Origin of the sequence: Kitasatospora sp. NPDC092039, from assembly GCF_044756065.1 — a bacterium.
GTDB lineage: Bacteria > Actinomycetota > Actinomycetes > Streptomycetales > Streptomycetaceae > Kitasatospora.
The window spans coordinates 389,569-446,214 of record NZ_JBIVSD010000001.1 but is presented as its reverse complement, the minus strand read 5'-3'; the positions used below and the strand labels follow the sequence as shown (position 1 = coordinate 446,214).

General features: G+C 75.1%; 48 protein-coding genes and 1 pseudogene (1 of these 49 only partly in view). 29 read left to right on the top strand and 20 right to left on the bottom strand.

Features of this window, described 5'->3' with window-relative positions; all coding sequences use genetic code 11:
• A protein-coding gene (locus ACIQI7_RS01910; protein ID WP_401103902.1) for an MFS transporter crosses the window boundary here: on the top strand, nt 1-1,125 show its 3' portion. Its footprint begins 342 nt before the window's first position; the window shows 1,125 of its 1,467 coding nt (coding positions 343-1,467); its start codon lies beyond the left edge, outside the window; it ends in the stop codon at nt 1,123-1,125.
• 97 nt (nt 1,126-1,222) lie between these two features.
• On the top strand, nt 1,223-1,645 hold the full coding sequence (locus tag ACIQI7_RS01905) for a DUF5959 family protein (protein ID WP_401104531.1): 423 nt from the start codon (nt 1,223-1,225) through the stop codon (nt 1,643-1,645).
• On the opposite strand, the gene ACIQI7_RS01900 is transcribed toward ACIQI7_RS01905, so the two are convergent.
• The gene (locus tag ACIQI7_RS01900; RefSeq protein WP_401103901.1) at nt 1,620-2,618 is read right to left on the bottom strand and encodes a ScbA/BarX family gamma-butyrolactone biosynthesis protein; all 999 of its coding nucleotides are present in this window, start codon (nt 2,616-2,618) and stop codon (nt 1,620-1,622) included. The two genes, ACIQI7_RS01905 and ACIQI7_RS01900, sit on opposite strands and share 26 nt — an antisense overlap.
• Before the next feature lie 453 nt (nt 2,619-3,071).
• Here ACIQI7_RS01900 and ACIQI7_RS01895 point away from each other — a divergent pair, with 453 nt between their 5' ends.
• On the top strand, nt 3,072-3,920 hold the full coding sequence (locus ACIQI7_RS01895) for a ScbR family autoregulator-binding transcription factor (RefSeq protein ID WP_401103899.1): 849 nt from the start codon (nt 3,072-3,074) through the stop codon (nt 3,918-3,920).
• Nucleotides 3,921-3,984: 64 nt separating this feature from the next.
• On the opposite strand, the gene ACIQI7_RS01890 is transcribed toward ACIQI7_RS01895, so the two are convergent.
• Nucleotides 3,985-4,464, bottom strand: coding sequence for an SgcJ/EcaC family oxidoreductase (locus ACIQI7_RS01890; RefSeq protein WP_401103896.1), 480 nt, complete (start codon nt 4,462-4,464; stop codon nt 3,985-3,987).
• A gap of 18 nt (nt 4,465-4,482) precedes the next feature.
• Entirely contained in the window at nt 4,483-5,217 is a 735-nt protein-coding gene (locus ACIQI7_RS01885; protein WP_401103894.1) for a TioE family transcriptional regulator, read from the bottom strand.
• Nucleotides 5,218-5,353: 136 nt separating this feature from the next.
• Here ACIQI7_RS01885 and ACIQI7_RS01880 point away from each other — a divergent pair, with 136 nt between their 5' ends.
• The 10 genes from ACIQI7_RS01880 (at nt 5,354) to ACIQI7_RS01835 (ending at nt 22,812) form a co-directional block, all read left to right on the top strand.
• A complete protein-coding gene (locus ACIQI7_RS01880) occupies nt 5,354-6,508 on the top strand; it encodes an erythromycin esterase family protein (protein WP_401103892.1) in 1,155 nt (384 codons plus the stop codon).
• 32 nt (nt 6,509-6,540) lie between these two features.
• A complete protein-coding gene (locus ACIQI7_RS01875) occupies nt 6,541-6,984 on the top strand; it encodes a hypothetical protein (RefSeq protein WP_401103890.1) in 444 nt (147 codons plus the stop codon).
• 193 nt (nt 6,985-7,177) lie between these two features.
• A complete protein-coding gene (locus ACIQI7_RS01870) occupies nt 7,178-8,302 on the top strand; it encodes a PP2C family protein-serine/threonine phosphatase (protein WP_401103888.1) in 1,125 nt (374 codons plus the stop codon).
• 457 nt (nt 8,303-8,759) lie between these two features.
• Entirely contained in the window at nt 8,760-10,091 is a 1,332-nt protein-coding gene (locus ACIQI7_RS01865) for an MFS transporter (RefSeq protein ID WP_401103886.1), read from the top strand.
• A 92-nt stretch (nt 10,092-10,183) separates the two neighbouring features.
• Complete coding sequence (locus ACIQI7_RS01860; protein ID WP_401103884.1) at nt 10,184-11,470, top strand: non-ribosomal peptide synthetase; 1,287 nt, start codon at nt 10,184-10,186, stop codon at nt 11,468-11,470.
• Between the two features lie 369 nt (nt 11,471-11,839).
• The gene (locus tag ACIQI7_RS01855; protein ID WP_401103883.1) at nt 11,840-14,944 is read left to right on the top strand and encodes an amino acid adenylation domain-containing protein; all 3,105 of its coding nucleotides are present in this window, start codon (nt 11,840-11,842) and stop codon (nt 14,942-14,944) included.
• Entirely contained in the window at nt 14,941-16,116 is a 1,176-nt protein-coding gene (locus ACIQI7_RS01850; protein ID WP_401103881.1) for an acyl-CoA dehydrogenase family protein, read from the top strand. The genes ACIQI7_RS01855 and ACIQI7_RS01850 overlap by 4 nt, the downstream gene beginning before the upstream one ends.
• Nucleotides 16,117-16,143: 27 nt before the next feature.
• Nucleotides 16,144-17,949 (top strand): AMP-binding protein, encoded by a 1,806-nt coding sequence (locus ACIQI7_RS01845; RefSeq protein WP_401103879.1) that lies wholly within the window; start codon nt 16,144-16,146, stop codon nt 17,947-17,949.
• A 67-nt stretch (nt 17,950-18,016) separates the two neighbouring features.
• Nucleotides 18,017-19,906, top strand: coding sequence for a non-ribosomal peptide synthetase (locus ACIQI7_RS01840; RefSeq protein WP_401103877.1), 1,890 nt, complete (start codon nt 18,017-18,019; stop codon nt 19,904-19,906).
• A complete protein-coding gene (locus tag ACIQI7_RS01835) occupies nt 19,903-22,812 on the top strand; it encodes a condensation domain-containing protein (protein WP_401103875.1) in 2,910 nt (969 codons plus the stop codon). The genes ACIQI7_RS01840 and ACIQI7_RS01835 overlap by 4 nt, the downstream gene beginning before the upstream one ends.
• Before the next feature lie 770 nt (nt 22,813-23,582).
• Here ACIQI7_RS01835 and ACIQI7_RS01830 read toward each other — a convergent pair.
• A pseudogene (locus tag ACIQI7_RS01830) lies at nt 23,583-24,212 on the bottom strand (VWA-like domain-containing protein); the annotation flags it as partial.
• 257 nt (nt 24,213-24,469) lie between these two features.
• On the opposite strand from ACIQI7_RS01830, the gene ACIQI7_RS01825 reads away from it, so the two are divergent.
• Nucleotides 24,470-25,141, top strand: a complete 672-nt coding sequence (locus ACIQI7_RS01825) for a polysaccharide deacetylase family protein (RefSeq protein WP_401103873.1) — start codon at nt 24,470-24,472, stop codon at nt 25,139-25,141.
• Between the two features lie 43 nt (nt 25,142-25,184).
• Here the strand turns inward: ACIQI7_RS01825 and ACIQI7_RS01820 are convergent, their stop codons facing one another.
• On the bottom strand, nt 25,185-25,679 hold the full coding sequence (locus ACIQI7_RS01820) for a DUF1772 domain-containing protein (protein WP_401103871.1): 495 nt from the start codon (nt 25,677-25,679) through the stop codon (nt 25,185-25,187).
• Between the two features lie 262 nt (nt 25,680-25,941).
• On the opposite strand from ACIQI7_RS01820, the gene ACIQI7_RS01815 reads away from it, so the two are divergent.
• Both ACIQI7_RS01815 and ACIQI7_RS01810 read left to right on the top strand, forming a co-directional pair.
• Nucleotides 25,942-26,520: a TetR/AcrR family transcriptional regulator gene (locus tag ACIQI7_RS01815; RefSeq protein ID WP_401103869.1), complete on the top strand. Its 579-nt coding sequence runs from the start codon at nt 25,942-25,944 to the stop codon at nt 26,518-26,520.
• 60 nt (nt 26,521-26,580) lie between these two features.
• Nucleotides 26,581-27,738 carry a GDSL-type esterase/lipase family protein gene (locus ACIQI7_RS01810; protein ID WP_401103867.1) on the top strand — a complete coding sequence of 386 codons (1,158 nt, stop codon included), beginning with the start codon at nt 26,581-26,583 and terminating at the stop codon, nt 27,736-27,738.
• Nucleotides 27,739-27,882: 144 nt separating this feature from the next.
• Here the strand turns inward: ACIQI7_RS01810 and tpx are convergent, their stop codons facing one another.
• From tpx to ACIQI7_RS01790, 4 genes are all read right to left on the bottom strand, one after another.
• Nucleotides 27,883-28,383, bottom strand: a complete 501-nt coding sequence (gene tpx, locus ACIQI7_RS01805; protein WP_387757167.1) for a thiol peroxidase — start codon at nt 28,381-28,383, stop codon at nt 27,883-27,885.
• Nucleotides 28,384-28,572: 189 nt separating this feature from the next.
• Nucleotides 28,573-29,367 (bottom strand): alpha/beta fold hydrolase, encoded by a 795-nt coding sequence (locus ACIQI7_RS01800; protein ID WP_401103865.1) that lies wholly within the window; start codon nt 29,365-29,367, stop codon nt 28,573-28,575.
• A 218-nt stretch (nt 29,368-29,585) separates the two neighbouring features.
• Nucleotides 29,586-30,206 carry a GNAT family N-acetyltransferase gene (locus ACIQI7_RS01795; RefSeq protein WP_401103863.1) on the bottom strand — a complete coding sequence of 207 codons (621 nt, stop codon included), beginning with the start codon at nt 30,204-30,206 and terminating at the stop codon, nt 29,586-29,588.
• A gap of 95 nt (nt 30,207-30,301) precedes the next feature.
• On the bottom strand, nt 30,302-31,240 hold the full coding sequence (locus ACIQI7_RS01790) for an oxidoreductase (protein WP_401103862.1): 939 nt from the start codon (nt 31,238-31,240) through the stop codon (nt 30,302-30,304).
• An 82-nt stretch (nt 31,241-31,322) separates the two neighbouring features.
• Here ACIQI7_RS01790 and ACIQI7_RS01785 point away from each other — a divergent pair, with 82 nt between their 5' ends.
• The 4 genes from ACIQI7_RS01785 (at nt 31,323) to ACIQI7_RS01770 (ending at nt 33,555) form a co-directional block, all read left to right on the top strand.
• Nucleotides 31,323-31,991, top strand: coding sequence for a TetR family transcriptional regulator (locus ACIQI7_RS01785; RefSeq protein WP_401103860.1), 669 nt, complete (start codon nt 31,323-31,325; stop codon nt 31,989-31,991).
• Between the two features lie 108 nt (nt 31,992-32,099).
• Complete coding sequence (locus ACIQI7_RS01780; RefSeq protein ID WP_401103858.1) at nt 32,100-32,717, top strand: hypothetical protein; 618 nt, start codon at nt 32,100-32,102, stop codon at nt 32,715-32,717.
• 158 nt (nt 32,718-32,875) lie between these two features.
• Complete coding sequence (locus ACIQI7_RS01775; protein WP_401103856.1) at nt 32,876-33,172, top strand: ArsR/SmtB family transcription factor; 297 nt, start codon at nt 32,876-32,878, stop codon at nt 33,170-33,172.
• A complete protein-coding gene (locus ACIQI7_RS01770; protein WP_401103854.1) occupies nt 33,169-33,555 on the top strand; it encodes a VOC family protein in 387 nt (128 codons plus the stop codon). The genes ACIQI7_RS01775 and ACIQI7_RS01770 overlap by 4 nt, the downstream gene beginning before the upstream one ends.
• Nucleotides 33,556-33,619: 64 nt before the next feature.
• On the opposite strand, the gene ACIQI7_RS01765 is transcribed toward ACIQI7_RS01770, so the two are convergent.
• The gene (locus tag ACIQI7_RS01765; protein ID WP_401103852.1) at nt 33,620-34,678 is read right to left on the bottom strand and encodes a HEAT repeat domain-containing protein; all 1,059 of its coding nucleotides are present in this window, start codon (nt 34,676-34,678) and stop codon (nt 33,620-33,622) included.
• Nucleotides 34,679-34,893: 215 nt separating this feature from the next.
• Here ACIQI7_RS01765 and ACIQI7_RS01760 point away from each other — a divergent pair, with 215 nt between their 5' ends.
• Nucleotides 34,894-35,718, top strand: a complete 825-nt coding sequence (locus ACIQI7_RS01760; RefSeq protein WP_401103850.1) for a hypothetical protein — start codon at nt 34,894-34,896, stop codon at nt 35,716-35,718.
• A 430-nt stretch (nt 35,719-36,148) separates the two neighbouring features.
• On the opposite strand, the gene ACIQI7_RS01755 is transcribed toward ACIQI7_RS01760, so the two are convergent.
• A complete protein-coding gene (locus ACIQI7_RS01755; RefSeq protein ID WP_401103848.1) occupies nt 36,149-36,925 on the bottom strand; it encodes a MerR family DNA-binding transcriptional regulator in 777 nt (258 codons plus the stop codon).
• A 95-nt stretch (nt 36,926-37,020) separates the two neighbouring features.
• On the opposite strand from ACIQI7_RS01755, the gene ACIQI7_RS01750 reads away from it, so the two are divergent.
• The 3 genes from ACIQI7_RS01750 to ACIQI7_RS01740 all read left to right on the top strand — a co-directional run bounded on the left by ACIQI7_RS01750 (nt 37,021) and on the right by ACIQI7_RS01740 (nt 39,922).
• Nucleotides 37,021-38,112 carry a serine hydrolase domain-containing protein gene (locus ACIQI7_RS01750; RefSeq protein WP_401103846.1) on the top strand — a complete coding sequence of 364 codons (1,092 nt, stop codon included), beginning with the start codon at nt 37,021-37,023 and terminating at the stop codon, nt 38,110-38,112.
• 258 nt (nt 38,113-38,370) lie between these two features.
• Nucleotides 38,371-39,372, top strand: coding sequence for a helix-turn-helix domain-containing protein (locus tag ACIQI7_RS01745; protein ID WP_401103844.1), 1,002 nt, complete (start codon nt 38,371-38,373; stop codon nt 39,370-39,372).
• A gap of 274 nt (nt 39,373-39,646) precedes the next feature.
• Nucleotides 39,647-39,922, top strand: a complete 276-nt coding sequence (locus ACIQI7_RS01740; protein WP_401103842.1) for a hypothetical protein — start codon at nt 39,647-39,649, stop codon at nt 39,920-39,922.
• A gap of 332 nt (nt 39,923-40,254) precedes the next feature.
• On the opposite strand, the gene ACIQI7_RS01735 is transcribed toward ACIQI7_RS01740, so the two are convergent.
• The 4 genes from ACIQI7_RS01735 to ACIQI7_RS01720 form a co-directional block, all read right to left on the bottom strand.
• Nucleotides 40,255-41,574 carry an MFS transporter gene (locus tag ACIQI7_RS01735; RefSeq protein WP_401103840.1) on the bottom strand — a complete coding sequence of 440 codons (1,320 nt, stop codon included), beginning with the start codon at nt 41,572-41,574 and terminating at the stop codon, nt 40,255-40,257.
• A complete protein-coding gene (locus tag ACIQI7_RS01730) occupies nt 41,571-42,086 on the bottom strand; it encodes a hypothetical protein (RefSeq protein ID WP_387757207.1) in 516 nt (171 codons plus the stop codon). The genes ACIQI7_RS01735 and ACIQI7_RS01730 overlap by 4 nt, the downstream gene beginning before the upstream one ends.
• Nucleotides 42,083-43,390 carry a hypothetical protein gene (locus ACIQI7_RS01725; protein WP_401103839.1) on the bottom strand — a complete coding sequence of 436 codons (1,308 nt, stop codon included), beginning with the start codon at nt 43,388-43,390 and terminating at the stop codon, nt 42,083-42,085. The genes ACIQI7_RS01730 and ACIQI7_RS01725 overlap by 4 nt, the downstream gene beginning before the upstream one ends.
• A 129-nt stretch (nt 43,391-43,519) precedes the next feature.
• The gene (locus ACIQI7_RS01720) at nt 43,520-43,666 is read right to left on the bottom strand and encodes a hypothetical protein (protein ID WP_387757210.1); all 147 of its coding nucleotides are present in this window, start codon (nt 43,664-43,666) and stop codon (nt 43,520-43,522) included.
• Between the two features lie 310 nt (nt 43,667-43,976).
• On the opposite strand from ACIQI7_RS01720, the gene ACIQI7_RS01715 reads away from it, so the two are divergent.
• The gene (locus ACIQI7_RS01715; RefSeq protein ID WP_401103838.1) at nt 43,977-44,444 is read left to right on the top strand and encodes a hypothetical protein; all 468 of its coding nucleotides are present in this window, start codon (nt 43,977-43,979) and stop codon (nt 44,442-44,444) included.
• Nucleotides 44,445-44,551: 107 nt separating this feature from the next.
• Here the strand turns inward: ACIQI7_RS01715 and ACIQI7_RS01710 are convergent, their stop codons facing one another.
• Nucleotides 44,552-45,685, bottom strand: coding sequence for an alkene reductase (locus tag ACIQI7_RS01710; protein ID WP_401103837.1), 1,134 nt, complete (start codon nt 45,683-45,685; stop codon nt 44,552-44,554).
• A 160-nt stretch (nt 45,686-45,845) separates the two neighbouring features.
• On the opposite strand from ACIQI7_RS01710, the gene ACIQI7_RS01705 reads away from it, so the two are divergent.
• Complete coding sequence (locus ACIQI7_RS01705; protein WP_401103835.1) at nt 45,846-49,190, top strand: AfsR/SARP family transcriptional regulator; 3,345 nt, start codon at nt 45,846-45,848, stop codon at nt 49,188-49,190.
• A gap of 275 nt (nt 49,191-49,465) precedes the next feature.
• Nucleotides 49,466-51,526, top strand: coding sequence for a phosphocholine-specific phospholipase C (locus ACIQI7_RS01700; protein ID WP_401103833.1), 2,061 nt, complete (start codon nt 49,466-49,468; stop codon nt 51,524-51,526).
• A gap of 102 nt (nt 51,527-51,628) precedes the next feature.
• Here ACIQI7_RS01700 and ACIQI7_RS01695 read toward each other — a convergent pair whose 3' ends face one another.
• Nucleotides 51,629-52,960: a cryptochrome/photolyase family protein gene (locus ACIQI7_RS01695; RefSeq protein WP_401103831.1), complete on the bottom strand. Its 1,332-nt coding sequence runs from the start codon at nt 52,958-52,960 to the stop codon at nt 51,629-51,631.
• Nucleotides 52,961-53,205: 245 nt separating this feature from the next.
• On the opposite strand from ACIQI7_RS01695, the gene ACIQI7_RS01690 reads away from it, so the two are divergent.
• On the top strand, nt 53,206-54,189 hold the full coding sequence (locus tag ACIQI7_RS01690) for an aldo/keto reductase (protein ID WP_401103830.1): 984 nt from the start codon (nt 53,206-53,208) through the stop codon (nt 54,187-54,189).
• A 40-nt stretch (nt 54,190-54,229) separates the two neighbouring features.
• On the opposite strand, the gene ACIQI7_RS01685 is transcribed toward ACIQI7_RS01690, so the two are convergent.
• From ACIQI7_RS01685 to ACIQI7_RS01675, 3 genes are all read right to left on the bottom strand, one after another.
• Entirely contained in the window at nt 54,230-54,541 is a 312-nt protein-coding gene (locus tag ACIQI7_RS01685) for a hypothetical protein (RefSeq protein ID WP_401103829.1), read from the bottom strand.
• A gap of 144 nt (nt 54,542-54,685) precedes the next feature.
• On the bottom strand, nt 54,686-55,087 hold the full coding sequence (locus tag ACIQI7_RS01680; protein ID WP_401103827.1) for an SsgA family sporulation/cell division regulator: 402 nt from the start codon (nt 55,085-55,087) through the stop codon (nt 54,686-54,688).
• A 252-nt stretch (nt 55,088-55,339) separates the two neighbouring features.
• Nucleotides 55,340-55,585, bottom strand: a complete 246-nt coding sequence (locus ACIQI7_RS01675) for a hypothetical protein (protein WP_401103825.1) — start codon at nt 55,583-55,585, stop codon at nt 55,340-55,342.
• Nucleotides 55,586-56,145: 560 nt separating this feature from the next.
• On the opposite strand from ACIQI7_RS01675, the gene ACIQI7_RS01670 reads away from it, so the two are divergent.
• A complete protein-coding gene (locus ACIQI7_RS01670; RefSeq protein WP_401103824.1) occupies nt 56,146-56,502 on the top strand; it encodes a beta/gamma crystallin domain-containing protein in 357 nt (118 codons plus the stop codon).
• Nucleotides 56,503-56,646: the final 144 nt, after the last annotated feature.

Here is a 56,646-nt window from a genome sequence, read left to right as displayed (position 1 = left end):
CTCGGGCTGCTGATCGCCGCCCGGGTCCTGCTCGGGCTGGGCACCTCCGCGGCCTACCCGGCCGCGATGCACCTCACCCGCAGCGAGGCGGAGCGGACCGGAGAGTCCAGCCCCACCGGGGTGCTGACGGTGCTGGCGGTCGCCAACCAGACCGTCGCGGTGGTCGGCCCCACCCTCGGCGGTCTGCTGATCGGCGCTGGTGGCTGGCGGACGGTCTTCGCCGTCAACGTCCCGCTGTCCCTGGCCTGTCTGGCGCTCGGCGCGGCCCGGCTGCCCGCCGCCGAGCGCCGCCCCGACCGCAGCGACGGCCCCGGTCGCACCGATCGCACCGATCGCACCGAGCGCACCGAGCGCACCGAGCGTCTCGACCACGCCGGGATCGCACTGTTCGCGGTCCTCCTGCTCGCCCTGATGCTGTTCCTGATGAAGCCGGACCCGGCGCGCTGGTACCTGCCGGTGCTCGCCGTCCTGGCGGCCGTCGGCTTCGCCGTCCGCGAGCGGCGGGCCCGCACCCCCTTCATCGACCTGCGATCGCTCGCCGGCAACCGCCCGCTGATCGCCACGTACCTGCGCCAGGTCCTCGGCTACACCGCCGTCTACGCCTTCCTCTACGGCTACACCCAGTGGCTGGAGGAGGGGCGCGGCCTGTCCGCCGCCACCGCCGGACTGGTGCTGCTGCCGCTCTCGCTGACCGCGCTCACGGTCGCCGGAGTCACCGGCCGCCGCCCGGCCGTGCGCGGCAAGCTGCTGGTCGGCTCCGCCTGCCAGATCGCGGCGTGCGCCGTCCTGCTGCTGGTCCACGCGAGCAGCCCGGGCACCCTGCTGATCGGCGTCGGCGTGCTGGCGGGCATCTCACAGGGGTTGATCGGCCTCGGCACCCAGACCGCCCTCTACCACCAGGCGGACCCGGCCACCATCGCCTCGGCAGCCGGGCTGCTGCGCACCTTCATGTACCTCGGCGCCATGGCGGCCTCAGCCGCGAACGCCGCCTTCTTCCCGCACGGCGCCACCACCGGCGGCCTGCACCGCCTCGCCCTGTTCATGCTCGGCAGCGCGGCCCTGCTCCTCCTCCTCACCCTGCCCGACCGTTCGCTCAGCCGACCGGCAGAGCCTGAGGGAAGCTGACAGGGTGACGTCAGGCAACCCGGTTGTGCCTGGAGACCTGGTTCAGCACCACGAGCCCTGAAGGCGGGGGCGGGCAGGCAACGGGTGCACGGCGGAACTGATCAACCTCGGGGATGGCGACAACAGCCTCCGAGTGCGCGTGTCGGGGCGCAGGTCGCCGGGAGTGCCGCATCGTCATGACCTGCCCGACGCGGAGGTCCTCGTCACCAGCGGCTTCGTCAGCGGTCGGCTGGCCACGGTCCTGTCGCCGTCCGACCTGGAGAGCTGGGCTCGTGCTCTGGACCGGCTTGCCGAAGGCCAGGACGTCTGCTGGAAGGACGACGACCACAGCCCCGAGATCAGGATCCAGCCGTACGACGAGACGACCTCGCGGTGGTGCGGGCTCCGGTACGGGATCTCGTCGCCGAAGGCGCGGCGCCCGCCCGGGACGGGGACGGCCCGCCGGGCCGGGGAGGGCGGGCGGGCCGTCCGGGGGTGTGGCGCGGGCTGTCGGGTCAGTGGTGGTCCGGGTGGCCGGTGAGCACGGTGGTGAAGACCGGTTCGCCGTGCTGGTGGCCGGTCACGGTGGTGGTGAGGGCGCGCGGGTCCTGGCCGGGGGTGTGCCGGGCGGTGATGGTGGTGGGTGTGTCGTGCTCGGCGTACCGGTGGAAGGTGGTGGCCGCGGCGGTCGGGGTGACGGTGACCGGGCTGCTCAGCGCGTTGGCCGCCTGGCGGGCCGCTTCCATCAGCACCATGCCGGGGATGTGGTCGTTGGCGTGGTCGAAGAGGATCGGGTGCCGGAAGTCGGGGGAGAGGTGCCAGCTGCCGGGGGTTCCCGCCGGGGTCAGCACGACGTCGCACGGGCGGAGCCGGCCGACCCGGGCCGGCGGGAGCGGCTCGGCGGGCACGACCGGCGCCGAGGGGAGTTCGGCGTCGTGACGCCCCCGGCGCAGCCGCTGGTAGGTGGGGTCCGGGACGGTGGTGAAGCGGGCGTATCCGGTGGCGGCGGACTGCGAACCCCGTCGGACGACGGTGTCCAGGGTGAAGTCGACGGTGGTGCCCGAGCGGCGGGGCTGGGCGGCGATCCGGACCTCCAGGGTGAGGTCGGTCGGCGCCGCACCGATCACCAGCCGGTCGGGCCGGGTGGTGTAGTCGAGGTTCCACATCATGAACTTGTGGTCGAGCGGTACCCCGAACCGGGTGTGGGCGAGGTAGAGCCCGGCTTGACGGATCGTTTCAGCAGCTTGGAGCGGGTCGTGGTGGGTGCCGTCCGGGGTGCTGAAGAAGGTGTGCGCCCGCGGCCACTGCGCGGTGACGGCGAAGGTGGTGTCGGTCAACCGTTCGCTGCCGGTGAGGAAGACCTCGGCATGGCAGGCCCGGTGGACGTACTCCTTGGCGACGGTGCTGGTCAGACGAGGCGCCGGGACCGCTGCTGCGGCCGGGCCGGGGATCGTCCCCGGGTCCGCGCCGGTGACGAGGGTGGAGGCGGGCGTGCGGAAGGCAAGCAGAGTCATAGGGAGCGCTCCGAAGGGCCGTGACGGGCGGGATGGGCTGCTCAGGGCTCGTAAGATACGTACCTGCCGGTTTGGTTTTCAAGGAGACAGAGCAAACGTTCGTCGGCGGCCGAGCGTGGTCGGGCGGGCACGGTGGGTGGTTGTTGATCACCGGTGGAGGTTGACTCCTTCGGGCCGGCTGCGTTGACCTGGGGGAATGTCGACGGCAGTCATTGACAGGTTCATTATCTCCGAATGGCCGTTCGTTGTCCTTCCGGCTGGAAGTGGGAGGCGGTGCTCCGGCTGCGGGGGTCGGCGGTGGGATCTCCGCCGGGCCGGATGCGGTCCGCGCGGTTTCGGCCCGCTCGAGGACGGCCCTAAAGGGCCTCGGGCTCTGGGGTCCCTCCGGTGACGGCGGGTAAGATACAGGGTGTTTGGTTTTGTTTGCCGAGCGTTTCGGGTGGGGTGGTTGCGGTGGTGCGACAGGAACGGGCGGTCCGGACGCGTCGGCTGATCCTGGAGGCGGCGGCGTCGGTCTTCGACGAGTACGGGTACGTGGGGGCGACGATCGGTGAGGTGGTGGCCCGCGCCGGGGTGACCCGTGGCGCGGTGTACTTCCACTTCGCCTCCAAGCGGGAGCTCGCCCAGGGGGTCGTCGAGGAGCAGTTCGGTCGGGACGAGATCCCCGAACGGCACTGCAAGCTCCAGGAGTTCGTGGACCTCGGGATGGTGGTCGCCCATCTCATGCCGCATGACCGGGTGTTGAGCGCGGGGGCGCGGCTCTCCCTCGGCCAGGACGTGTTCGGCGACTTCAGCGGTGGCGCGGCGCCGGGCTGGATCCAGCGGGCCGAGGGCGTGCTGGAGACGGCCGGCCGGCGCGGCGAACTGCTGCCCCAGGTGGTGCCCGCCGCGACGGCGTGGCTGGTGACCGGGGCGTGGACGGGGGTGCAGATCCAGTCCCAGAAGATGTCCGGCCGGACGGACCTGGAGCGCCGGGTCGCCGCGCTGTACCAGCACGTGATGCCCAGTATCGCGGTGCCCGGGGTGCTGGCCACGCTCGACCTCGCGGTGGACCGGGGTGCCCGGGTGGCCGCGGAGCTGGCGGCGGCCCGGGTCGCCCAGGCGGCGGAGGCGGCGGAGGTGGCGGAGGCCGGTGCGGACGAGGCGGTCGGGGAGGCATGGGAGCCCGGGGAGGCCCGGGAGTCCGGGGAGGTGGGCGGAGTGTCCCGGCCTGGGCCCGGAGTGGTCCGGGTCGGCCGGGCGTCCCGCTCAGGGGGGATCGCTGCGCGGAAGAAGCAAACAGAACGTTCGGTTTTGTATTGACAAACCGCTTGTCCTGTTTCGGGCGCGGGAGTGGCTCAGGGCCGACCAGGTCCGTTCCGTGAGCCTAGTCGGCGAGCACGCCGGTGTTCTGGCAGGCGTGCAGCAGCCACTGCCCGTCGTCCTGCTTGGTCATGACGTACAGCGGGGCACCCTCCGAGCCGCCCTCACCGTCGCTCCCCGCCGAACGGTAGACCTGGCGGACCTTGACGGCGGCCACGTCGGGGCGGAGGAACCGGATGTGCACCGGCTCGTAGGTGACCTCGCCGTCCCAGGTCGCGGCGGGCAGGACGGCGCGAGTGAACTCGGCGATCGCGTCCAGGCCGAGGAGGACCTTGCCGTGCGCGGTGGTCCAGATCGCCTCGGGGTGGAAGAGGGCGAGGAAGGCGTCCGGATCCTTGGCGCGCTGGGCGCGCTCGACGGCGGCCACCACCCGCTCGATGGCAGAGGTGTCAGAGGCAGTCGAGGGGGCCGAGACGACGGAAGTGTCCGAGGCGTCCGTGGGCCCGGTGGGGGCGGACTGGCTGGTTGCGGCTTCGGTGTTCATGCGGATCACCCTGGTCCCTCAAGTGGACTTGAGGTCAAGCCCGTCGGGTGATCCGGAGCGCAGCCTCAGGTAGTCGTCCAGGCGGGCCGAGGCGGTGAGCATCGCCAGGCCCCGGTCGGTGAGGCGCTGCTGCCAGCCGTCGAGGGCGGCGGTCAGCTCGCCGGTGCCGCCCGCCGTGCGGATCTGCCGCAGCACGGTGGCGATGTGCTCCAGCCGGTAGCCGCCCCGGCGGAGCAGGTGGGCGAGTTCGGCGTCGCGGACGTCCGCCGGGAGGTAGCGGCGGTGGCCGGTGGCGCGGTCCCGGCCGGGGGCGAGGATGCCGGCGGCCTCCCAGGCCCGCAGGGTCGCGGGGGTGACGCCGAGCCGGTGCGCGACCTCGCCGACGGAGCGGGGGCCGGACGGTGCGGGGAGGCCGGTGCCGGGCGCGGCGCCGTCGGCCAGGTGGCCGACGGCCGCGCGGACGGCGGTGAGGGTCTCCCGGTCGCGCAGCAACTGGGCGTGGCCCCGGTCGAGTTCGGTGAGGGCGTCGCCGAGCCGGTCGGCGTGCACGGCGGTCATGACCGCGCCGGCGGTGGCGTGCCCGTACGCCGGGACGAGGGCGAGGTGGGCACGCAGGGCGGCCGCGTGCTGCTCGGTGTAGATCCGGTACCCGGTGGACGTGCGCTCGGCCGGCGGGAGGAAGCCGTCGCGTTCGTAGTTGCGGATCGCCTGGGTCGAGATGCCGTGCTCGCGCGCGAGGTCGGCGGGGCGCATGGTCGTCTCCCGTTCCGTGCCGGGTGGGCGTTCGGGGCCGGCCGGTCGTTCAGGGCCGTTTGAGGCTTTGAACAGTGACTGAGCGGTCGTGGAGGCAAAAGTCTCAACCGTTCTCTCAAGGATACGCTTGAGGTCCATGAACCAGGACATGCATGACTTCGTCACCCCGGCGTGCGAGCTTCTGGGCCTCGGCGAGCCGACGCACCAGGAGCCGGCGTTCGGGAGGGTCCGCAACGAGCTGTTCGCCCGGCTGGCCGACCGGGGCTTCCGGTCGATCGCGCTGGAGACCGACCGGGTGGCCGCGTTCGCCGTGGACGCCTACGTCCGGGACGGTGTCGGCACCCTCGACTCGGCCATGGAGGAGGGCTTCACCCACGGCCTCGGGGATCTCGAACCCAACCGCCGACTCGTCGCCTGGATACGGGAGTTCAACGCGGAGCGGCCGCCCGGTGAGCGGCTGGCCTTCCACGGCTTCGACATCCCGACCGAGAACACCAGCGCCCCCAGCCCGCGCCGCTACCTGGAGCACGCCCGCGACTACCTGGGGCTCGACCTCGACGTCGCCGGTGTGGCGGGTGAGGACGAGCGCTGGAGCCGCACGGAGGCGGTGACGGATCCGGCCAGCTCGCCGGGCGACTCCGCCGACGCCGCGCGGCTGCGCTGCCTCGCCGACGACCTCCTGCTCCAACTCCACATGCGGGCACCGGAACTGATCGCCGCCACCTCGTCCGCCGAGTGGTTCGCGGTCCGTGCCCGGCTGGCCGCCGGGATCGGCCTGCTGCGCTACCACGCGCAGTCGGCGGTCCGGGGCCGCACCCGGAGCGCCCGGCTCAGCGCCCTGCTCGGCGTCCGGGACGCGCTGATGGCGCGGAACCTCCTCGACATCCGCGGGATCGAGGCCCGGCGCGGACCGACCCTGGTCTTCTCCCACAACCGGCACCTGCAACGGAACCCCAGCGCCTGGGCGATGGGCGAGCTGGACTGCCGCTGGACGGGCGCGGGCCACATCCTGGGCACGCTGCTGGGCGAGCGGTACGCGTTCGTCGCCGGGAGCCTGGGGCGCAGCGAGGCGCTCGGGCTGGCCGACCCGGCACCCGGGACGTACGAGGCCCACCTGCAGGGAAGTGGCGCGGCCTGGGGGCTGACGGGCTCCGCGCTGCCGGGCGACGCCCGGACCCGGACCGACACCGTCCCTCGGCAGGGCTACTTCCCGCTCGACCGGGAGGTGCTGGACGGCGCGGCCGCGCTGCTGCACATCGCCGACGGCGCGGCGGTGCCGGCCGGGGCCTGAGCGGGCGCCGGCTCCGGGTAGGCCTGACGCAGGTGGGCCACCAGGGCGGCGGTCGGCGGGGAGACGGGCTGTCCGGTCGGCCGGGCCGGCGCGATCCGGGCCCGGGGGACGGGGTCGGTGAGCCCGACCACGCGGACCACCCGTGGCGCCCGCCGGTCGGCGGCCGGATCGCGGCCCTCGCGCACGACGCGGTCCACGGTCTCGACATCACCGTGGCGCTCGGCCTGCCCGCCCGGCTGCCGGTGGCGCGGACGACGGCCCTGCTGGCCGGTGTCCCGCCCCGCACGCCGCGGTTCTTCGGGGCCCGGGTGGACGGAGTCCGCCTGGAGGCGACGGACGCCGACTGGTCCTACGGGTCCGGGCCGCGCACCGTGGCGGGACGGGCGGAGCACCTGCTGCTGGTGACGTACGGGCGCCGGGGGCCGGAGGGGTTGCCGGCGGCGTCCGGCGCGGGGCGGTTCACCGCGAGCCGGTGACCGGGGCCCACCCGGAGCCCGTGAGCCGACGCCCTGTGGCCGACGCCTCGCGGCCGGCGGGCGAGGGCGGCCGCGCGACGGCTCGCGCGCCGTGGGCCGTGGCCCGGGCGGCCGTCATGCGGGGGCCGGGAGCCCGTGACTACGATCGGAGGAAGCCCTTCCGGATGGTGGTGAGACGGAAGCCAGGTCGCCGATGGCCCCGAGGTCCGTGCAGTGGCCGCCGTACGTGCGGGTCGCGCCGTGGTTGCTGACCGTCGGCGGGCTGGTGTGGAACGCGCTGGATCCGACCGACTACTGGGGCGATCCGATGCTGGCGGCCGCCGCCGTGCTGGCGGGGGCGCTGCTGACGCTGCGGGACACCGTCGCGGTCGGAGTGGCCAATGTGCTCGGCATCGTGGTGCTGTCCACCCAGGACGCGTCGATCGGGACCGGCGCCGGCTATCTGGAGCTGGGCAACACGGTGTTCGCCGCACTGCTCGGGATCGGGGTGAACCGGGTGGTGGCCCGCCACGGGCGGCGGCTGGCGCGGGTGCGGTCGGTGGCCGAGGCGGCGCAGCGGGCGGTGCTCCCGGAGCCGCCCCCGCGGGTCGGGCGGCTGTCGGTCGCGGCCTGCTACCGGGCCGCCCAGGACGAGGCGCTGATCGGCGGGGACGCCTACGCGCTGCAGGTCACCCCGTACGGCGTGCGCGGGCTGATCGCCGACGTGCGGGGCAAGGGGCTGCACGCGGTGGGGGCGGTCTCGGTGCTGCTGGGCGCCTTCCGGGAGGACTCCCACCGGCTGCCCGACCTGGCCGCGCTCGCGGACGCGCTGGAGGACTCGCTGCTGAGGGAGAGCGAGCGGATGAGCGAGGAACTGCGGCTGGAGGGGTTCATCACCGCGCTGCTGGTGGAGTTCCCGCCGGGGGAGGAGAGCGTGCGCACGCTCGACTGCGGGCACCCCGGCCCGTACCTGCTGGGTCCGTATCCGGGGGACGGGGCCGCACCCGGGGTGCGCCGGCTGGACGCGGCGGACCCGGGGCTGCCGCTGGGGATGGGCGGACTGGGCGTGGCGCGCCCGGCGCCGGAGTGCCGGCCGTTCCCGGCCGGGTGCACGCTGCTGCTGGTGACGGACGGGGTCACCGAGGCCAGGGACGCGGCGGGGGAGTTCTACGACCCGGTGCTGGGCCTGGCCCCGCTGGGGCCGTTCGCCGGGCCGGGGGAGGTGCTGGACGCGCTGGTGGCGGACGTCGAGCGGTGGACCGGCGGGCCCCGGGACGACGACATGGCGGTGCTGGCGATCACCCGCCGGGCCGCGGAGGGGGCGGAGGCGGACGGCTGAACGGTCCCTGGCCCGCGGCTCCACGGCTCACGGTGCACGGGGCGGCGGATCGCGCCGGTCCGTGAGCGGCCAGGTGCGCCCCGGGGGTGGCCGATATCGGCCTGGTGATCCCCTTCTACGGCTCGCTTCGGTCACGCCGATATCACGATGAGGTGACGACCGCTCCATACTCCATGGGATCCGGCCAAGTTGAGTCTCTCCGTCCGGTGGCTGGAAAGGGGGTGTCCGGATAGCGGACAGGGAAATGGACCGGCGGGTCCGAAGGCGGCCGGGGCGTCCGTCGGGCCGTGTCGCCTTGGCCGAAGGGCGTTGCGGACGGTGCGGTCGCGTCCCGGGCGGTCGTAAGGAGCGTGCAAAGGTCGACGGGGGGAGTGGCGGGATTCGGCCGACCTGCGGTCCGTCCGGAAACGGACCCGGTGCTTGCCCCGTGTCGAATGGGTGACCGAGAGTCGCACCGATGAACGAGAAGCCCAGCTCCCGCCAGGCCCGTCTGCTCGGCCACCGCGACTTCCGGCTCCTGCTGACCGGAGCCGCGGCGGCCCAGACGGGCAGTCAGGTCACCCTGGTCGCCCTCCCCCTGGTCGCGGTGATGGTGCTCGACGCCACGCCGTTCCAGGTCGGACTGCTGACCGCCGCCGAGACCGCCGCCTTCCTGCTCGTCGGCCTGCCGGCGGGCGCCTGGCTGGACCGCATGCGCAAGCTGCCGGTGCTGATCCGGGCCGACGTGGTGCGCTGCCTGGCCGTGGGGTCGATCCCGCCGGCCGCGGCGTTCGGGGTGCTGACCATGCCGCAGCTCTACCTGGTGGGGCTGGTCACCGGGGTGGCGACGGTGTTCTTCGACGTCGCCCACCAGTCCTTCCTGCCCGCCGTCCTGCCGCGCGAGCAACTGGTCGGCGGCAACGGGGCGCTGGAGACGGTCCGCTCCTCGGCGCAGATCGCCGGGCCGGGCCTCGGCGGCGGGCTGGTCCAGCTGCTCGGGGCGCCGCTCGCCATCGTGGCCGACGCCTGCGGCTACCTCGCCTCCGCACTGCTGCTCGCCCGGATCAAGGTCGACGAGCCGCGGCCGGAGCCCGAGCCGGGGCGCTCGCTGCGCGCCGAGGTCGCGGAGGGCGTGCGGTTCGTGCTCGGCCATCCGCTGCTGCGGGCGATCGCCACCGCCACCGCCACGTCCAACCTGTTCTCCGCGGTGCTGACCGCCGTGCAGACGGTGTTCTGGGTACGGGTGCTCGACCTGTCGCCGGGCGCCATCGGCGTGCTGCTGTCGGTCTCCGCCATCGGCGGCCTGGCCGGCGCGCTGTGCGCCGGGCAGCTCGCCCGGTGGGTCGGGCAGGCCCGGCTGATCTGGCTGTCCACGCTGGTGACGGCGCCGTTCGCGCTGCTGTGGCCGCTGTCCGGCGGCGGCGCGGGCGTGGTGCTGTTCGGCCTGGCCTCCGGGGTGGTGCTGTTCGGTGCGGTGGCCTACAACGTCGCCCAGGTGAGCTTCCGGCAGAGCGTCTGCCCGCCGGAGCTGCTCGGCCGGATGAACGCCACCATGCGCTTCCTGGTGTGGGGCACCCTGCCGATCGGCGCCCTGATCGGCGGCGTGGTCGCCGACGCGGCCGGGCCGCGCACCGCGCTCTGGCTCTGCGCCGTCGGATTCCTGCTGGTGCCGCTGCCGCTGCTGCTCTCGCCGCTGCGGCGGATGCGCGAGCTGCCGGGCGCCGACCGCACGGCCGGGCAGGGCGCGGAGCCGGGCACCGACGCGGACGCCGCCGAGGAGGAGGGCGCCGTGAGCCCCAGCACGTCCTGAACCGACCCCTGGACCGACCGTTGAACCCCCCGAACCGATCCACCCGACCGATCCCCGACCCGAGCCGCGACCGGAAACCGGAGCCCGTTCCCGTGCACGCCAGCATCACCGCCGCCTACCTCGCCCGGTACCGCACCGCCGCCGCCGAATCCCCGGTGGAGCTGCTCCCGCTGACCGGCGCCCAGCGCCGGTTCCTGATCACCCGCCGACTCGCGCCGCAGAGCCGCACCGACGTCGTCCCGCTGTTCTTCGCCTACCCGCGCGGCACCCTCGACCTGGACCGGCTGGCCCGCGCCGCCGCCGCGGTGGCCGCCCACCACCCGGCGCTCTGCGGCGGGTTCGCGACCGTGCGCGGCACACCCGTGCTGCGCACCGGCGGCCCCTCCGCCGAGGCCGCCCGGATCGCCGTCGCCCCTTGCGGCACCGCCCGCGCGGCGCTGCGCGCGGCTCTGCTGGACTGGCCCGCCGACGGACCCGCGCTGCGCCTGCTGGTGGCCGCCGACCCGGACGGGGACGAGGAACTGCTCGCCCTCGCACTGGACCACGCCGCCTGCGACGAGCAGTCGCTCGGCGTCATCGCCGCCGAACTCGGCGCGGCGTACGAGCAGGACGAGCCGCCCGCGGACGGGCCCCCGCCCCAGGCGCTGGCCGACTACCGGCAGGCCGTCGACCTCCAGCTCGCCGCCGAGGACGCCGCCGGCGGCCCCGCCGCCCAGGCCCACTGGGGCCGGCGGCTGGGCGCCCTGACCGGGGCGGGCGGCGGCACGGCCACCTCCACCGGCATGCTCTCCGAGCGGCTGCCCGCCGCCGAGGGCGCCGCCCGCGGCGCCGTCTTCCCGGCGCTGCTGGACGCGGTCGGCTCGGCCCTGCACCGGCTGCACCGGACGGACGACCCGCTCGCGCTCGGCTACCCGTGGGGCGGCCGGCCGGCGGGTGCGCCCGCCGCGCTCGGCTGCTTCCTCAACACCCTGGTGCACCCGACGACTTCGGGCCCGGCCACGGACCTGGACGCCCTCGCGGACGCCTGGTGGGACGACCTGGACCAGGCCGGCACCCCCTTCGACGAGGTGGTCCGCGCCGCCCGCACCGCCGGGGCCCCGTGGTCGGGCGCACTGGACGCCCTGCTCACCCTGGAGGACCTGCACCGCCGTCCACCGCTGGTGCTCGGCGGCACCCCCGGCCGGGAGACCCACCTGGAGGGGCGCCCGCTCGCCGCGCCGCTGGCCGTCTCCGCCTCGCACGGCGACGACCTGCTGATCCGGCTGGCCTGGGACCGCGACCGCTTCGCGGAGGCCGACGCCCACGCGGCCTTCGAGGAACTGCTCGCCGGGCTGCGGCACCACCTGCACACCCGGCCGGTCCCGGCGCCGGGGGCCTGAGCGCGGCCGCCCGGACGCACCCCGCCACCCGGCCCAGCCCACCCGGACGCCACCCGCCACCCGGGACCCTGTCCGCCCGAACCCGCCCACCCCGGCACCAGGGCCCCGCCCACCCCGTACGCCCGCGCCCGCACGTCCACGTCCGGCCCCGCGGGCCCCGAACTCCCCCTGTCCACCGCGGATCCAGCACGACGGATCCGCCCCGGCCGTCCGCGTGCGTCCGACACGCCCCCGGACGGGACCGCCGGGCCTCCGGCCGCTCCTCACCCCGGCGCGGCCCGGCCCGGCCCACCGGCCGGTGCGGGACGACCCCACGCCCGCATCCGGCCACCGCAGTGCCGACAAGCCCACCACACAAGGGAATCCACGATGTTCGCACTCTCTCCCTCGCAGGAGATCGTCTGGCTGCACGAGCAGATGCTGCCGGGTAGCCGCGCCTACAACTTCACCGCCGTCCTCGACCTGTGGGGCACCCTCGACCGGGACGCGCTGCACGCCGGCCTGGCCGCCGTACTGGCCCACCACCCCGGCCTGCGGCTGGAGTTGGTGCCCAGCGCGGAGGGACTGCCCGGCCAGCGCGTCGTCGAGGACTGCGAACCGGAGCTGCGCCACAGCGACTTCACCGCCGAGCAGGACCCGGAGGCCACCTTCCGCCGGCTGCTCGCCGCCGAGGCCGAGGAACCGCTGGACACCGGCCGCGCGCCGGTGCTGCGCTGGCACCTGGTCCGGCTCGGCGAGGATCACCACCGGCTGATCCACGTCGAGCACCACCTCGTCCACGACGGCCACTCCTTCGCGATCCTGCTGCGCGACCTGTTCACCGTCTACCGCGCCACCGTCCTCGGCGAGCCGTACCAGCTGCCCGCCGCGCCCTCGTACGAGGAGCACGCCCGCACCGCCGCCGACCTCCCCCGGGACCGCGCACTCGACTTCTGGACCAGGGAACTGGCCGACGCGCCGCGCGAGGTCACCCTGCCCGGGCTGGCCCGGCCGGGCGTCGAACGGCGCCACCGCGGCGGCCAGCTGCGCCAGTCGATCGGCGCCGACCTGGCCGAGCGGCTGCGCGAGCGCAGCAAGGCCGACGGCCACACCCCGTTCAGCACCCTGCTCGCCCTGCTCGCCGAACTGCTGCGCCGGCACAGCGGCCACCGCGAGATGGTGATCGGCACCGCCGTCGGCAACCGCCCGGAGGGCTTCGAGGGCACCGTCGGCATGTTCGTCAACACCGTCCCGCTGCGCCTGCGGCTCGACCCGGCGGCGTCCGGCACCGAGGCCGTGGACGAGGTCACCGACGTCCTGCTGCGCGCGCTGCCGCACCAGGACCTGCCGGTCCAGGAGCTGACCCGCCGGCTCGGACTGCACACCACCGGTGCCGACAACCCGCTGTTCAACGTGATGTTCAGCGCGCACGACGCGGCGCTGCCCGACGTCCAGGCGCCCGGGCTGGAGGTCTCGCTGTACGAGGGCTTCAACACCGGCACCACCCGCTTCGACCTCGACCTGGTGCTGCTGCCCGACGACCGCCGGGTGGTCGGCGAGAAGCACGGCGCCGCCGGGATGACCCTGGTCTGGGACTACGACGCCGACCTGTTCCGCGAGTCCGAGGCGGTGCTGCTGTCCGAGCGGCTGCTGGAGCTGCTGCGCTGCTACCTGGACCGCCCGCAGGCGGGGATCGCCGAGCTGGCCCCCGCGCCCGGGGCCGCCCCGGCCACCCCGGTGACCCCGGCCACCCCGGCCGCGCTCGACCCGGCCGCCGCCCACGACCCGACCTCGATGGCCCTGCTGGCCGGCACCGAGCGGATCAGCTACGGCGAACTCGACCGCCGGGTCACCGAGCTGGTCGAGCGGCTGCGCGCCGCCGGGGTCGTCCCCGGCCAGCCGGTGGCCACCGTGCTGCCGCGCGGTGCGGACAGCGTGGTCGCCCTGCTCGCCTGCCTGCGGTACGGCGCCGTGTACGCGCCGCTGTCCACCGAGGACCCGGCCGCCCGGCTCGGGCTGCTGCTGGAGCGGCTGAACCCGGCGCTCGTGCTGGCCACCCGGCAGAGCGCGCTGGCGCTGCCCGCCGAGGGCGTCACCCCGGCGCTGCTGGACGGCCCCGCCTTCCCGAAGGCCGAGCCCGCCGCCGTGCTGGACGGCGCCGCCTACGTGATCCACACCTCCGGCTCCACCGGCGTGCCCAAGCCCGTCCTGGTCGGCCGCGAGGCCCTCGCCGGGTACGTCGCCGCGATCGTCGACCGCTACCGGCTCACCTCCGCCGACCGGGTGCTGCTGTTCGCCCGGCCGTCCTTCGACGTGGCCCTGGAGGAGGTGCTGCCCGCCCTCGCGGCCGGCGCGGCCCTCGTCGTGCCGCAGCGCGAGGTGCCCACCGGGCCCGAACTGGTGGCCGTGCTCGCCGCCCGCGGCGTCACCGTCGCCAACCTGCCGACCAGCTACCTGCTCGCCGTCCGCGAGGACCTGCGCGAGGCGCTGGGCGACGGCCGCTGGGCGCCCCGGCTGCTGGTGCTCGGCGGCGAGCGGCTGCCCGCCCGGGCGCTGGCCGGCCTGACCGAGGCCACCACCGTGCTGAACGCCTACGGCGTCACCGAGGCCACCGTCACCTCCACCGTGTACGAGGTCACCGCCGCCGACGTCGCCGAGGACGGCGAGATCCCGCTCGGCGCCGAACTCGACGGCGTGCGGATCCACGTCCTGGACGACACCCTGCGCCCGCTCGCCCCCGGCTGCGTCGGCGAACTCGCCGTCGGCGGTGAGCTGTTGGCCGAGGGCTACTTGGGGCTGCCGGAGCCGACCGCGGCCCGCTTCACGACCGTCCCCGCACTCGGCGGCGCCCGCGTCTACCGCACCGGCGACCGCGGCTACCGCGACCTGGACGGGCGGCTGCGCTTCCTCGGCCGCGCCGACAACCAGGTCAAGCTGCGCGGCCACCGGATCGAGCTGGAGGAGATCGAGGCCGCCGCCTCCGCCGAACTCGGCGGCCGCTCCTGCGCGGTGCTGCTGCACACCGACCCGCAGTCCGGCCCCCGGCTGATCGGCTTCCTGGAGGGCACCGAACGCCCCGACCAGGCCGCCCTGCACGAGGCGCTCGGCCGCCGGCTGCCCGGCGGACTCGTCCCGGCGAACTGGACGGCCGTCGCCGCGATGCCGACCCTGCCCGGCGGCAAGCCCGACCGCGCCGCCCTCGCCCGCCTGGCCGCCGAGGCCGCCGACGCCCCCGAGGCCGAGGAGAGCGCGCCGAGCGAGTTCACCGACCCCGGCCAGCGGCTGATCGCCGCCGCCTGGCGCGAGGTGCTCGGCCACGACCGCTTCTCCGCGGACTCGCACTTCTTCGAGGTCGGCGGCCACTCCCTGCTCGCCGCGCAGCTCGCCGCCTACCTGGAGCCCCACCTCGGCAGCCGCCCGCCGCTGCGCACCCTGTTCCGCCACGCCGTACTGGCCGACCAGGCCAAGGCCCTCACCGCAGGAGACGCCAAGTGACCGCGCCCTCCGCCGTCCTGGAGGACGGCCACCGCGAACTCGTCGAGGCCTTCGAGTCCTTCGTGCGCCGCGAACTCGTGCCGCTGGCAGCCGAGTTGCCCGAAACCGCCGACCAGGTCCCGACCGACCTTCGGGCCTACGTCCGCAAGCGCTCGGCCGCCCTCGGCTTCTACGCGGGCGACTACCCCGAGGAACTCGGCGGCGCCGACATGCCCTTCACCGCCGTCGTCCTGCTGCACCACGCCGCCGGGCGCAGCGGCTGCGTGCTCGCCCCGTACGCGCTGGCCGGCTCCGACGGGCCGAGCCCGCTGCTTCGGCACGGCACCCCCGAGCAGGTCGAACGCCACCTCGTCCCGCTGGTGCGCGGCGAGCAGACCCGCTGCCTCGCCCTCACCGAGCCGCACGCCGGCTCGGACGCGTTCCGCCTCACCACCACCGCCGTGCGCACCGGCGACGGCTGGGTGCTGAACGGCCGCAAGACCTTCGTCAGCAACGCCGAGCACGCCGGGATCGCCCTGGTCGTCACCGCCACCGACCTCGGCGACGGGGCCGGCCCCACGGCCGGTGCCACCGCCTTCGTACTGCCGATGGACCAGCCCGGCCTGCGGATCGGCCAGCGCTACGAGGGGATGTCCGGCGAGCCGCTGTTCGAACTGCTGCTGGACGGCGTCACCGTCGGCCCCGAGGCCGTGATCGGCGGCGAGGAGGGCGTCGGCGCGGCCACCGCCCTCGCCATCGACAGCCTCTCGCGCGGCCGCCTGGTGGTCGCCGCGATGTGCAACGGCATCGCCGAGCACGCCCTGCGGATCGGCGTGGAGTACGCCAAGGACCGGCGCGCCTTCGGCCGGGTGATCGGCGACTACCAGCACGTCCAGGAGCACCTGGTCGCCACCCGGGCCGAGGTCGAGGCCTCCAAGCTGCTCACCCTCGCCTGCGCCCGGCTGGTCGACGAGGGCACCGAGTCGCCCGAGAACGCGGCGCTCGCCAAGCTCACCGCCTCCGAGACCGCCGTGCGCGCGGTGGACCGCTCGCTCCAGGTGCACGGGGCCACCGGCTGGGTGCGCGGGCACCCGCTGGAGTTCCTGTACCGCTACGTCCGGATGACCACGATCATCGAGGGGACCTCCGAGGTCCAGAAGGTGATCATCGCCCGTTCCATGGGCCTGAACTGACGGTACGTCACCTTTCTGGAGATGATGATGGAACACCTTGACACGACGCCCCCGAGCATCGGCTACGGCCGTCCGCACCAGGACGGCGCGGTGCTCGACCTGTTCACCGGCTGGGCGCAGCGCACCCCCGACGCGCCCGCCCTGATCGACGGTGAGCGGGTCCACAGCTACGCCGAACTCGACCGCCTCGCCGACACCGTGGCCGAAGCCCTGCGCGGCAGGGTCGGCCCGGGCGACCTGCTCGGCGTCTGCCTCCCCCACTCGGTCTCGCTGGTCGCCGTCACCCTGGCCGCCGCCAAGCTCGGCGCCGTCCACCTGCCGCTCGGCCCGCGACCCGGCGAGCACCGGCTGCGCGCCGTCGCCGAGCAGCTGCGCCCGGTCTGCCTGGTCGGCGAGCCGGACCTGCTGCCGCCCGGCGGCGAGCGGCTGGCGCTGGACCTGCCCACCGGCGGCGTGGTCGCCGCCCTGACCCCCGGCGAGCAGGTGAGCGTCCCGGCCGGCACCCACTACGCGGTGCTCACCTCCGGCTCCACCGGCACCCCGAAGGCCGTCGCCGTCACCGAGCCCGCGCTCGGCGCGCTGCTGCAGTGGTACCGCGGGCTGACCGGCCTCGGCCCCGGCGAGCGGCACAGCCTGCTGATCGGCGTCTCCTTCGACCCGCACCTGCAGGAGCTGTGGGCCGGCCTCACCTCCGGCGCGGCCCTGGTCGTCGCCCCCGAGGCGGTCCGCTGGGACACCGGCGCGCTCACCGACTGGTGGCGCGAGGCCGGCATCACCGTGTCCATCCTGCCCACCCCGCTGGCCGAGCCCGTCCTCGGCCGGCCCTGGCCCGGCGGACTGCCGCTGCGCCACCTGGTGATCGGCGGCGACCGGCTGCGCCGCGCCCCCGGGCCCGACGTCACCGCGACCGTCCACAACGCCTACGGCCCCGCCGAGGCCACCGTCACCACCACCACGCACACCATGGCCCCCGGCGCCGACCACGGCACCGGCGCCCCGCCGATCGGCCTGCCGATCGACGGCGCCGTCGTCCTGGTCACCGACGAGGACGGCCGGCCGGTGCCGCGCGGCACGGCCGGCGAGCTGCGGATCGGCGGCCGCGGCCTGGCCGCCGGGTACCTTGACGCCGAGCTGACCGCCCGCCGCTTCGTCGACGCGCCCGCCGGCGTGGTCGGCACCGACCGGGTCTACCGCACCGGCGACCGGGTGGTCATGCGGCCCGACGGCGTGCTGGAGTTCCACGGCCGCCTGGACGACCAGGTCAAGGTCAGCGGCGTGCGGATCGAACCCGCCGAGGTCGAGGCCGCCTTCGAACGCCACCCGCGGGTGCACCGGGCGGTGGTCGCCGCCGAGCAGGCGCCGACCGGCGGCGCCCGGCTGCTCGCCTTCGTCCACGCCGAGGACGGCACCGACCCCGCGGCGCTGCTCGACACCGTCCGCCCCTGGCTGCCCGAGCAGGCCGTGCCCTCCGCCCTCCGGCTGGTGGAGCGCTTCCCGCTGGACGCCAACGGCAAGGTGGACCGCCGGGCCCTGCTGGCCGAGGCGTCGGCGGCGGCACCGGCCGAGGCGGCCCTCGACGACGAGGTCGCAACCCCGGTCGAGCGCACCGTGCTGAAGCTCTGCCGCGAGCTGATCGGCCGCGCCGACCTCGGGCCGGAGGACAACTTCCTGGCCGCGGGCGGCAACTCGCTCGCCGCGGCAAGACTGCTGGAGGCCCTGGAGAACGAGTACGGCGTACGGCTGCGCGCCCCCCTGGTGCTGCGCCAGCCCGACCTGCGGGCCGTCGCCCGGCTGGTCGAGGAGCGGGCGGCGGCGCCGGCCGCGACCGCCTGACCCCGCCCGAACCTCCTCAGCAGGGGCGCCCCGGCCCATCCGGCCGGGGCGCCCGGAAGGGAACCACATGACCGCCACCGCGACCCCGCCCACCGGGCAGACGCCTCCCGCGCCGCCCGCCGACGACCGGACCGGCGATGCCCGGACCGCCGAAGCGCTGCCCGTCGAGGCCGTGCCCGCCGACGCCGGGCCGGTCGAGGCGCTGCCGGCCCTGATCGCCCGGCAGGCCGAGCGCCGGCCCGACGCGCTCGCCGTGACCGACGGCTCCACCGTCCTGACCTACCGCGAACTCGTCGACGCCGCAGGCCGGTTGGCCGCCGTCCTGGCCGCCCGGGGGATCGGCCCCGGCAGCGCCGTCGCCCTGCTGTGCGCCCGCTCCACCCGGCTCGTCGTCGCCCAGCTCGCCGCCTGGCGGGCCGGCGCCCTGGTCGTCCCGATCGACCCGGCCTACCCGCGCCCGCGGATCGCCGAGATGACCGCCGACGCGGACGTCCGGCTCGTCCTCGGCGACAAGGGACTGCTCGCCGAGGCCGGGCTCCCCGAGGAGCGCACCCTCGTGCTGACCGAGCGCGGCACCGAGGCCGCCGACGGCACGGCGCCCGACGCCGCCGACCCGGCCGCGCCCGCCTTGCTCTACTACACCTCCGGCTCGACCGGCCGCCCCAAGGGCGTCCTCGTCCCGCACGCCGCCGTCACCGACCTGGTCAACGCCGAGGGGGCGTTCGTCCTCGGCCCGCGCGACCGGGTGCTCTTCCACTCCACCGTCTCCTTCGACGCCGCCACCTTCGAGCTGTGGGCGCCGCTCGCCCGCGGCGCCGCCGTGGCCGTCTCCCCGAGCGAGCGGCCCACCGCCGAGGACCTGGTCCGCGACGTCGAGCGCTTCGGCGTCACCACCCTCTTCCTCACCACCGCGCTCTTCCACCACCTGGCCGCGCGCCGCTCCAGGGTCTTCGGCGTGCTGCGCACCCTGGCCGTCGGCGGCGAGGCGATCTCCGCCGAACACGCGGGCACCGTGCTGCGGGCCTTCCCCTGGCTCGAACTGTTCAACGTGTACGGGCCGACCGAGGCCACCACCTTCACCACCCTGCACCGGGTCACCCCGGCCGACTGCGCGGGCTCCGTCCCGATCGGCCGGGCCTTCGGCGGCGCCCGCGGGTACGTCCTGGACGAGCGGCTCGCGCCGGTGGCGCCCGGAGCCGTCGGCGAACTGTGGATCGCCGGCGACCGGTTGGCCCTCGGCTACCTCGACCGGCCGGAGCTGACCGCCGAGCGCTTCCGCGAACTGCCGGGCATCGGACGCGCCTACCGCAGCGGCGACCGGGTCCGCCAACGGCCCGACGGCGCCCTGGAGTACCACGGGCGCACCGACGACCAGGTCAAGGTCCGCGGCTTCCGGATCGAACCCGGCGAGGTCGAGCACGCGCTGCTCCAGCTGCCCGAGGTCGCCGAGGCGGCGGTCGTGGTCCGCCGGGCCGGGCAGGACGACGCCGCGCTCACCGCCTGCGTGGTGTTCGCCGAGGGCTCCCGCCCGGCCGTCGAGACGCTGCGCGCCCGGCTGGCCGAACAGCTGCCCGCCCACCTGGTGCCCACCGCCTGGACCGTCCTCGCCGCGCTGCCGCTGACCGGCAGCGGAAAGGTGGACCGGCGGGCCCTGGCCGCCGACGGGCCGGCCGGGGCGCAGCCGTCCGCCGGCGCCGAGCTCGGCCCGATCCAGCAGGTCGTCGCCGAGGCGTGGAGCCGGGCACTGGAACGCCCGATCACCGACCCGGCCGCCGACTTCCTCGCCGAGGGCGGGCACTCGCTGCTCGCCATGTGGGTGGTGGACGACCTGCGCGAGGACCTCGGGGTCGAGCTGTCGCTCGCCGACTTCCTCGACCACCCGACCGTCGCCGCCCAGGCCGAGCTGCTGGAACGCGCCCTGCTGGCCGCCGACGACACCCCCGGAGCCGACCGATGAGCACCGTCGACCAGAGCGACCTGCTGCGGCGTGCCCGCAGCCGTCGCGCCGCCGCCCCGCCCGCCCGGTCCGTCGCGCCGGCCCAGTCCGCCCCGTTCGTCGCGGACGGTGACCAGGACCCGCTGTCGCACGGTGACCAGGCGCCGCTGTCGCACGCTCAGCAGCGGATGTGGCTGATGGACCACCTCGGCCAGGGCGGCGCCCTCTACAACGTGCCGGTCGCCACCCGGCTGCGCGGCCCGCTCGACCGCGCCGCCCTCGCCACCGCGATCACCGGCCTGACCGAGCGGCACGCCGTCCTGCGCACCCGCTACCCGCGCCGCGGCGACCAGCCGTACCAGCAGATCGACCCGGTCACCCCGGTGCCGCTGCCGGTGCTGGACGCCACGGGCCCGGAGCAGCTCGCCGCCGAGGCCGCCCGCGCGTTCGACCTCGCCACCGGCCCGGTGCTGCGCGCCGTGCTGCTGCGGCACGGGCCCGAGGACCACACGCTCCTGCTGACGATCCATCACATCGCGGTGGACGGCGGCGCGTTGCGGTTCCTCGCGGCCGACCTCGCCGAGCTGTACCGCGCCGCGCGCGACGGCGTGCCGGACCGGCTGCCGTCGCCGGCCCCCTCGTACGCCGACTACGCCCGCCAGGAGCGCGCCCGGGACGCCGAACTGACGGCCGCCGCCGACACCCTGGCGGCCCGGCTGTCCGGAGCCCGACCGCTGCCGCTGCTGCGGCCCGTCCCGCCCGGCGCCCGTGAGCGCCGCGCCGCGCTGCACACCGCCCCGCTGGAGCCGGCGGTCGTGGAAGGGCTGCGCGGGCTCGGCGCGCGGCACGGCGCGACCCTGTTCACCGTCGTGCTGGCCGCCGCGTTCGCCGCGCTGCACCTCGCCTCCGGGCAGGACGACGTCCTCCTCGGCTGCGCCAGCGGCCACCGGGGGCGGCCCGAGTTCCGCCGGACCGTCGGCCTCGCGGTGAACACCCTTGCCGTACGGGCGAATCCGTCCGGTGACGTGACGTTCGCCGAACTGCTCGGTCTGGTCCGGACCGCCCTGCTCGACGCCCAGCAGCACCACGAGGTGCCGTTCGACCTGGTGGTCGAGCGGCTCGGCACGGCCGCACGCGGCGCCGACGGCACTCCGCTGCTCTCGGTCAGCTGCGACCTGCTCCAGATCGTCGACCCGCTGGTACTGCCGGGCCTCGACACCGAGAACGTGGACATCGACCTGGGGCTCGCCAAGTTCGGCCTCACCCTGCTGCTGGAGGACGGCCCGCGGCCGCGCTGCCTGCTGCAGCACGACCGGGACGTGCTGGACCAGGACACCGCCGCCCGGCTGCTGGACGCCTTCGCCGCGCTGCTCACCGCCGTGGCCGCGGACCCGGAACAGCGGCTGTCCGAACTGCCCGGCGAGCGGCTGGTGCCCGCCGAACACCCGGTCGTGGCGGCCCTGTCGGCGCACCCGTCGGTGGTCGAGGCGGTCGTGGCCGAGAACCCCGACGGCCCGCCGCTCGCCTACGCGGTGGTGCGCGGACCGGTCGCCCCGAGCGGCACCGACCTGCGGGCCGCCCTGCGCGGGCGACTCCCGGCCGCCGAACTGCCGCTCGCGGTCACCCTGGTGGACCGGCTGCCCCGCCACGCCGACGGCACCGTCGACCGGGACCGGCTGCCCGGGGCGGACCGGCTTCCCGGCACGGGCCCGCTTCCCGGCACGGGCCCGCTCTCCGTTGCCGCCCCGCTGTCCGGCGGCGCCGCGGCGACGGAGGGCCCGCTGGCCGTCGTGCGGCAGGCGTTCGGCGAACTGCTCGGCGCGACGCCGCCCGCCGACGGCGACTTCTTCGCCCTCGGCGGCCACTCGCTGGTCGCCGTCCAGCTCGCCGAACGCCTGCGCACCAGCACCGGGTTGCCGCTCACCGGTCTCGACATCCTGGAACAGCGCACCCCGCGCGCCCTCGCCGCCCTGCTCGCCACCCGCGGGGACGAGCGCCGCGCCGCCCTCGCCCAGTCCGGCGCCCGCCCGCGGCCCGCCGGCGCCCGCGTGGGCACCGTGTTGCTGACCGGCGCCACCGGCGGCGTCGGCGCGGCGGTGCTCCAGGAGCTGATGGCCCAGGGCCGGCCGGTCCGGGTGCTGGTGCGGCCGGAGTCCGCGCACCTGCCCGCGCTGAACGGCGCCGAGGTGGCGGCGGGCGACCTCGGCGACCTCGACAGCCTGCGCCGGGCCGTCGAGGGCGTCGACGCGGTGATCCACTCCGCCTGCACCTTCACCGACCACGCCACCGACCTCGCCGCGATGCGCGCGCTGGTCGACGGCTGGCGGGGCGGCCCGTTCGTCTTCGTCAGCAGCATCGACGCGTACGGCCGCCCGGAGGGCACCGAGGTCCCCGAGGGCGGCCCCGGCGGCGGGTCCGTCACCCCGTACGGGCAGGCCAAGCTGGACTGCGAGCGGATCCTCTTCGAGGCCGCCGCCACCGGTCGCGGCCCGGCCACCGCCGTACGCGCCCCGATCGTCTGGGGCCCGCACCACCGCCTGCGCGACCAGCTCCGCTGGGGCTCCACCAGCGCTCTCTACCAGGCCGCCCTGGCCGGCCGGCCGATCGGCCTGCCGGATTCGGCGCAGTGGTACGGCGCCTCCTGGGTGCACGCCGCCGCGCTGGCCCGCGCCCTCACCGCCTGCCTCACCCCCGACCACCCCGCCGCCGGCCGGGTCGTCAACGCGGTGAGCGGACACGTCTCCTGGGCCGACTTCACCGCGGAGCTGGTCCGCCTGCTCGGATCCGAGAGCCCGGTCGGACCCGCCGCCGACGCCGACGAGGAACTCCGCCGCCCCTGGCACTACCGGGCGGACACCCTGGCCGGGCCGCTCGCCCCGGAACCGGGCGAGGACTGGCGCAGCGTCCTGGCGGCCATGGTCCGCTGACCCGGGCCGCGGGGGGGGGGGGGGGGGCCGCCGCCCACCCCCCCCCCCCCCCCCCCGGCCCCCCCCCCCCCCCCCCCCCGGGGGGGGGGGGGGCGCCGGGGGGGGGGGCCCGGGGGCCCCCCCCCCGGCCGGGGGGGCCCCCCCCCCGCCCGCCGCCCCCCCCCCCCCGCGCCACCGGAGCCGCCGCAGCCGCGAGGCCGCGATGTCGCGGACGCGTCGGGTGCGGCCGCTCGCGGAGAGCAGGCTCAGGACCTGCCGGGCCGGCGACTCCTCGGCGAGGCGCGCCTGGAGCCGGTTGTCCGTCGTGAGCAGCTGCTCCTCCGTCCACGGTTCGTCCAGCGTGATCGCCCGCAGCAGCGCCCAGTCCCGAAGGCACCGGACGGCGAAGGGGTCGGCCGCCGTGACGCCCGCCATCTCCCGGTGCCAGGCCGGGAAGCCCGGCTCGGTCAGCAGTTCCGCCGCCCGCCGGTCCAGGTACTCGCAGACCGCGCGGCTCGCCATCGAGGTCTCGGGGCCGGTCAGCACCCGGGCCGCGAGGCCGGCCGCGTCCTCCGGCGCGACCTCCGCGAAGGCCCCCGGTACCGCGCGAACCGGTCGTGCCCGTCCGGCTCGAAGCCTTCCGCGCCGACCGCTTCCGTCCCGATCACCGAGGCCTCCCCTTCCGGCCTGCCCTGGCCCGGAGATCCGTGGCCGCCGGGTACCCGATCCACGCACGCCCGCCGCCGGGAGCCGCTCCTCCCGCTGAGGCGCCTGCCCCCCGAGCCGGGTGCTCAGCCGATGGTCACCACCCGGGCCCACCGGGGTGGGGCGTCGGGCTCGTACCCCTCCTCGTCCTCCCACTCCTCCCGGGCCTGCGCGTCCTCGCGGTACCGGCTCGGCTTCGGGAAGAGGCCGACCACCGTGCGGCACGGCGGGGCGGCGGCGGGCCACGGGGTCTGGCCGTCGGTCAGGACCACCACCACGTCCGGGCGGGGGTGCCCGCGCAGGGCGGTGCGGAAGCCGGTGCGCAGCTCGGTGCCGCCACCACCGATCAGCGGGATGCTCGCGGCCCGGCAGAGCCGGTGGACGGTCTCGGCGGCCGCGTCGCAGGGAACGACGGTGACCTGGTCGCGACGGCCGCCGACGGCCCGGCCGATCGCCGCGACCTCCAGCAGCGCGCTGCCCAGTTCCTCGTCCGAGACCGAGCCGGAGGTGTCGATGACCACGGAGACCCACGGCGGGCGGCGCCGCAGGCTCGGCAGCAGCACCCCCGGCACCCCGGCCGAGCGCCGGGCGGGGCGGCCGTAGCTGTAGTCCTCGCCCGCGCCGGGGCCCGAGACCGCCGAGCGCACCGCCGAGCCCAGCAGCTGCCGCCACGGCTGCGGCGGGTGGAACGCCTCCTCGGCCCAGCGCTCCCAGCCCGTCGCCCGCCACACCGTTCCGGCTGCACGGCCGGGCGCTCAGGGGGATGCGGGGAGCGGGACTTCGCGGACCACGCCCGCGGCGGGCCGGGTCGAACGATCCTCTCCTGGTCCCCGCTCCCGGTGCCCGACTGGCCGGTTCCGTTCGCTCGCGACCGACGGCGGGTCGCGGTGGACGGGCCGTCAGGAGCAGACTGGCCGGTGCACGGGAGTTCCGACCGCAGGGGGCAGGCATGTCCGTACGACCCGTCAGGCGCATGGCAGTTGGCAGGCTCCGGACCGCGATCGGCGCACTCGTCGTCGCCCTGGCCGCGGGCGCGGCGGTCGCCCTCCCGGCGGCCGGGGCGGAGGCGGCCGGCGCCAGGGGCGGCAAGGTGGTCTACCTGACCTTCGACGACGGCCCCAGCCCCGCCCACACGCCCAAGGTCCTGGCGACGCTCGCCCGGTACGGCGTGCGGGCGACCTTCTTCGAGATCGGGCAGAACGTCGCCGCCCACCCCTGGCTGACCGCGCAGGTCGCCAAGCAGGGCCACAGCGTGCAGAACCACTCCTGGTCCCACCCGGACCTGCGCAAGCTCTCCGCCTCCGCGCTCAACGCGCAGGTGGCCGACACCGACAAGGCCATCCGGGCCCAGACCGGCCGTACCCCGACCTGCCTGCGCCCGCCGTACGGCGCGGTCAACAGCACGGTGCGCTCGAAGGCCGCGGCGCTCGGCAAGCAGGTCGTGCTCTGGTCGGTGGACCCGGCGGACTGGTCCCGACCCGGCACCGCCGCGATCCGGTCGCGGGTGCTCGACAAGGTCCGCCCCGGCTCGGTGGTCCTGCTGCACGACGGGGGCGGCGACCGCAGCCAGACGGTGGCCGCCCTGCCGACGATCATCTCCACGCTCAAGGCGCGCGGGTACGGCTTCGCCACCCTCTGCGGCTGAGCCCGGTCGGCCTCGCTCCGCCGATCGGGCCGAACCGGCCCGGTCAGCTGCGCCCGTTGAGGACGAGCGCCCAGGCGAGGCAGGCCAGCGCGCCCGTCGACAGCAGGGCGCGCAGCACGTTGAAGCGCACCCAGCGCGCCTCGAACCGGGCGCGCACCGCGGCCGGGTCGGCGATCCGCCGGGCCTCACCGGCGGCTTCGAGCCCGTCGTTCAGCGGGATGTTGACCGCGCGGGTGATGCCGATCACCGCGACGTACAGCACCAGCGCGGCGATGGTCGCGGGCAGGACGTCGTGCCCGTCGGAGGGCAGGTGCAGGGCGACCGCGGCCGCGGTGGCGAGCAGGGCGCCGACGAAGCCGAGGACGAACCAGCCGTTCAGGATCGCCACGTTGACGCGCTGCATGACCTCGACGAAGGTCCGGTCCTCGACCCGCGCGAGCGCCGGCATGACCGAGCACGCGTAGCCGTAGAACAGTCCCGCGGTCAGTCCGCAGGTGACCGTGGCCGCCACCAGGACGAGTGTGCGCGCGGTTTCCATCGTGAGCCCCTCTGGCTTCTCGCTGCGGGTACCCCCGTACCGCGCTTCGCCGCGTCCCGGTCCGTACCCCGTGGGCCGATCATCCGGCATTCGGGGCGCACGGGGCCACCTCGATTCGCTCAAGCTCGCCTTGGGTGACGGAACGTGGCCACTGCGGGAAGGGGCCGCCCGGGAAGCGTGAGCTGTTCGCCATTTGCCTAATCCATATAGGAAATCCCATACTGTCCGTAGACAGCCGACGCGACCGTACGGGAGAACGCACATGGCAAGGGCAGGGCTGACCGTCGAACGCCTGGTCGTCGCGGGTGCCGAACTCGCCGACGAGGTCGGCTTCGACCAGGTGACCGTCGCCGCGCTCGCCCGCCGCTTCGGCGTGCAGACGGCGAGCCTCTACTCCCACCTCAAGGGCTCCCAGGACCTCAGGACCCGGATCGCCCTCCACGCCCTGGAGGAACTCGCCGACCTCGTCGCCGACGCCCTCGCCGGCCGGGCCGGCCGCGACGCGCTCGCGGCCTTCGCGGACGCCTACCGCGACTACGCCGCCCGCCACCCCGGCCGCTACGACGCCACCCGCCTGCGCCTGGACGCCGAGACGGCCGCCGCCAGCGCGGGTGTCCGGCACGCCCAGATGACCAGGGCGATCCTGCGCGGCTACGACCTGACCGAACCCGAACAGACCCACGCGGTGCGCCTGCTCGGCAGCGTCTTCCACGGCTACATCAGCCTGGAGGCGGCCGGCGGGTTCAGCCACACCGCCGTGGACCCGCGGCAGTCCTGGGACTGGATCATCGACTCCCTCGACGCCCTGCTGCGCGCGGGCGGAGCCCGTCCGGCCGGCTGACCCGGCCCCCGCGCGCCCCGCATGACTCGTCCATTCCGTACGACGACCCGAAGAAGCATCATGACGACGATCACCACCCCCGTCACCGAGGACCTCCTCCACGGCCACCTCGACGTCGAGCACACCCGCCGCGGCCTGCTGCCGCACCGCCTGCCCGCCGGCGCCCGCCGACGGATCCCGGACGAGCAGCTCGCGATGGCCGAGTCCCAGCCCTCCGGCGTCCGGCTGGCCTTCCGCACCCGCGCCACCACCGTCACGCTGCACGCCGTCCCCACCAAGCGCGCCTACCCGGGCGTCCCGAACGTCCCGGACGGCGTCTACGACCTCCTGGTGGACGGCCGCCTCACCGCGCAGTGCGGCGTCCCCGGCGGCAACCTGCGCACCGTCGACCTCGCCACCGGACGCGTCGAACTGACCGAAGGGCCGCCCGGCAGCGCCCGGTTCACCGGACTGCCGGAGCGGGACAAGACCGTCGAGATCTGGCTCCCGCACACCGAGACCACCGAACTGATCGCCCTCGACACCGACGCCCCGATCGAGCCGCTCCCGGCCGGCACCCGCAAGCGCTGGCTGCACCACGGCAGTTCGATCAGCCACGGCTCCAACGCCGCCCACCCCACCGGCACCTGGCCCGCCCTGGCGGCCAACGCGGCGGGCCTGGACCTCACCAACCTCGGCTTCGGCGGCGGCGCCCTGCTCGACCCCTTCACCGCGCGCACCATCCGCGACACCCCCGCGGACCTGATCAGCCTCAAGCTCGGCATCAACGTGGTGAACAGCGACCTGATGCGGCTGCGCGCCTTCACCCCGGCCGTCCACGGCTTCCTGGACACCGTCCGGGACGGCCACCCGACCACGCCGCTGCTGGTCGTCTCCCCGCTGCTGTGCCCGCTGCACGAAACGGTGCCGGGCCCGCTCGCCCCCGACTTCAGCACCGGCACCCTGCGCTTCCGCGCCACCGGCGATCCGGCCGAGGTCGCCGCCGGACGGCTCACCCTCACCGTCATCCGCGCCGAACTCGCCCGCATCGTCGCCGACCGCCGGGCCGACGGCGACGAGCACCTGCACCACCTGGACGGCCTGGCCCTCTACGGCGAGTCCGACCACGACGCCCACCCGCTCCCCGACGGCCTCCACCCCTCTCCGGAGGCCCACCGGCTCATCGCGGAGCGCTTCACCGGACTCGCCCTCAGCCCCGGTGGCGCGCTGGCCCCGTGAGCCGGGGCGGGAGAGCCGGCGCGGTGGGGGCGGGTGCCGGTGCGCGGGCCCCGGGGGGCGGGATGCGGAACGGCCCGCCCCCTCTTGTCGCCTTGCCGCCTTCTGTCAGGTGGGCGGGGCGTGGGGGCGGGCCGCGGAAGGCGGTCAGTTGAGGACGGCGAGCGCGGCTTCGTAGTCGGGCTCGTCGGCGATCTCCGCGACGAGCTCGGTGTGCAGGACGGTGTCGTTCTCGTCCAGGACGACGACCGCGCGGGCGGTCAGTCCGGCCAGCGGGCCGTCGGCGATCGCCACGCCGTAGACGTCGTGGAAGTCCCGGCCGCGCAGCGTGGAGAGGGTCTTGACGTTCTCCAGGCCCTCGGAGCCGCAGAACCGGGCCTGGGCGAACGGCAGGTCGGCCGACACGCACAGCACGACGGTGTTGTCCAGCGAGCCGGCCTTGGCGTTGAACGTGCGCACCGAGGTCGCGCAGGTCGGGGTGTCGATGCTCGGGAAGATGTTCAGGACCTTGCGTCGGCCCGCGAAGTCGTTCAGCGACACGTCCGCGAGTCCCTCGCCGACGAGCGTGAACGCCGGCGCCTGGGTCCCGGCGGCGGGCAGTGCGCCACCGATCTGAACCGGGTTCCCCTTCAGCGTGACCTGAGCCATGAAAAGCCTCCTACCAGCGGTGTGTACGAGATGCAACGCCGCTGATCCTACTGCCCGCCGCGTCCCCCGCGTGGGGGAACCAGCGACCGGCCCCCGACCAGGCACGGGGGCCGGCGCTTGCTTGCCGGGTCCTGGATCCCGGCGGGGTCGGTAGTGTGGTCGCGGTGGTCGTCGGGAAGGACTGCCGTCTCAGCGGGGGGCCGGTCCGGTGTGTGTCAGGGCTTCCGCGATGATCTCCGCGATGCGCCGTGGTTCCTCGTTGGGGAGGAAGAAGCTGGTTCCGGGGATCGTGACGAGGGTCGCCCGTGGACAGGCGTTCAGGGTGCGCCGCTCGTCGGGGGTGAGGTCTCCGTCGCCCTTTTCGGCGTGCACGATCCAGACCGGCACGCCGGCCGCGCACAGGCGTTCGGCCGGTTGCTCGTGTGTCTCCAGGTGGTCGAGGTAGCCGCGGAGGATCCGGCGCGCCACGCGCGGGTCGTTGTTCCGCAGGTCGGCGAGGATCTCGGTGCGGCGCTCGGGCGGTACCCGCAGTCCTTTGGTGGCCAGACCCATGAGCTTGAGCAGGGCGGCGGCGGGCAGGGGGCCGAAGACGTCGCCCAGTCGGCACACGGCACGGAAGAACGCGGGTTCGTCCGCGGGCGACATGCTGATGCCCAGCAGCACGGTCGGGCCGGTGAACGCGCCGGTCACGACCATCTCGAGGGCCGCGGTGGCGCCCATGCTGAATCCCACGGCCACGTCGCAGCGCTGCTGGGCGGCCAGGCGGGCGGTGTGTCGGGCCAGGGTGGTGATGGTGAAGTCCTCCGGCTGTTCGGTTCGGCAGTGCCCCGGCAGGGTCGCCGCGACGAGCCGGGTGCCGGCCAGCGCAGGCTCCGCCATCAGCTCGGCGTACGACCGGGCGGGGTTCAGGCCTCCGGGCAGCAGCAGGACGCTCCGGTGCGCGTCGGCCGGCCCCGAGACGAGCAGGTCCCATGCGATGTCCATCGGAGCCCTCCACGCGGTCGCGTGCTACGCCGGTGTGGCGCCCGGCCGGCGGTGCGCCACCCCGACGAATGGTTTCTTCATCGTGACGCGCGCGCCCGTGCCGGGCGACCCGGCCGCCCCGGCTCGCCCACCTGCCCGCCCCACCCTCGGCTGCGGCGCACTGCCCTCCCCGGGCGGCTGCGCCCTGTCGGTGGGGCGGGCCCGTCCGGCCCGCCCGGCTAGGCCGGGGTGGGGGTGAGGTGCCAGGTGGTCTCGTAGTGGGCCAGGCGGCCGTCGTCGGAGATCTGGCGCATTCCGCAGGCGGTCATGACGCGTCGGGAGGCGGTGTTGTGCAGGTCGGTGTCGCCGCGGACGCGGAGGGCGCCGGTGTTCCGGGCGTGGGCGAGCAGGGCGTGCAGGGTCTCGCGGGCGTAGCCGTGGCCGCGGGCGGCGGGGACGAGGCCGTAGCCGACGGTGACGGTGCCCTCGTCGTCGGCGGGGCCGTGGAAGCCGGCGCCCCCGATGGCGACTCCGTCGTCGCGGCGGCGGATCTCGTAGGCGCCGTACGGGCCCTGGCCGCCGTCCTGCGCGGACACGTCCAGGAAGCGGCGGGCGCCGGCGATGTCCGCGGGCGTCGGGTAGCCCTGCGCCCACGGCCCGCCCGGGGCCGAACCGCCCGGGGCCGCACCGCCCGGGCCCGGGTCGTTCGGGCCGGCGGCCATGATGCGTCGGGCCAGGGCCGTGGTGAGCGGGTGCAGGACCAGCCGTGCCGTCACGATCGGGTCCGGGCCGGTCGGTGCGTGGGTACCGGTGTCGTCGTCCATGCCGGTGTCGTAGCAGAGTCTCCCGTCGCCGCGCACCCGGATTTCCTGCCGGCTCCGGCCCACCCGGCTCCGTCTGCGGGGCGGTGGTGCTGATGCCGGCTCACTGCCCCGCACCGGGGGAGGGGCGGAGGTCAGGTGCCCGTCGGGTCCGGGATGGTGAAGGCTGTTCCGGTCAGTTCCTGGGACACGTCCCACAGGCGCCGTCCGATCTCCTCGTCCAGCGCGCGCCGGGCCGGGGAGGTGCGTGCCGGTGTGCCGCGCAGTTCGCCGGGGCCGCTGGGGCCGTACAACTCCCCGCCCCGGACCTCGGGTGCGGTCGCCGCGTGCAGTTGTGCCAGCGCTCCGCGTGCGGGTGACTGGGCGAGGGGGCGCAGCAGGTGACCGAACAGCAGCCGTACGGGGCCGACGGCGCCGGTGTGCGGCAGCCGGGTGGCGGCGTAGCCGGGGTGGGCGAGCACGCTGCGAACGGGGCTCCGGGCGGTGTGCAGGCGGCGGTGCAGTTCGAGGGCGAAGACGGCGTTGGCCAGTTTGGACTGGTTGTAGCGGCCCATGGGGGAGTAGGCGCGTTCGCCGGTGAGGTCGTCGAAGTCGATGGTGGCGCGGCGGTGGTTGGCGGAGGTGACGGTGACGACGCGGGGGTCGCGGCCGCGGGCGAGGAGGTCGAGGAGGTGGGCGGTGAGGGCGAAGTGGCCGAGGTGGTTGACGGCGAACTGCAGTTCGTGGCCGTGCGGGGTGAGGGTGCGCGGGGGTGCCATGACGCCGGCGTTGTTGATCAGGACGTCGGGGGCGGGGCCGTCCTGGCGCAGGCCGGTGGCGAAGGCGTGTACGGAGTCCGGGTCGCCGAGGTCGAGGTGGCGCACGTCCAGCCGGGCCGTGGGGTGGGCGCTGGTCAGGAGGTCCGCGGCTCGGCGGCCCTTGGCCTCGTCGCGTACGGCGAGGACGACGTGGGCGCCGCGGCGGGCGAGGCAGTCGGTGGTGGCCAGGCCGAGGCCGCTGCTGGCGCCGGTGACGACGAACACCCGTCCGCTGAGGTCCGGGGCGGGGTCGGAGGTCCGGTTGCTTCGGGTCATACGGCTCACCGTGCCTTGCCTGTCACCAAGTGTCAAGGCTGACGTTTGATGTCGTGAATGGCGTGGGGGCTAGGATGGGACGGTGACCTCCCGACCCGCGACCACGCTGGCCCAGCGCAAGCGCCAGCTCGTGGCCGACGAACTGACCCAGGCGGCCCTGGACCTGCTGGCGGACGGCGGGTTCGACGCCGTGACGGTCGACGAGATCGCCACCGCCGCGGGCGTGTCCAAGCGGACGTTCTTCCGCTACTTCGCGTCCAAGGAGGACGTGGTCGTCCAGTTCCTGGCCGCGCTCGGTGCCGCCATGCGTGAGGAACTCGCCCGCCGTCCGGCCGACGAGGCGCCCTCGGTGGCGCTGCGGCACGCGGTGTGGCGCTGCGTGGAGGACTGCGCCGGCCACGAGGAGCGCGCCCGCAAGGTGGTGCGGCTGATCCTCTCCACCCCCGCCCTGCTCGCCCGCTTCCTGGAGCGCCAGGCGCAGTGGCGCGACGAGCTCGCCGCGGAACTCGCCGCGCGCCTGGGTCTGGACGCCGGGCGCGAGCTGTACCCGCGGCTGGCCGCGGACATGGCGCTGGCGGCCTTCCATGCGGTGCTGCAGCGGTGGAGTGCCGCCGGGGCCGACGGCACGGACGGTGGTGCGGGAGGCGGTGCGGACGGTGGCGCGGTGGAGGTCGCGGTGCTGACCCGGGACTGCTTCGCCGTCATCGCCCCGGCCCTGGACGCCGTCGTGCGCACCCCCGCCGCGAGCTGACCGGGCCGGGCTCGGGCCGGCCCGCGCAAGCGAGTCGGCGAAGGAGGTGGCGGCAGGCCACGGTGGGCGCCCGGCCGCGCGCTCCCGTGCGGGTCGTACAGTGGCCGCGTGTCGGCGCACCAGTGGTTCGTGAGTGACGATCCGGAGACCGAGTCCGAACTGGACGAGGCCGAACGGGCCTTCGTGACGGTGCTGCGCGGGCGCGCCCGGGGGTGGCGGGTGGCGCCGGCCGCGAGCTGGGTGGGGCGGCCCGAGGACGACTCCTCGCTGGTGGCGTGCGCGGGGGTCGGGGACGGGGAGCTCGGGTGGCCGCTGCGCGTGGGTGTGCACCTGAGAGGCTCCACGGTGCGCGGGGACCGGCTCGTCCACCAGAACTTCTACTGGCCCGTGCAGCCGCCGAGCGCCCTGGCGCTGGACGCCGGCGGCACGCCCGAAGTGCTGGCGGCGCTGGCGGCCGACTGGTTCGAGCGCGTCCTGCGGATGCCCGTGGTGCGCCACGAGTGGTGGCACGAGGGCCGGTGCTACGCGTACCGGTGCCTGTTCGTCGGTGACGGCGACGGCTGGTGCGACGGCTACCGCGAGTCGTTCGCCCCGCCGGGGTGGCGCGATCGGCAGCGGGACGGCGGTGCGCGGGACGTCGGTACGCGGGACGCCGGGAACGGGATCCACTCGGCGGCCCTCGGGCGACCCGACCGCGTCGTCACCCTGCGAAGCGCGCCGCACTGACGCCCCGCCCCCCGGGGGGCTGTTCAGCCGAGGGCGGCCGACCGGGACGGTGGTGTCCGCCGCTGCCGCGGATGCCCTGGGGAGGGCCTCGGGGCGGCGTGCGCACGCCCTTCCGTCCCCGCTTGATAGGCAAGTCTCGACTTGCCTATGGTGGGGTGGTGACCGACGATGGAGTGTGGAAGGCGCTGGCGGACCCCACCCGCCGCCTGATCCTCGACGAACTGGCCCAGCGTGGCGGCCAGTCGCTGTTCGAGATCTGCGTGCGGCTGACCACCCGGCACGCGCTGGGCCTGTCGCGGCAGGCCGTCAGCCAGCACCTGGCGGTGCTGGAGGCGGCCGGCCTGGTACGGGTGCGCCGCGAGGGCCGCTACAAGTTCCACGACCTGAACAACGAACCGCTTGAGCGCATCGCGACCCGCTGGCTCAGGCCCGAACCACCCAAGGACGCCCCGTGAGGATCAACCTGGCCAGTGTCTTCGTCGACGACCAGGACAAGGCCCTGCGCTTCTACACCGACGTGCTGGGATTCGTGAAGAAGACCGAGGTCCCGCTCGGCGGGCACAGCTGGCTCACCGTCGTCTCACCCGAACAGCCCGACGGCACCGAACTGGTCCTGGAGCCCGACCAGCACCCCGCCGCCAAGGCGTATGTCGCCGCCCTCGCCGCCGACGGCATCCCCGCCACCTCCTTCGCCGTGGACGACGTGCACGGCGAGTACGCGCGCCTGCGCGCCCTGGGCGTGCGCTTCACCCAGGAGCCCCTCGCCCTCGGGCCGGTCACCACCGCGGTCCTGGACGACACCTGCGGCAACCTCATCCAGATCGCCCAGTACCACTGACCCCCGTGGCCCCGTGGTGCCGCGGCCCGCGCTGTGCGCCGTGCCGTGCGCCGTACCGGGCGTGTCAGAGCGCGGCGGCGGGGCGGGCCAGGTCGGCCGCCACGAGGTCGGCCGCCCGCGTGGGGTCGCCGTCGGCGCGGGCGAGCAGGGCGGTCGCGTCGTAGACGGCGTCGGGGGCCTGTCGGCGGGCCACTGTCATCTTCATCGCGTGCACCGATTCGTAGCGGGGTGAGCTGAGTGCCGCGTCGGTGTCCGGGTGCAGGCGTTCCAGTTCCAGGACGACCTTCCAGGCGTCGTCCTGGATCCGGGCACGCCGCGCCGGGTCGCAGGCGGCCAGGGCCCGGTCGGTCTCGGGCGGGTCGAACTCGCAGGCGGCCAGGGCCGGCAGGAGTTCGGGGACGCCCAGGATCGCCGCCGCGTCCAGGGTCAGGCCGTGGGACCAGCTGTCGGTGCCCAGCAGGTGCGCGATCAGCGGCACAGCTCGGGGGTCGTGCCGTCTGGCCAGGCCTCGCGCGCCCTCCTCACGGACCTCGCCGTACTCGTCGGTGGTGCACCTCCACAGTGCCTCCCGGATGGCGGTGGTGTCCTGGTCCAGTTGGGACCCCAGCGTGAAGGCCGCCCAGTTGCGGACGTCGGGGTCCCGGTCGCGGGTGAGGCGGATCAGTGCTCGGACGTCGGGCCCGTCGGGCAGCGCGCTGTGGGCGGAGGCGAACTGCGAGGCGACCTGGCGCCGCAGATCGGCGTCCTCGTGGTGGGAGAGGGCGACCAGTACGGTGACGGCGCGCGCATCGTGCGTGCGGCCCAGGGCGCAGACCAGGGAGGACAGCACATGGGGCACCGTCTCGGCCTCGGCCAGTGCCAGCAGGGCGGTCGCCGCCCCGGCGCGCAGGTGTTCGTGCTCGTCGGCCGCGGTTCCCAGCAGGTCGCAGCCCACCATCCGTTCCAGGTCGTCGGATGATCGCAGCAGCCGCGTCCCGCGGCGCGACGCCACCTGCCCGCCGTCCCCCTCGACCGCCTGCCGGACCAGCGCCCAGTAGACGTGCCAGTCGTCGTCGGCCTGCGAGGCCTGAGCCGCTCGCGCCGCGGCCGTCACCCGCTCCGTCAGTCCCGCCGTGTCGTCCATGGTCGCATCCTGCCCGAACAGCCCGGCGCGGGGCACCGGATTTCCGGGGGGCCGGGTCCCCACGCCGCCCCGCGGCGGTGCAGCAGCAGGAAACAGGTTCGGGCCCGGATTCCGTGATGGCGACCGCCGGCCCGTCACGATCTGCGGGCGGCTGACCGCGAGGGTCTCCCGGGCCCCCGGGTTTCCTACGAGTACGCGGGCGCTACCTTGCCACCATGTGCATCTCGACCAGTGAGGCCGCGTTCTCCGGCACGATCGTGTACTGCGGCCGTCAGCACCACCCGCTGCACGGCCTCCTTCATGTCCTCGGCTACCAGAACACTGCCGTCAACCTCGCTGATGGTCCGAACGCCATGCTGCTGCACGTGCCGACCCGTCAGCTCACCCCTGGGCACTTCCTCTCCGTCGGACGCAGCAGTGATGTCCTCGAACGCATGGTTGCCGCCGTTCGACCCATCGCGGAGGCGGTCGACGGGATCGCGTGGATGGGCCGGGAGCCGGAGACCGTCCAGATCTTCGAGCACGACGTCTACACCGTTCTCCTGGTCACTGACCCCACCGCGATCCCCGCCGCACTGCAGCGGGTGCCGGCACACCGGCGGCCTGACCTCGACCCGGACCTCCTGGGTTTCTACGCCTCCCACTTCCCCGACCACACCATCGTCCTCTGCTGTTTCGACAACGCCGACGCACAGCGTGCCAAGCCCCTGCTGTTCTGGTACCCGCCGCTCGACCCCGACCGTTTGACCGTGCCCGCGCTGGACTGCCACACCGGAGCAGCCCCGGACCTCGACGCCGCCGTCCCCGTGGACCACTGGGTCCTGTTCTCCACCGACCAGGCCCCTTCCGGGTGGGGCGAATCCGTTGACTACCCCGAGGACATGCGCCACAGACTGCGCTCCTTCTTGCCGACCGCTGTCATGGGCCGGTACTACGGCGGGGAAGATGTCCTGATCAACGGAGACTTCACCATCCGCCACAGCGACCTTCTCGCCGGTGGCCTCGACCGCATCGAGCGTTCCCAGCCGACTCGCCGCTGACCCGGGTGCCGGAGCCCGTCCTCACCCCCGCAGGCTCGGTCACGCGCACGGGGGTCGGCGGTCGGCGACGATCAGAGGAGCGCGCGGCGGGCTGTGAGGTGGTCTGCCGGTGGGGATTCCCAGGAGATGGAGAGAGAGACCATGACGGTCGTCCTGACGGATAGTCAGGTAGCGCACAGCGCGGTATCCGGCCTGCTGGCGGGCGGTGAGCCCCAGGCCCCGGGGGAGAACCCCGGCGGGGAGGGTTTGGCGGGGCTGATCGTCGCGGCCCTGGAGTGGGCGGGTTGGACCGCCGGCATGGGAGTGCTGGGAGTGCTGGCCGTCCTTGCCGGGGGCGCGTGGATGTCGGGCAGAGCACCGAAGGCCTCCGATGAGGAGAGGCGCCGGGTGCGCCGGGCCCTGACCGGGCGATCAAGTTCGCAGCAGTCCGTCACTGACGCGGGATATCAATGCCCGCCGCACGCAGGTGCCCCTCGACCAGCCCGTTCAGCCGGGCGATGGACGGTGCCTCGTCCTCCCGGTGGTGGTTGACCACGCCGTACCGGGAGGCCGCGTCGGGCCCCTGCGGTCGCTCGGCCGGCAGCGTCAGCAGCGCGCGGACGCCCAGCAGGTTGGCGGCCACCGCTGAGGCCAGCTCCTCGATTCGCGGGTCGTCGGGATCCCAGGACCTCGCCTCCCATCCGCGCTTGGTCAACTCGACGAACTCGGGGTCGTCGAGCTGGTGTTCGAGGTTGGCCAGGAAGGCCTCGAAGACCTCGGGAGTCAGCGCCCGCGACAGCACCAGGGCCTCCCGCTGGGTGGTGACGTAGTCGGGGCTGAAGCCGAGCTCGGCGAGTCGCTCCAGGACCGCGCAGGCCCGGTCGGGCAGCAGGGCGCGGTCACCGTGGGCGAGCCGGTGCAGGGTGTCGCGGCGGGCGGTCAGCTCCTCGATCTGTGCGGTGAGCCGGCGGCGGACGTCGTCCAGGGCGGTGGCGAACCGTTCGGGCTCGGCGTCGAGCAGCTCGCCGATCTCGGCCAGCGGCACGCCCGCCCCGGCCAGGGCCCGGACCTGGACAAGGCGCAGCAGGTCGGCCGAACCGTAGCGCCGGTAGCCGGAACGGTCCCGTTCCGGTTCGGCGACCAGGCCGAGCCGGTGGTAGTGCCGCACCGTCTTGACGGTGATGTCGACGAAAGCCGCCGCCTGACCGATCGTGAGCCCGTCTGCCATGGGGCGAGCCTAGCGCTCATCTGTCGCCTTGACCTTGACCTTGGGTCAGGGTGCACGCTCAACTCACACCCGCCGACGCGAGATGAGGAATCACCATGAGTGGGCAGAACACCGCCGCGCAGGACCGCCCCGAGCTGCGGAAGGCCATGCAGGAGATCGTCGACGCCGGTTTCTCCGGCGTGCAGCTGCGCGTCGACGACGAACTCGGCGAGTGGGTCGGCAGCGCCGGGGTGAGCGAGCTGGGCCGGACCGCGAAGCCGCCGACCGACGGGCACTTCCGGATCGGCAGCGCCACCAAGACCTTCGTCGCGACCGTCGTCCTGCAGCTGGTGGCCGAGGGCCGGCTCGGCCTCGAGGACGTGGTGGCCGACCACTTGCCCGAGTTCCGGCTCGACCGGCGGATCACGGTACGGATGCTCCTTCAGCACACCAGCGGGCTGTTCAACTTCACCGGCGAGTTCGCCGAGGACGGGTCGGTCGAACCCGGTGTGGTCGCCGGATGGGGCAAGGAGTGGGTGGACCTGCAGCACGCGACCTACCGGCCGGAGGAGTTGGTGCGGGGGGCGTTGGCGAAGCCGGCGCGGTTCGAGCCGGGGACGGCCTGGAGCTACTCCAACACCAACTACGTCCTGGCCAGGCTGCTGATCGAGCAGGTCACCGGCCGCTCGCTGCCCGAGGAGACGCACCGGCTGATCCTGGGCCCGCTCGGGCTGACGGGCACCCTGCTGCCGGAGACCCGCGAGGACATCCCCGAGCCGCACGCCCACGGCTACTTCGGCTACGACGACGCCGGACAGTGGAAGGTGGTCGACACCACCCGCTTCAACCCCTCCTGGGTGTCCGCCGCCGGCGACATGATCTCGACCAGCCGGGACCTCCACACGTTCTTCTCCGCGCTGAACAGTGGCAGGCTCATCTCGACCGAGCTTCTGGCCGAGATGCGTGTCGCGGACCCCACGATGGGTTACGGCCTGGGGGTGTTCGTGGAGGAGCTGGCCGGCGGCGGCACCGTCCTCCACCACAACGGAGGGTTCTGGGGCTGGGGCGCACTGATGTACAGCACGCCCGACGGCACCAGGACCCTGACCGGCTCGCTGACTTCAGGGGACGTCGAAATGGACCTGCCCACCATGGCCGAGACGTTCGAGAGGGTGAAGCAGACACTGGTCAAGGCGGTGTTCGCCTAGCCAGTACTCCAGCAGACTTCGGTGTTCTGCCTGTTCAGAGGGCTGCGCGGGGAGTGTGGCGGGACGGCGTCGGTCGGGGGCGGTCCTCGGACCGCCCCTCGATGATCAGGGCGGGTTCCTCTTCTGATGGTCCCTGGCCTTGGGCTCCGTTGCCGTCTGAGGACGTACCGCGGCACATGTGACCGAAGTGCTGCTCGACGGTATGCACCTGTCCATGCCACGTTCGAAGCGCAGGCGGAACGGGCTAGGGAGGCTGGGATGCTGCTGACGGAGTTCAGCACGGAGGTCGTGGCGGCGCCGGACCGGTTCGCGCTCTGGGAGGCCACGACAGCGCGGTCGCACATGTCCAACAGGCTGCGCAGCGACCACCAGGAGGACTTCCGTGCCAGGATGCGCGCCGTGGACCTGGGTGAGTTGCAGGTGTCCGCGCTGGTGTTCCCGCACCTGGAGATAGCTCGGACGCCGAAGCTGATCCGGCAGTCCGATCCGGAGGTCTACCTGCTCAACTACTTCCTCCATGCGGAAGGGGCTCTCTCCGAGGCCGGGGGCGAGGCGGCGATCCGGCCCGGTGATCTCATGGTGATGGACAGCAGTCGTCCCTACAGCGGTGTTGTCCGCACCGTGCCGGGCGACTGGTCGCACCTGACGGTGCAGTTCCCCCGCAGACTGCTGCCCCTGCCGGAGAAGACGGTGCGGAGTCTGCTCTCGGTCCCGATCAGCGGGCACCGCGGCATGGGCGGGGTGTTCAGCCGCTGGCTGACGGACATCAACGCCCGCGCGGGCGAATTCACCCCGGCCGACCTCCCCACCCTGGCCTCGGTCACCCTGGACCTCCTGGCGTCCGTCCTCGCCCGCTGCCTGGAAGCTGACGAGGCGCTGAGCCCCGAGGCCCGCCGGAGCGCCCTGCGGGCCCGGATCAACGCGTTCGTCGAGCAGCACCTCTCCGATCCGGCCATGACCCCCCGGGCGATCGCGGACGCCCACCACATCTCCTTGCGCCATCTCCAGCAGTTGCTCGCCGAGGACGGCACGCCACCGGCAGCCTGGATACGCCACCGCCGCCTGGAACGCTGCCGCCTCGACCTCGCCAACCCCCGCCTGAATGCCCGCCCCATCCAGGCCATCGCCGAACGGTGGGGCTTCACCAACCCGACGCACTTCAGCCGCCTGTTCCGGGCCACCTACGGGATACCGCCGCGGGACTACCGGAACCTGCCGCCCGAGGCGTGCGCGAATCGGCAATGGCCCTGCGCGGAATGACATGGCCAGGTGCCATCGCCCTCGACATCCTGAATGCGGAACACCGAAACAGCCCTCAGCCACGACGTCCTCGCCCAAGCGGCCAGGCCGTCGGCGCGGGACACGGAACGCGCCTGCTGCCCAGCAGCAACGGGCCGAGGGACCGAACGGATCCCGCTCGCTCAGCCAGGCTTCCCGGACGCCGAGCGCGTCCACCCGGGCGCTGCGGATCACCCCTGGCCGGACAGCGGTCGGGAAGACCACCGACATCGACCATTCCGCACGGAGGAGAAGAATGCGTACTCGACCCGCTCTCATCGGAGCCACCGTCGCCGCCGCCCTGCTCATCGGCGGCACCGCCGCCACCGCCGCGCAAGCGGTCCCCGCGTCTGCCCGGACCAGCACGGCGTCGCCGGTCGTGGCGGGGACCCTCTCGTACACCGACGTCGGCACCTACCGGACCCAGTCGGCGTGCTTGGCGGACGGGCGTGCCTCCGTCTACTCCGACTGGTACTGCAAGCCGAGCACCACCACCACCAACTGGCACCTCATGGTGAACCTGAACTCGTAGGCGCCGGCGGCCCGGGCGTCCGGCCGGGGCCGGGCAGTCCGGCCCCGGCCACCTGGCGGGCCTCGTCGGACATCGCCGCTGCCGCTGGAACCGGTGCGGTCGGCGCCCGGACGATCTTTTCCGGGCGCCGACCGCGTCCACCCGGGCGCTGTGCTGTCACCATGAACGGGAAGCGGTGAGGTGCCCCGGCGGGGCCGGACCTCGCCACAGCAGGGCCGGTGTCGAAGACGTGCTGCTGGTCGTCTCCGGGACGGGCCCGCGGACCGCCGCCGCCCGGCGCCGCGGTCCGTCGAGGGGGCGGACCGCGGCACCGCCGCCGTTTCACCGCCGTCTCAGCGCCGCTCTCCGGCGGGCACGGGGCGGGCGGGACGGGCGGCGCGCACCGCCGGGAGCGCGACGAGCAGCGCCACCAGGGCGCAGCCGAAGGCCAGCGTTTCGTAGCCGCCGGCGGCCACCACCGGGCCGGAGAGCAGACCGCCGGTGCAGCCCGCGACCGACAGTCCGACATCGGCCAGGCCCTGGGTCGCGGCGCCCCGGGAGGGCGGCGCGGCGGCGGTGACCACGGCCGTGCCGCCGACCAGGCCCAGGTTCCAGCCCACGCCGGCCAGCAGCAGGGCCGCCGCCAGGACCGGCACCGAGTCCGCCGGCGCAAGGCCGGCCAGCAGGGCGGCCGCGCCGAGCGTGACGCCGGAGGCGGCGGCCACCGGGAGCGCTCCCCAGCGGTCGACGAGCAGGCCGCTGAGCGGGGAGGGCAGGAACATCGCGCCGATGTGCAGCGAGACGACCAGGCCGATCACGCCGGTGCCGTGACCGTTGGCGGCCAGGTGGACCGGGACCATGGTCATCAGAGCGACCTTCGGCAGCTGGGCGAGCACCATGATCCACAGGCCGGTCGCCACCCCCGGGGCCCGCGAGCGGTCCGACGGCTTCGCCGCTTCGGCCGCTTTGCCCGGCTCGGCGGGTTCGGCCGCTTCAGCGGGTTCCGCCGGCGCCGGTGGGGGCGTCGCGGCCCGGGCCGACCGCAACGGATCGGGCCGCAGCAGCGCCCCGATCACGACGGCCGCCACCGCGTACCCGACGGCGGCCAGCAGGAACGGCGCGGCCGTCCGGGGCACGCCCCAGTCCTCGGCCGGCCCGCCGACGAGCGCCACCAGGTTGGGCCCGGCCACGGCGCCGAACGTCGAGGCGAGCAGCACCCGGCTGACGGCCCGGCCGCGCCGCTCCGGGGAGGCCAGATCGGCGCCCGCGTACCGGGCGAGCAGGTTGGTGGCGGTGCCGGCGCCGTAGACCAGCAGCGCGGGCAGCAGCAGCGCGACCTGGTCGGCGACCACCGCGACCACCACGCCCACGCTGCCCAGGGCGCCGACCGCGTACCCGAGGCCGAGCCCCGGGCGGCGCCCCCAGGCCTGGCAGAGCCGGCCGATGCCCAGGGCGCCGAGCATCGACCCGCCGGTGAACAGGGCGGTGGGAAGGCCGGCCAGCCCGGTCGAGCCGAGCATCTCCTCGGCGATCAGCGCTCCCACCACGACGCCCGCGGTCAGCCCGACGCCGCTGACCAGCTGGGAGACGACCAGAACGGCCAGCACCCGGCGCTGCGCGGGGTGTTCGGGCGGATGCCGGGCCTCCTCGGCGACCTGCGGGGAGACCGTCACGCCGCCACCGTCGGGCTCAGCGCCGAGATCTCCTCCAGCGACATCCCCAGCTCCTCGTGGAGGTAGCGGACGATGGTCCAGTGCGCCAGCGCGCCCTCGTCGAAGGGCCCGAACTCCTGGCAGTAGAGCGGGATCCAGCGCAGCGCCTGCTCGGCGGCGGCCTCCCGGCCGGGCTCCTCCTGGTACGCCTCGTACGGGATGCCCCGGTGGTGGACGAAGTAGCGGCCCGGCAGGCGTTCCTCGCACAGGGCCCGGTACTCGCGGGTCTGCAGGATGAGGTAGTGCCAGATCTCGTCGATGTCCTGCTCGACCGGCAGGAAGAGGCCGGCGAGTTCCTCGCGGTGGCGGGAGACCAGGTAGAGGTAGCGCAGGCACTCGGTGACCTGCCGTTCGGCGTCGGCGGGTGCGGCGCCGGTGCGCGCGACGGTGTACGCCACCACCTCGGCGTGCAGGTCCTCGCCGAGCAGGGCGGCGAGCTCGTCGGCGGTGACGCGGGGTCGGTCGGCGGTCATCGGGCGTCTCCGTGGCTGTCCCCGGTGGCCGGGGCGGTGGCCGGGGTGGGGGTCGGCGTGGTGGTCGGCGTGGCGGCGAGCCAGGCGTACTTGCCCGAGGCGCCGATCGGCAGGTGCTCGTGGTGCTCGACCCGGCACGGCCGTCCGATCAGCCGTCCGGCCTCGCGGGCCGTCGCGTCCGCCTCGGCGGCCGTCAACGGGGCGCCGTCGAAGGTGGTGCAGCGCAGCACGGCCTCGTCCCCGGGGCCCGTGACGTCCAGCCGGTGGAGGAAGGTCCGGGGCGTGACCGCGCCGACCACCTCGTCGAGGTCCCCCTGGGCGACCGGGCCGTCGGGGGTGTCGAGCAGTTCCTTCTCCCGACCGCAGAACCGGGCGATGCGGCCGGGGTCCGCGCTGCCGTCCAGCGTGCGGACGCAGTCCCCGGAGCGGTAGCGGACCAGCGGCATCCAGGGGTTCCGCACGCTGGTGACGATCAGGGCGTGGATCCCGCTCCCCGGGGCGACGGGCAGGAGCTCGACGCTCATCCCGTCGAGGTACGGCCGGTACCGGCCGCTGCGGTCGCTGTAGTAGAGGTAGCCGAGTTCGGTGCTGCCGAACAGGTCGACGATCGGGCAGTCGAAGTGCTCGCGCAGGTACCGGGCGACGTTCACGGGGGTGTACTCGTAGGCGTGCACGATGCTGGCCGGCTGCGGGAAGTCCGCCCACAGGCCCCAGGCCCTGGCCTTGCGCACCAGGTGCGCGAGGTGGGAGGAGGAGCAGTCGAGGTGGTACCGGCCGCGCGGGTGGGCCCGGGCGGCCTCCCGGATCTCCGTGAGCATGCGCTCGACGTCGGCCCGTTGCCAGTGGTCGGGGTCGAGGCGGAGGTTGAGGTAGCAGGTGCGTTCGTCCAACCACCTTTCCGCCAGGGCCGGTCGGGAGTCCGGCTCGCCACCCCGCTTGCGGGCGTTGACCCGTGCCACGTGCTCGGTGGCCAGGACGGTGGTCAGCGAGACCCGCTTGCAGCCCTCAGCCCACGTGTCGGCGATGTCGGGGTGCTCGCTCCACAGCCGGTAGTAGGACTTCAGCAGGAAGTACGGTGGCCGGATGAGCTGCATGCGGGCGTGGTTGGTGCCCGTGGACAGCACGAACTCGGCCTCGCCCGACGCGAGGGCCTCGGCGAGGCCGGGCGTCATCCAGTTGTCCGGAAAGCCGCGGGCGATCTCGGACTTCTCCAGCACGGGGAAGTGTCCCCGCTCGATCGAGGCGCGGTAGAGGGGGATGTCCTTGATCCGGTCGACCACGTCGGCGGTCGGCTGGCCGTTCATGTCACCTCCGGTCGGTGGGGTCACCTGGGCTCGTGGGCCCGGGGCCGCTCCGACCCGGGGCCCGGGGGCCCGGGCCGGCCGAAGCGGCCGGCCCGGACCCTGTCGGCACTGCCGGTGCGTCGGGCTGGGTCAGGAGATGCAGCCGGACTTCGCCACGCTGATGCATCCGGACTTGGCGACGCTGATGCAGCCGTCCTTGGCGCCGCCGGCCGAGTTGACGGCGACCCAGCGCTTCCACTTGTCGTCCTGGGTCATCCGCTTGATGAGCTGCTCCATCGGACCTCCTCGTGTGTGCCGGTCATCCGACGGCGCGGGTCGGCGCCGCCACGGCGACAGTAAAGTGATGGTCAAGAAAGTGTCAATGACGGGTCATCAGTCTCGGCCACGAACGATCTGACGCGGAGTCAGCGTGGGCCGTACGTCGCCGACCGAGGAGGTGCCCCGTGACCACCGCTGAGACTCCCTTCTGTCCCGCCCGGCGGGCCGAGCGCAGCTGCCACCACCGACTGGCTGACGCTCGTACAATCGCGCGGAGGGCGAAGCGCCAGGCCGAGGTCCCGGTACCGGGCGCGAGGGAGGAGTCGGGGTGTTCGGCAGGCTGTTCGGCAGGCTGTTCGGTTCGGGTGAGAAGCTCGACGATCTGGTGGCACGGCTCAGGCCCGACCTGAGTCGGGAGTCGCTCGGCGTCGGGCCCGACTTCCCGGGCGTCGCCCCGAACCCGCTCCTGAGCGGTGACGCACGGAAGCGCAACGCGGAACTGCGTACGGGGGAGCTCGCGCTCGGCGTTCTCGTCGACTGGCGGGAGGTCGGCAGCGACGGCAGCCCACGCGTGGTGCTGATGTTCGACGTGGAGACCGCCGACGGCATCTCGTTCCGCGGCATCGCGGACGAAGACCTCACGATCACCGAGCTCACCCGACTCGCCCCGGGACAGACGTTGCCCGTGCGCTACCGGCCGGCCGTCATGGACCACTACGTCGCCCTTGCCCGGGACGCGGACCCCGCCCGCGTGCGGCGGCTCTCCGAGGAGATCGCGAGCCGCAGGCGGACCTGACCCGGATCCGCGGGTTGCCGGAGCACGTTCCCCCGGAGAACGGCTTGCGCCCAAGCGGTCGCCGGCGGTCGTGGCGCCCGTGCCGTAGGTACGCGGGCGGTGGCCGGTCAGTCGAGGGTGGGGTAGTCGGTGTAGCCGGTCTCGCCGCCGACGTACATCAGGTGGGCCTCGCGGACGGGGTTGAGGGGTGCGCCGGTGCGCAGGCGGGTGACCAGGTCGGGGTTGGCCAGGAACGAGCGGCCGAGGGAGATCAGGTCGGCGCCGGCGGCCAGCAGGCGTTCGGCGGCGGCGCGGCCGCCGTCGGCGGGCAGGGGGCCGGGCCAGGGCAGGGCCGGGTTCGCGATCAGCGTGCCGGACCACGCCTGGCGCAGCGTGCGGAAGAGGGGCTGGTCGGGGTCGGCGAAGACGACGTGGAGGTAGGCCGGGCGCAGGCCGTCGAGTTCGCGGAGGAGCGCGGGGTAGACCTCGTCGACGTCGTCCTCCGTCATGGCGTTCGCGGTGACGCCGGGGGCGATCCGGACCCCGACGCGTTCGGCGCCGATGGCCTCGGCGACCGCTCGGACCACCTCGACGGTCAGGCGGACGCGGTTGGCGACCGACCCGCCGTAGCCGTCGGTGCGGTGGTTGGTGTGGCGGGAGAGGAACTGGTGGAGCAGGTACCCGTTCGCGGCGTGGACCTCGACCCCGGCGAAGCCCGCGTCCACCGCCCGGCGCGCGGCGGCGGCGAAGTCGGCCACGGTGGCGTGGATCTCCTGCTCGGTCATCTCGCGCGGCACGACGTTCTCGCGGTGCCCGGACGGGGTGACGATGGTGCCGGGCAGCGGTACCGGCGACGGGGCGAGCGGGTGGTGCCCGCTGGTCTCGGGGTGCCCGACCCGGCCGCCGTGCTGCAGTTGGAGGAACATCTGCCCGCCCGCGGCCCGGACGGCGTCGGTGACGCGGCGCCACCCGGCCACGTGCGACTCGTCGTGGATCGCCGGGATGTGGGGGTAGGTGGCGCCGACCGCGTTCGGCGTCGTGGCCTCCGCGATGATCAGCCCGGCCGAGGCGCGCTGGGCGTAGTAGGTGGCCATGATCGGCTCCGGTACGCCGGTGGCGCTCGCGCGGTTGCGCGTCATCGGGGCCATCACCAGGCGGTTGGCGAGCCGCAGGGCGCCGAGGCGGGCGGGCCGGAACAGCGGGGACTCCTGGCCGGCGGTCTCGGTGTCCGTGGCCGTCGGAACCAGGGTGTTCGTGCTCATGGTCGTGCTCCAGAGTCTTCCGTGGTGGTGCCGGCCGGTTCCTCCGGCCCGCTGAGAAGACGTTCCCGCAGCCCGCTTCGGCTCTGCTGATGCTCCGCTGACGGTCCGGCAGCAGCACGGGCCGGACCGGCTGATGATCATCCTGTGTAGGCTGTGCCCCATGAGGTTCGGGGTGCTCGGCCCGCTGGAGGTGTGGGGCGACGACGACGCGCCCGTGCGGGTGCCCGAGACCAAGGTGCGGGCCCTGTTGGCCGATCTGCTGGTGCACGAGGGCCGACCGGTGTCACCCGACCGCCTCGTCGACGACATCTGGGGGGACGGCGCGCCCGCCAACCCCGCCAACGCGCTCCAGGCCAAGGTCTCCCAGCTGCGCCGGGCGATCGGCCGGGACCGGGTGACCCACCACCCCGCCGGGTACCGGCTCCGACTCGACGACCACGCCGCCCAGGTCGACGCGGCCCGCTTCCGGGAACTGGCCGTACGGGCCCGGAGCGAGACCGACGCGCGCGCCCGGGCCGCCGCGCTCGCCCAGGCGCTCGACCTGTGGCGCGGACGCCCGTACGCCGACTTCGCCGACGAGGAGTTCGTCCGCCCGGCCGCCCAGCGCCTGGCCGAGGAACGGCTCGCGGTCGTCGAGGAACTGGCGGAGGCCCGCCTCGAGTTCGGCGATCCGCTGCTGCTCGGCGAGGTGGCCGAACTGGTGGACCGCCATCCCCTGCGCGAGCGGCTGCGCGCGGTGCAGATGCGGGCCCTGTACCGCGCCGGCCGGCAGGGCGAGGCGGTCGCCGCGTACGGCGGGCTGCGGGCGCTGCTGGTCGACGAGCTGGGCCTTGACCCGAGCCCCGAACTGACGGCCCTGCACGAGGCGATCCTGCGGCAGGACACCGCCCTGCTGCCCGCCGCGGTGCCGGACGCCCGGCCGGCTCCGGCCCGGTCGCCCGTCGGGCCGCCGGCCGCGGCGGCCGGCGGTGACCGGTCCGCCGACGGGTTCCCCCGCCCGGACCTGCCGGCCCCGCGCACCACGCTCGTGGGACGCGGCGCGGCGCTGGACGACCTCGCCCGTCTGGTCCGCACCGAGCGCCTGGTCACGCTGACCGGCCCCGGGGGAGTGGGCAAGACCCGGCTCGCGCTGGCCCTCGCGCACCGCCTCGCGGACGGGGCCGAGGGCGCCGCGCCGGACGAGGTGCGGCTCGTCGAGCTCGCGGCCCTGCCCGCCGACGCCGCCGACCTCGCCCAGGCGGTGGCCGCCGCCTTCGGCATCCGCCAGGCCGTCGGGGCGTCAGCGCCCCCGGCCGCCCCCTTCCCCGCGCTGCCCGCCGCCCTACGCGAACGGCGGGCCCTGCTCGTCCTCGACAACTGCGAGCACGTGATCGAGCCGGCCGCCGACCTCGTCGCGGCCCTGCTGGACGCCGCGCCGGAGCTGCGGGTCCTGGCCACCAGCCGGGAGTCGCTGCGGCTGCCCGGGGAGGCGGTGTTCCCCGTCGCCCCGCTCGACCCGGTCGCCGCGGTGCGGCTGTTCGCCGAACGGGCCGCCGCGGCCGCGCCCGGGTTCGCCCTTCCGGCCGAGAAAGCCGGTGAGGGCGGTGAGGACGGGGGCGCCGGTGAGGACGGACGCGCCGGTGGGGCCGGGGCGGACGACGGGACGCGGGCCGCCGTCGCGGAGATCTGCCGGCGCCTGGACGGCATCCCGCTCGCCCTGGAACTCGCGGCCACCCGGGTGCGGGCGCTGGGCGTGCGGGAACTGGCGGCCCGCCTCGGCGACCGGTTCCGGGCGCTCGGCTCCGGGCAGCGCGGCCTCCCGGCCCGGCAGCAGACCCTGCGCGCGGTGATCGACTGGAGCTGGGACCTGCTCACCCCGCCCGAGCAGGCCGTCCTGCGGCGGCTGGCAGTCCCCGTCGGCGGCTGCCCGCTGCGGGCGGCCGAGGCGGTGTGCGGGGGAGACGGCATCCCCGGCGACGAGGTCCTCGACCTGGTCGGCCGCCTGGTCGACCGCTCGCTGGTCGAGGCCGCGCACACCGGGGACGGCCCGCGCTACCACCTGCTCGAATCCGTCGCCGCCTACGCCCGCGACCGGCTCCACGAGGCGGGGGAGGCCGCGGCCACCGCGGCCCGCCACGCCGGGTACTTCCGCGAGCTGGCCGAACGGGCCGAAGCCCGGCTGCGCGGGCCGGACCAACGGGACCGACTCGCCCTCCTGGACGCCGAGTCCGCCAACCTCCGCGCCGCGCTCGACCACCTCCTGCGCACCGGCGACCAGGACGGCGCGGCCCGTACGGCCGCCGCCCTGTGCCCCTGGTGGCTGCTGCGCGGGCGCCTCCACGAGGCCCGGCGCGCCCTGGCCGCCGTACTGGAGGGCATCGGCCGCGCTCCGGCCGACACACCCGGTCCGGCATCCGGGTCCGCCGCCGTCGCGGCCTCGACGGCCGCCGAACTCCACATCCTGCACGGCGCGTTCGCCATGCTCACCGGTCACCGGCCGCCCGAGCGGGAGTGCCCCGAGGCGGACATCGCCGACCCCGTCCGGCGCGGCCGGGCGCTGTGGCTGTTCGCCTACGGCCTCCACCACGCGGGCGACCCGGCCGCGGCGCACGCCGTCGGCACCCGGGCCCTGGACCACTGCGCCGCCGCGGGCGACCGTTGGGGCGCCGCCGCGGCGCACGCCCTGCTGGCCCGGACCGCACTGGCCACCGGCGATCTGGCGGGGGCCCGCCGCGACGGCCGCACCGCCGCCGTGGAGTTCCACGAACTCGGCGACGGGTGGGGCGAGTTGCAGACGGTCCCGACCCTCGCCGCGCTCGCCGAGATCGAGGGCGACTACGCCGACGCCGAGTCCCGCCACAGCGTCGGGCTGCGCCTCGCCGAGCAGCTCGGCCTGGCCGTGGAGGCCTCCGCCTGCCTCGCGGGCCTGGGCCGCCTCGCGCTCCTCACCGGCGACTGGGAGCGGGCCCGGCTGCTCCACGAGCGGGCCCGCCGCGCGGCCGCCGAGCAGGGCCACCTCTTCGGCGAGGTCTTCGCCGTGATGGGCCTCGCCCTCGGGGCGCGTCGGGCCGGTGACCTCGACGCCGCGGAACGCCACCTCCGGGCGATGCGCGACGACTACCCGTCGTCGACCGCGGGAAAGCACCTGGTCGAGGTGGAACTCGGCTTCGTCGCCGAACTGCGCGGCCTGCCCGCGCAGGCCGCCGCCCACCAGGCACGCGGCCTGGCCCACGCCCGGGAACTGGCCGAGCCGCGCGCCCTCGCCCTCTCGCTGGAGGGCGCCGCCGGCGCGGCCGCGGCCACCGGCGAAGCCTCGGGGCTCACCCGTGCCGCGCTGCTCCTCGGGGCCGCCGACGCCGCCCGCCGGGGCGCCGGTGCCCCGCTCCCGCCCGGCGAGCGCGCGGACGTGGAGCGGGTCGCCGCCGTGGTCCGCGCGGCCCTCGGCGCGGACGGCTTCGCCGCCGCCTTCGAGCAGGGCGCGTCCCTCCCGCTCCCGGCCGCCGTCCGCGCCGCGACCGGTTCCTGACCCGGGGAAGGTTGCGGGGCCGCACACCGGCGGGTGCCCGGGCGGGTCGGTCGGGTCCATCGAATCGGGCCGGTCGGGCGCGCCGCTGTGGTCCGACGGTCGGGTCCATCAGGTCGGCCGGGGACGGTCGCCTGCCGGATCCTGTACGGACAACTCGAGGCGTTCGTCTGCCGTACGGCGGGCAGTCATGAATGGTCCGCCGGACGGTACCCCGCACGCGCTGTCCTTGGGGACGCCGTCCTCCACCTTCCTGACATGCAGAGGTCAAACCACCCATGGTCGAGCTGAACCGCCGCCGCTTCCTCCAACTCGCGGGCGCGACCGCCGCGTTCTCGTCGCTGTCGCAGAGCATCGCCCGAGCCGCGTCGATCGCCCCGGTGGGGACCACCGGCACCATCCAGGACGTCGACCACATCGTCGTGCTGATGCAGGAGAACCGTTCCTTCGACCACTACTTCGGCTCGCTGAAGGGCGTCCGCGGCTTCGGCGACCCCCGCCCGGTGACCCTGCCGAGCGGCAAGTCGGTGTGGCACCAGACGGACGCCCTCAAGCGGGAGGTCCTGCCGTTCCGGCCGCAGGTCAGCGATCTCGGGATGCAGTTCGTCCAGGACCTCAACCACGACTGGGCCGGCGGCCACAAGGCCTTCAACAACGGCCGGTACGACCAGTGGGTGCCCGCCAAGACGGCCACCACGATGGCCTACCTGACCCGCGACGACATCCCGTTCCACTACGCGCTCGCCGACGCGTTCACCATCTGCGACGCCTACCACTGCTCGTTCATCGGCTCCACCGACCCCAACCGCTACTACATGTGGACGGGCTGCACCGGCAACGGCGTCAGCGGCAACGGCCCGGTCCTCGGCAACCAGGAGGCCGGCTACAACTGGACCACCTACCCCGAGCGGCTGGAGAAGGCCGGGATCTCCTGGAAGATCTACCAGGACGTCGGCGACGGACTGGACGCGGCCGGCTCCTGGGGCTGGATCGGCGACGCGTACCGCGGGAACTACGGCGACAACTCGCTGCTCTACTTCGACAACTACCGCAACGCCAGGCCGGGCGACCCGCTGTACGACAAGGCCCGCACCGGCACCAACGCCAAGGCGGGCGACGGCCTCTTCGACCACCTGCGGCGCGACGTACAGGCCGGCACCCTCCCGCAGATCTCCTGGATCGCCGCACCGGAGGCCTTCACCGAGCACCCCAACTGGCCTGCCAACTACGGTGCCTGGTACGTCGCCCAGGTGCTGGACGCGCTGACCTCCAACCCCGCCGTGTGGGCCAGGACGGCGCTGTTCATCACCTACGACGAGAACGACGGCTTCTTCGACCACGTGGTGCCGCCGTTCCCGCCCTCCTCCGCCTCCCAGGGCCTGTCCACGGTGGCGACCACCGCCGACTACTACCCCGGCACCATCGGATACTCGGCCGGGCCGTACGGCCTCGGCCAGCGGGTGCCGATGCTGGTCGTCTCGCCCTGGAGCACCGGCGGCTACAGCTGTTCGGAGACCTTCGACCACACCTCGATCATCCGCTTCATGGAGCGCCGCTTCGGCGTCCAGGAGCCCAACATCTCGCCCTGGCGGCGCGCGATCTGCGGCGACCTCACCTCCGCCTTCGACTTCACCGCCTCGAACGCGGCGCCGCCGGCGCTGCCCTCCACCGCGGGCTACCTCCCGCCCGACCGCAACCGGCACCCCGACTACGTGCCCAGCCCGCCGGCCACCGGCACCATGCCGAAGCAGGAGGCGGGCGCCAGGCGCACCCGCCCGCTGGCGTACGCGCCGTCCGTGGACGGTGCGGCCGACACCGCCACCGGCAAGTACCGCCTCACCTTCGGCTCGGGCGCGGCGGCGGGCGCCCAGTTCCTGGTGACCTCGGCCAACCGCACCGACGGTCCGTGGACGTACACCACCGAGGCGGGCAGGACGATCGCGGACGCCTGGAACACCACGTACTCCAAGGGCGTCACCGACCTGACCGTGTTCGGCCCCAACGGCTTCCTGCGCCGCTTCCGCAACCCCGGCAAGACCGCCGGGCCCGAGGTCACCGCGCGCCACAACGCGGCCACCGGCAACCTCGACCTCACCCTCACCAACGCGGGCACCGCGGACGCCGTGCTCACCCTCACCAACGCCTACGGCGGCACCCCGCAGACCATCACCGTCCGCCGCGGCGCGACCGTCGCCTGGACCGTCGACCTGAGCGGCTGCCGCAACTGGTACGACGTGACCGTCACCGCGGGCACGAGCACCGACTTCGTGCGCCGCCTGGCCGGCCACGTCGAGACCGGCGCCCCCGGCCTCTCCGACCCGGGCATCGTCACCTACTGACGGCACCCCTCGCGCCGCCGGGCTCCCGGGGCCGCGGGAGCCCGGTCCGTTCCAGGCCCCGCGGCCCCGGTCTCTCCGTCCAGGCCCCGCGGCCCCGTGCTCTCAGTCCAGGCCGCGGGCCCGGCGGAAGCGGGAGCCGAGGGCGTCCGGGGCGACGAGCGGCGCCGGGTAGTCGGGGGCGAGCGACCACGGGCGGTGCACGGCACGCCCGGGCAGATGGGCCAGTTCGGGCACCCAGCGGCGCACGTACGCGCCGTCCGGGTCGTACCGTTCGGCCTGGCGCAGCGGGTTGAGCACCCGGTTGGGCCGGGTGTCGGTGCCGGTGCCGGCGACCCACTGCCAGTTGAGCTGGTTGTCGGCCACGTCCCCGTCGACCAGCAGCGACAGGAAGTGGGCGGCGCCGATCCGCCAGTCCAGGTACAGGCCCTTCGCGAGGAAGCCGGCGGTCAGCAGGCGGGCCCGGTTGTGCATCCAGCCCTCCTCGGCGAGCTGGCGCATCCCGGCGTCGACGATCGGGTAGCCGGTGCGGCCCTGCCGCCAGGCCTCGGCCTCGCGCTCGTCCCGGTGCCAGTGGTCGTCCCGGGGCCGGTAGTCGCGGTGCGCGGCGTCCGGGCGGGCGGCGAGGACCTGGTGGTGGAAGTCGCGCCAGGCGAGCTGCCGGACGAAGGCCCGCGCCCCCTCGCCGTCGTGCCGCAGGGCGCGTTCGACGAGTTCGGTGGGGGACAGGCAGCCGAAGTGCAGGTACGGGGAGAGCCGGGAGGTGGCGTCGGCGGCGAGGTCGTCGTGCACCTCCGCGTACGGGCCGGCGTCCCACTGCCGCCACCGTCGGCGCGCCGCGGTCTCGCCGCCGGGCGGCAGCGCGGGTGACAGCGCCGGCGAGAGCGCCGCGGTCGGCTGCAGGTCCTCGCTGCCGATGCCGCTCGGGGTGTCGATCCTCCGGGGCGCGCCCAGCACCGTACGGCGCGGCGTCTGTACCCAGACGCGGTGGTACGGGGTGAAGACCGCGTAGTGGTCCCGGCCGGCCGGGGTGATCCGGCCCGCCGGGACCACCGTCAGCGAGGCGTCGTGGACGTGCAGGCGGTCGCCGAACACCTGGCGCAGCCGCTCCTCGCGCCGCTGCGCGAAGGCGCTGACGCCCGCGGCGACGTGCACGGTGGCGGCGCAGGCCTCGGCGGCCACCCGGGCCGTCTGCTCGGCGGGTTCGCCGCGGCGCACGACCAGCCGGGAGCCGGTCCGGCGCAGCGAGGCGTCCAGGTCGGCGAGGCAGTCGGCGAGGAAGGCCTGCCGGTTGGGCGCGGCGAACCCGGCGCGTTCGACGGCCGGGTCCAGGACGAACAGGGGGACGACCTGGTCGGCCGTGGAGCGGGCGGCGTGCAGCACGGGGTTGTCGTGCAGCCGCAGGTCCTGGGTGAACAGGGCGATCGATACGGTCACGGGTGGGGCCTCGCAGACGGTGCCGTCGGGGTCCGGGCAGTCCTTCCCGGCTGGGGACGGAGCCGCCCGCGTCCCTTTCCGGGCGTTCGGACCCGACCCTTCCCGGGTGTTCGGAGCCGCCCGCGACCCGGATCGGACCGGCGGCCGGGACCGAAGGTACCGCGCGGGCCCCGGTCGGCGGGCCCATGACCCGGCGTCGGACGGGGCGTGCCGCCCGCGGGGCCGCCGCGTGAGAGGCTCACCCCATGGAACAGCGCGTACTCGGCCGTACCGGCCGCCCCGTCTCGATCGTCGGACTCGGCACCTGGCAGCTCGGCGCGGACTGGGGGGACGTCCGGGAGGAGGACGCCCTGGCCGTGCTGGAGGCCTCGGTGGAGGCCGGCGTCACCCTCCTCGACACCGCCGACGTCTACGGCGACGGCCGCAGCGAGCGGCTGATCGGCCGCTTCCTGAAGGACCGCCCGGGCGCGGAGGTGTTCGTCGCCACCAAGTTCGGCCGCCGGGCCGAGCAGCGGCCCGAGCACTACAATCTCGCCAACTTCCGGGCCTGGGCCGACCGTTCGCGGGAAAACCTGGGGGTGGAGCGGCTCGACCTGGTGCAGCTGCACTGCCCGCCGACGCCCGTCTACTCCTCGGACGAGGTGTTCGACGCCCTGGACACCCTGGCGGAGGAGGGCCGGATCGCCGCCTACGGGGTGAGCGTGGAGACCTGCGACGAGGCGCTGACCGCGATCGCCCGCCCGAACGTCGCGAGCGTGCAGATCATCCTGAACGCGTTCCGGCTCAAGCCGTTGGAGCGGGTGCTGCCCGCCGCGGAGGCGGCCGGTGTGGGAATCCTCGCCCGGGTGCCGCTGGCCTCGGGCCTGCTGTCGGGCCGGTACGACGAGCACACCGTCTTCGCGCCGGACGACCACCGTACGTACAACCGCCACGGCGAGTCCTTCGACCAGGGGGAGACGTTCTCCGGGGTGGACTTCGCGACGGGCGTCGAGGCGGCGGTGGAGTTCGCCGCGCTCGCACCCGAGGGCGCGAGCGCGGCGCAGACGGCGCTGCGGTGGGTGGCCCAGCAGCCGGGGGTGACGACGGTGATCCCCGGCGCCCGCAACGTGGCGCAGGCCCGGGCCAACGCGGCCGCCGCCGACCTGCCGCCGCTGCCGCCGGCCACCCTGGACGCCGTGCGCGAGCTGTACGACCGGCGGATCCGGCCGCAGGTGCACGCCCGCTGGTGACGGCCGGCGCCCGGGTCCGGTCCGGGACCGGACGGGACGCTCATGACGGCCGTCGGAGCGGGGCCGGGCGGTGGGCCCGCCGGTGCGACGGCCGGTCGGCGGGCCGGCGCTCGGTGGGCTTGCGCTGGGCGGCCGTGCGCTCGTCGGGGCGCGGGGCGTTCCCGTCGGGGGTGCGCCAGGAGTCGGCGCGCGCCGCGTGGGCGCCCCTGGTCGGCCTCGCCGCCCGCCGGTTCAGATGGTGGTTGCCCCAGGCGAACGCGCCGGTCAGCAGTACGGCGATGGCCAGGGCGGGCACGGCGACGGCGAACAGGGAAGGGCCGTCGGCCGAGGCCGGGAACGGTGGTGCGTTCATGGTCTTCTCCTCTACTCGCGGCTCCTCGCGGTCTTCCGGCGGCGGTCCCGGCCCCGCGGGGAGGGAGTACCGGGCCGGGGCCGCCGCATGTCGCCCGCCTACCCCGCCCGCCGGGAGGCATGCCCCCGCCCGGGCGGCGGCGGGTCAGGGGAGCAGCTGGGCGAGGGCGGCGTCGACGTCCAGGTGCTCGGTCTCGGTGCCGGCCGGTACCAGCCGGAAGGAGTCGAGGAGGAACGCCGTCACGACGGCCGCGGGGATGCTGATGACGGCCCGTGCGGCGGGGGAGCGCAGGGTGATCAGCACGCGGTCCTCCGGCCCGGGGGCGACGGTGACGTCCCCGCAGCCGACCGGGCCGTGCCGGCCCTGGTCGAGCAGGTCGCGCGCGAAGGTCCACTGCGCCCGGTCGTCGTCGCCGAGCGGAGGGAAGGCCAGGCACACCGCGTACGGCGAGGCGGTGTCGAAGCGCAGCGCCGCCTCGACGGCCACATCGGGGAACGGGCCTTCGGGCAGGGTGACGGCGGTGGACCAGGAGGTGGCGACGGCCATGCGGCGAACTCCCATTCTGGCGGTGGCGCCGCTGGGTGGCAGCGGCCCCGGAGGCCGGTGACGACAGCGCTCGGTTACCCGCCCGTCCGGGGTGCATTCCCGGCGCGGGCGCGAAATCGGCCGCTTCGCCGTGTCCGGTCCGGCCGGGACGCCGAAGGCCCCGCCCGGCTGTCTTCGCCGGGACGGGGCCTTCGGGGAGTCAGCGGATGACCGCGGGAGCCGTGGGGGCCGTGGGGGCCGTGGGAAGCCGCCTCACGGTGCCACGGTGTCCGCCGCGGGCGGCTCGGGCTCCTCGTCGTCCTCCGCCTTCCGCCGCACGTCGGCCGGGGTGGGCGCGGTGATGGAGCGCTCCTCCGCGGACCGCTCCCGGGCTCCGGTCCGGCCCTCGGCCTTCGCCCGGACGTCGCCCGGGGTCGGGGCCGTGATCGAGCGTTCCTCGGCGGACCGTTCCTGCGCCGGTTCGTCCGGCTGCGTTCCGTGGTCGTCGGGTGTGGTCATGGGCTCGTTCCCCTTTCCGGGTCCTGGACTGCGGCGGACGGGACACCGTGCGGTTGCCCCGGATGCCCGGTCGTGAACCGGGCGGACGAGGCCGATCGGCGCGGCCGCGGCGCGGCGCCCGCCCCGGCGACCGGCCGTCGACGGCCTCTCGACCGTAACCCCGGGCCGCAGACCGCGCCGCCGGACGCCGTCCGACGGCCGCCTCCTCATCGACCCCGCCCGGTGCGGTGGCGCGCGGCGCTCCGGCGCTCACGGGAACGCCGCCGCCCGGGCGGCCTCGGGCCGACGCCCCGCGGCCGTGGCGCGGCCACGATCGGGTGATGTCGCGGTCCGTCGGTTCGTGCTCGGAGTGTTGCGGGCGGGCGGGGACCGGGGGTCACTACGTTGAGGGCTCGGGTCCTGCGGCCGGGGCGTGACGGGCACGGGCCGGGGGAGCCGGAGCGGTGCGCGGCCGGTCGTCCCCCGGGGCGGCCGAGCACCGTTCGAGCGCCGTTCCCGCCATGACGTGACGTCACCGACCGCGCCGGGCCGCGCCCTGGCGCCCGTACGAGGGAGAATCCATGATCGCGAGGACCAGGAAGGCCGTCCGCTGCCTGGCGGTGGCGCTCGCGGCGGCCGCCGCGTTCACCGTCGGCGTGCCGGGCGGTGACGCCTTCGCCATCGACCACGTCCAGTGCGACGGGGGCCGCGACGACTTCCTGAAGATCTGGTCGCACCTCGACGGTCGTGACAGCGTCGACTGCTACGCGAACGGGGGGCGGACGGACTTCGGCGGGTGGTGGGTCGACCGGATCTCCACGGGCAACAACGACCTGACCTACTTCGACGTGAACGGTGACTCGGTGAGGATCTCGCGCTGGACCGACATCACCTTCCCGAACAACCCGCCGAGGGTCGCCGCCATCCGGATCGGGTGACACGGCGGCCTCCGGTCGCCGTACGTGCCGGTGCCGCGGACGGCGGGGGGGGGGGTGGGGGACCGGCCCGTTCGGCGGCCGGGGGGCGCCGGGGCACCCCATCCGGATGGGGGGGGCCCCCGGCGGGGTGTTGGGGGAGGGGGT

Bases quoted from the DNA above. Each gene is read 5' to 3' on its own strand.
- ACIQI7_RS01755 (WP_401103848.1), bottom strand. From the start codon at position 36,925: ATGGCAGACGGGCTCACGATCGGTCAGGCGGCGGCTTTCGTCGACATC.
- ACIQI7_RS01855 (WP_401103883.1), top strand. From the start codon at position 11,840: ATGTTCGCACTCTCTCCCTCGCAGGAGATCGTCTGGCTGCACGAGCAG.
- ACIQI7_RS01865 (WP_401103886.1), top strand. From the start codon at position 8,760: ATGAACGAGAAGCCCAGCTCCCGCCAGGCCCGTCTGCTCGGCCACCGC.
- tpx (WP_387757167.1), bottom strand. From the start codon at position 28,383: ATGGCTCAGGTCACGCTGAAGGGGAACCCGGTTCAGATCGGTGGCGCA.
- ACIQI7_RS01705 (WP_401103835.1), top strand. From the start codon at position 45,846: ATGAGGTTCGGGGTGCTCGGCCCGCTGGAGGTGTGGGGCGACGACGAC.
- ACIQI7_RS01835 (WP_401103875.1), top strand. From the start codon at position 19,903: ATGAGCACCGTCGACCAGAGCGACCTGCTGCGGCGTGCCCGCAGCCGT.
- ACIQI7_RS01690 (WP_401103830.1), top strand. From the start codon at position 53,206: ATGGAACAGCGCGTACTCGGCCGTACCGGCCGCCCCGTCTCGATCGTC.
- ACIQI7_RS01825 (WP_401103873.1), top strand. From the start codon at position 24,470: ATGGCAGTTGGCAGGCTCCGGACCGCGATCGGCGCACTCGTCGTCGCC.
- ACIQI7_RS01870 (WP_401103888.1), top strand. From the start codon at position 7,178: ATGGCCCCGAGGTCCGTGCAGTGGCCGCCGTACGTGCGGGTCGCGCCG.
- ACIQI7_RS01720 (WP_387757210.1), bottom strand. From the start codon at position 43,666: ATGGAGCAGCTCATCAAGCGGATGACCCAGGACGACAAGTGGAAGCGC.
- ACIQI7_RS01685 (WP_401103829.1), bottom strand. From the start codon at position 54,541: ATGAACGCACCACCGTTCCCGGCCTCGGCCGACGGCCCTTCCCTGTTC.
- ACIQI7_RS01760 (WP_401103850.1), top strand. From the start codon at position 34,894: ATGTGCATCTCGACCAGTGAGGCCGCGTTCTCCGGCACGATCGTGTAC.
- ACIQI7_RS01700 (WP_401103833.1), top strand. From the start codon at position 49,466: ATGGTCGAGCTGAACCGCCGCCGCTTCCTCCAACTCGCGGGCGCGACC.
- ACIQI7_RS01790 (WP_401103862.1), bottom strand. From the start codon at position 31,240: ATGACCCGAAGCAACCGGACCTCCGACCCCGCCCCGGACCTCAGCGGA.
- ACIQI7_RS01730 (WP_387757207.1), bottom strand. From the start codon at position 42,086: ATGACCGCCGACCGACCCCGCGTCACCGCCGACGAGCTCGCCGCCCTG.
- ACIQI7_RS01740 (WP_401103842.1), top strand. From the start codon at position 39,647: ATGCGTACTCGACCCGCTCTCATCGGAGCCACCGTCGCCGCCGCCCTG.
- ACIQI7_RS01845 (WP_401103879.1), top strand. From the start codon at position 16,144: ATGGAACACCTTGACACGACGCCCCCGAGCATCGGCTACGGCCGTCCG.
- ACIQI7_RS01900 (WP_401103901.1), bottom strand. From the start codon at position 2,618: ATGACTCTGCTTGCCTTCCGCACGCCCGCCTCCACCCTCGTCACCGGC.
- ACIQI7_RS01840 (WP_401103877.1), top strand. From the start codon at position 18,017: ATGACCGCCACCGCGACCCCGCCCACCGGGCAGACGCCTCCCGCGCCG.
- ACIQI7_RS01675 (WP_401103825.1), bottom strand. From the start codon at position 55,585: ATGACCACACCCGACGACCACGGAACGCAGCCGGACGAACCGGCGCAG.
- ACIQI7_RS01810 (WP_401103867.1), top strand. From the start codon at position 26,581: ATGACGACGATCACCACCCCCGTCACCGAGGACCTCCTCCACGGCCAC.
- ACIQI7_RS01725 (WP_401103839.1), bottom strand. From the start codon at position 43,390: ATGAACGGCCAGCCGACCGCCGACGTGGTCGACCGGATCAAGGACATC.
- ACIQI7_RS01745 (WP_401103844.1), top strand. From the start codon at position 38,371: ATGCTGCTGACGGAGTTCAGCACGGAGGTCGTGGCGGCGCCGGACCGG.
- ACIQI7_RS01800 (WP_401103865.1), bottom strand. From the start codon at position 29,367: ATGGACATCGCATGGGACCTGCTCGTCTCGGGGCCGGCCGACGCGCAC.
- ACIQI7_RS01765 (WP_401103852.1), bottom strand. From the start codon at position 34,678: ATGGACGACACGGCGGGACTGACGGAGCGGGTGACGGCCGCGGCGCGA.
- ACIQI7_RS01815 (WP_401103869.1), top strand. From the start codon at position 25,942: ATGGCAAGGGCAGGGCTGACCGTCGAACGCCTGGTCGTCGCGGGTGCC.
- ACIQI7_RS01670 (WP_401103824.1), top strand. From the start codon at position 56,146: ATGATCGCGAGGACCAGGAAGGCCGTCCGCTGCCTGGCGGTGGCGCTC.
- ACIQI7_RS01885 (WP_401103894.1), bottom strand. From the start codon at position 5,217: ATGCGCCCCGCCGACCTCGCGCGCGAGCACGGCATCTCGACCCAGGCG.
- ACIQI7_RS01820 (WP_401103871.1), bottom strand. From the start codon at position 25,679: ATGGAAACCGCGCGCACACTCGTCCTGGTGGCGGCCACGGTCACCTGC.
- ACIQI7_RS01710 (WP_401103837.1), bottom strand. From the start codon at position 45,685: ATGAGCACGAACACCCTGGTTCCGACGGCCACGGACACCGAGACCGCC.
- ACIQI7_RS01680 (WP_401103827.1), bottom strand. From the start codon at position 55,087: ATGGCCGTCGCCACCTCCTGGTCCACCGCCGTCACCCTGCCCGAAGGC.
- ACIQI7_RS01750 (WP_401103846.1), top strand. From the start codon at position 37,021: ATGAGTGGGCAGAACACCGCCGCGCAGGACCGCCCCGAGCTGCGGAAG.
- ACIQI7_RS01890 (WP_401103896.1), bottom strand. From the start codon at position 4,464: ATGAACACCGAAGCCGCAACCAGCCAGTCCGCCCCCACCGGGCCCACG.
- ACIQI7_RS01880 (WP_401103892.1), top strand. From the start codon at position 5,354: ATGAACCAGGACATGCATGACTTCGTCACCCCGGCGTGCGAGCTTCTG.